Genomic DNA, 41,976 nt, shown 5'->3' with positions numbered 1-41,976 from the left:
CAGACAACCAAAACTCCCGACCGACGCAGACCGGGACCCTTCCAAAGCCGAAGAAGTGTAACCCATCCATCCGGGCAGTTCTGTTACTCATCAATCCGCTGGACACGCGCGACGATCCAGGGGTAGGGCCGGTGTTCGGAGGGGAATGGATCAGGGATGGCGTGCCTGAACGGCTCGATGACCGCCAGGTCGCCCTTGGACGCGCAAAGGCCGCCGCTGCTTCTTCTCCCCACCGGGGAGAAGTGCCCGGCAGGGCGATGAGGGGGCGCACGCGTCCGGACAGGCCGCCCCCCTCTTCCGGCCGCTGCGCGGCCACCTTCTCCCCGGCGGGGAGAAGAATAGCGCCCGGCTTAGACGGCCTCGAACACCCTGAACTCGGCGACGACCTGGTCGTAGACGCCGCGCTTGAATGGCACGACGAGCGCCAGCACCTCGTCCATCGGCTTCCAGTCCCAGGCGTCGAATTCGGCAGAGTGACCGCCGGGCGGGGGATTGATGGCGATTTCGGTCTCGTCGCCCTCGAAGCGAAAGGCGAACCATTTTTGGGTCTGGCCGCGGTATTTGCCCTTCAGGGCGATGCCGACGAGGTGCGGTGGCAGGTCGTAGTCGATCCAGCCCGAGGTCTCGCCCAGCAGCTGCACCGAGCGCATGCCCGTTTCCTCGTAGAGTTCGCGGAAGGCGGCGGGAAGCGGGTCCTCGCCCTTGTCGATGCCGCCCTGGGGCATCTGCCAGAGCGCCGTCGCGCCCTCCATCTCGCCCTGTTCCTCGACGAGGCGGCGGCCGACCCAGACGTGGCCGTGGGCGTTCAGCACCATGATGCCGACGCAGGGGCGATAGGGCAGGGTCTTCGCTGCTGACATTCTGGGTCTCCGGGGCGAAAAGCCCGCTCCCTTTATCGGGCCGGGCGGGGCGCCGGCAAGGGCTCAGCGGTTCTCGGGATCGCGGGCGAGGGCCGAGACCGGGACGAGCCGGATGCCCCGCGCCTCGGCGGCGCTGATCCAGTCGGCGATGGCCGCGACCGAGACATCGAAGGCGGAGGCGACGCCGATGGCGCTGCCATTGGCGCGGGCGACGCGCTCGAGCGTGGCGAGCTCCGCCTCGATCGCCGCCCTGTCCTGCTTCGCGTCGATGAGGACGTCGGCGGCGGCAAAGACCGTGCCGGCCTCGCGCGCGACATCGCGGGCGGTGCTGCGGGCGGAACTGGCGTCGTCGAGGAACATCAGTCCGCGGCGGGCCAGTTCCGTCGCCAGCGGCTGCAGGGCGGCGGGATCGGCAGTGAGGCGGGCGCCCATGTAGTTCATGACGCCGACATAGTTGGTGAGGCGGGAGAGCGACCAGTCCAGGTCGCCGAAGGCGCCCGCAGCGGCGTCGGCTGCGGTGACGGTATGCTCGCCGGGCGAGGTCTGGGGGTAGCCGAAAGGCTCCATCGGCACCTGCAGCACCAGCTCGTGGCCGCTGCGACGGGCGTCCTGCATCCAGCGGTCGAGGCTGTTGCCGCCGGGGGCGAAGCCCAGCGTGACGCCGGCGGGCAGCGTTCGGATGGCGGCCTGCGTGCCGGTCTGGCTGATGCCGAGGCCGCCGACGACGATGGCGACGCGGGTGCCGACGGCGGTCGCGGGGGCGACGGAATAGACGTCGAAGGGCCGGCGCCCGTCGGCGGCACGGATCGGCAGTGGCCCCTCGTCGCCGGGCTCGAGAAGAGCCTCGTCGGGGAGGTGGGCAAGGGTCGGCGGCTGGCGCAGGGATTGCGGGTCGCTCACCGTGATCGCCTGCCCGGCGCGGCCGCCCTCGCCGGGGGGATAGGTGATCGTCGGCAAAGACGGGTCTGGCAACGGTGCGGACTGTACCGGCATGGCCGCCGGTACCGGGCGCAACGGGGCTGGCGCAGCCGTCGCGGCAGCGGTGAGGGCGGCCGAGCGCGCGGCTTCGGCCTCGGCGAAGACGTCGACATGGCGCAAGGCCGGGCCCGTCAGCGCCGTCGCCAGCGATCCGGCGAGCACGGTCATGACGGCCGCGCCCGCGGCGAGCCGCTGGCGGCGGCGCGAGCGACCGGGGCCCTGGTGTCGGAGATCGCGGCCGAGCGGCCGCGTGAGATCGTCGAGCATGATGGCGCTCTAGCATCGGAGGCTGGATCGAGGCTCGACGGCCCGAAGGGCCGGTCAAGCAAAAGCCCCGGCGCTGGTCGCAGCGCCGGGGCTTTTGTGGTCTGACGGGCGGGCCTTATTTGGCGGCGCGCTTGTCGGCCTTGGGCGGGAATGCCGCATCGGTCTTGACGCCGCGCAGGAGGTCGAGCGCGTACAGCATCTGCAGGTCGTCCTTCTGCTCCGGCGGGACGTAGTCGAGCGAGCCCGATCCTTCCGCGTTCTCTTCATTGCCGGTGATGTGGCCGCGCAGCGAGGACTCGCCGCGTGTCACTTCGTCGTCGGCGTCGAGGCCCATCTGCTTCTTGATGTCGTCCGGCAGCGGCTGTTCGACCATGATGTCCGGATCGATGCCGCGGCCCTGGATCGAACGGCCCGACGGCGTGTAGTAGAGCGCCGTGGTCAGGCGCAGGGCGCCATTGGCGCCGAGCGGGATGATCGTCTGGACCGATCCCTTGCCGAAGGAGCGCGAGCCGACGACGGTGGCGCGGCGCTGGTCCTGCAGGGCGCCGGCGACGATCTCGGAGGCCGAGGCCGAACCGCCGTTGACGAGAACGACCAGCGGCTTGCCGCCGATGTCGTCACCGGTGCGGGCGTTGTAGCGGCGCGTCTCTTCCGGATTGCGGCCGCGTGTCGAGACGATCTCGCCGTTCTCCAGGAAGGCGTCGGAGACGCTGACGGCCTCGTCGAGCAGGCCGCCGGGGTTGCGCCGGAGATCGAGGACGAAGCCCTTCAGCTTGTCGGCCGGGATCTTCGCTTCGATGTCGGCGATCGCCTCTTCCATGCCGACCGTGGTCTGTTCGTTGAACTTCAGCAGCTTGATGTAGCCGACATCGTTCTCGACCGAATGGCGGACCGAGGGCACCTTGATCTCGTCGCGCTTGATCGACAGTCGGATCGGCTTGGTGGCCCCCTCGCGGACGATGGTGAGGTTCACCGAGGTGCCGATGTCGCCCTTCATCTTCTCAACCGCCTGCGACAGCGTCAGGCCGCGGACCTGCTCGCCGTTGATCTCGGCAATGAGGTCGCCGGCGAGGACGCCGGCCTTGTCGGCGGGCGTGCCCTCGAAGGGGGAGACGACCTTGACGAGTTCCTCCTCCATCGTGACCTCGATGCCGAGGCCGCCGAACTGGCCGCGGGTCTCGGTGCGCATGTCCGCCGCTTCCTTGGCGTTCATGTAGCTCGAATGCGGGTCGAGCTGCGTCAGCATGCCGTTGATCGCCGTCTCGACCAGCTTCTGGTCGTCGGGAACGTCGACATACTGCGCCCGAACCCGCTCGAACACGTCGCCGAAGATCGCCAGCTGCCGATAGGTGTCGGACCCGGCCGCATTCGCGACGCCGGACTGCTGCCCGACAAAGACAGTCATCGCCGTGGCGCCCATGAGCGCACCGGCGAAGAGTATCGAGAGCTTACGAATCATTCCTCGTCCTTCCAGAAGGTTCTTCCGACCACCACGGAGCCGGATCAACCGGTGTCCCGTCCTTGCGAAATTCTACGTAGAGCATCGGAGCGGATGCGTCGAAATCGCTTGCCGCGGTGCTGGCGACGCGTCGCGCGCCCATCACCGCCACGGGCTCTCCCGCCAAGACGAATTGACCCACCGCAACATCGATCTTGCTCATGCCCGCCAACACAACATGATAGCCGTCGCCGGCGTCAAGTATCAAGAGCTGTCCGTAGGAGCGGAAAGGCCCGGAATACAACACCCTGCCGTCCGCCGGAGCCGTCACGAGATCGCCGGCGCGGGTTGCGAAGGCGAGCCCGGCCGACGGACGCCCGATGCCGTCGCTTGCGCCGTAGCCGACCTGCAGATGACCGGATACGGGTACCGTGAGACGACCCTTCATTGTCGAAAATGGGGCGGCCGGTTCGATGGTGGTCATTTCACGCCGAAGTGAGGCGACATCGTAGGAGGGAGCGGCCTCGGGCGTCGTTTCCGCCGGCGGCACGGCCGCGACAACGGGCGGTGGCGCCTGGTCCGGGACGGTGCTCGGTTCGCCCGGCGACGCGGGTGCCTGCTCGGCGAGCTGCGCGGCCTTCTCCCGCTCGGCAGCGAGGCGTTCGGCCTCGGCCGCCTGCAGCGCCGCTGTCTGGCGCTTTTCCTCGGCGAGCTTGGCGGCCGCGGCCTCGGCGGCCCGGGCGCTCTCGGCTTCCGAGTCGAGCGAGGCGATCAGGTCCTGGAGGCTGGTGGCCTTGGCCGCGAGCTCCGCTGCCCGCTGCGCATCGGCGAGACGCCGGTCGCGGCTATCGGTCTCGAGCCGCTGCTTCTCCAGGAAGAGGCGCGCCAGGCGTGCTTCCTCCTGCTTCTGCCGCGTCATGCCGGCGATGTAGCTGGCCTTTTCCACGCCGATCTCGCGCTTCACGGCCGCCAACTGGTCGAGGTCGGCGGCGAGCTTGTCGGTCTCTTTGCGGATGCGCGGCACGACGGCGCCGAGGAGAATGGCGCTGCGCACCGAGCCGAGCGCATCGTCCGGCCGGACGAGAAGCGCCGGCGGCGGCTTGCGCCCCATGCGCTCCAGCGCCCCCAGCACTTCGGCAAGGAGGCCGCGGCGCTTGCGCAGCGAGGCCTTGAGCGAGGCCTCGTCGCCGGCCAGGGCATCGATGCGGCTTTCGGTCGCGGCGATGTCCTTCTCGATCAGCTTCTGCGCCGCCGCTGCCTCGATCATCGCCGTGCGAATCTTGGTGCGGTCCTCGGCCAGCGCGGCGATCTCCGCGTCGAGGGCGGTGACGTTCTCGCGCGTCAGGGAAATGCGGCTGGTGAGGTCGGCGAGTTCCGCTGCGGTCTTCGCGCGCTCGTTCTCGAGAATCAGCACGCGGCTGATGCTGGCGGTCTCCGTCGCGTCGGCGGTCTCGGCCTCCACGGGGGTCGAGCCGAGCCCGAGGGAAACGGCGAGCACGAGGGCGGCGAGCATCGAGCGAAGCCCGCGATGGCGCGTTCTCCGTGCTCTGTCTGGCTGCGTCGCTCGGTTTCGCAAGATTGCCTCTGAGACCCGTGGCCGTTTGTCGCCGTCGTCCGCCGACGGCCAGCGCAGGATAGAGCCGCCGTCTTAACAATGCATCAACCATCCGGCACCCCTGCGCGCCGCGGCCGAAAAGCCTTCCGCCGCAACCGTGGTGGCGTGATGGCGAGCCACGCTCAAGATGGTGCCCGCAACGAAAGAGGGCCGGCCTGTTGCCGATCGGCGACGCGCCTGCGGTTCAGACCCGGTGGTAGGGATGGCCGGAGAGGATCGTGGTCGCGCGGTAGATCTGTTCGGCGATAAGCATGCGGGCGATCTGGTGCGGAAAGGTCATGCGCCCCAGTGACAGCACGAGGCGCGCGCTCTCGCGAAGCGCCGGATCGAGGCCGTCCGGACCGCCGATGATCAGGGCCAGATCGCGCACGCCCTCGTCGCGCAACTGCGCTAGCTCGGTGGCAAAACCCTCCGACGACAGCAGCTTACCGGTCTCGTCGAGGGCGATCAGCACGGTCTTATCGGCAAGGCCCGAGGTCAGCCGGGCCGCCTCGTCGCGCTTGCGTTCGGCGACGCCGGCCGCGCGCGATTCCGGATATTCGCTGAGCCCGGCATAGTCGAGACCGAGCGACCCGCCGCTCTTGCCGAGACGACCGAGATAACGGTCGGCCAGCTCGCGCTCGGGGCCCGCCTTCATCCGGCCGACGGCGGCGATCGTCAGCCGCACCGGCGGAAGGCTCCCGCCGGCTGCGGCCCTGACATGTGTTCAGCCATCACGCCTATCCAAACTTCTCGCCGGATCCGACACGACGGCTGCCGACGACGGTCAATGGACCGTCGCGTCTCCGGCGTCACCGCCCACCGACCACATCTTTTCCAGATTGTAGAAGGCGCGGACTTCGGGGCGGAAGATGTGGACGATGATGTCGCCCGCGTCGATCAGCACCCAGTCGCCATTCTGCAGTCCCTCGACCTTGCAGGAGCCGTGGCCGCCTTCCTTGAGGTCGGACAGGACGTGCTCGGCGACGGCGGAAACATGGCGGTTGGAGCGGCCGGACACGATCACGAGGTAATCGGCCAGTGCCGATTTTCCATGCAGATCGATGGTCAGGATGTCTTCGCCCTTCGAGTCCTCGAGGCTCGAAATGACGACGTCGATGGCGGCGCGCTGCGGCGACGGATCGCTCGGGGCACCCTCGGAAGCAGCGCTCAACAGGGCGTCTTCCGAATCCAGGGCAGTTCTCAGGGTCGTTCTTCCTTTTCGAAACGGGGAGAGGACGTCATGTCCTGCCCGTGGGTTAACAGTGGCAGTCATCGGTGTCGGTTTCAAGACCGGGCGCCCCCGGACGCCTCCCCCGACCGCAGGGCCGTCGACGAGAGGGGGGAACGGGGACCATGCAGGAACACCCATGCGGGAGCCTTGCGGAAGGGCAGCGCGGCACCGTCGGCTTCGCTCAAACGAAAGCGCGAGAAGGTCTTGGCCATCGGCGAGGACAGGATCGACAGCGTCGCGCCCGGCCGGTCGACGACGGCGATCGGCATGGTGCCGACGATGCCGCGCCAGTCCTGCCAGCGGTGGAAGCTGGCGAGGCTGTCCGCGCCCATGACCCAGACGAAGTGGACGTCCGGCCGCCGCTGCCGCACCAGCGCCAGCGTGTCGGCGGTATAACGCAGGCGATGGGCGGCCTCGAAGGCGGTGACGTCGATGCGCGGTTCGGCGGCGATGTGGCGCGAGGCGGCGATGCGCTCGCCGAGCGAATGCGTCCGCTCGTGGCGCTTCAGCGGATTGCCGGGGGTGACGATCCACCAGAGCCGGTCGAGCTGCAGGCGCCGCAGCGCCGTCTCGGCGACGAGCAGATGCCCGGCATGCGGCGGATCGAAGGAGCCGCCGAACAGGCCGACGGTCATGCCGCTCTCGGTGTGCGGCAGCCTGAGGTCGGCGGCCGCCACGTCCAAAAGCGCCGTCGTCCCGCCGCCGCGACGGTCCTGGGGCCTAGGGAGGGTCACGAGCGGGTCTGGCCGGTGCCGAAGACGCGGTAGTTGAAGCTCGTCAGCTGCTCGACCCCGACCGGCCCGCGCGCGTGCATCTTGCCGGTGGCGATGCCGATCTCCGCGCCCATGCCGAACTCGCCGCCGTCGGCGAACTGGGTCGAGGCATTGTGCAGGAGGATCGCCGAATCGATGCCGGCGAGAAAGCGCGTGGCTGCCGCCGTGTCGCCCGTGACGATCGCCTCGGTATGGTGCGAGGAGTGCCGCTCGATATGGGCGATGGCGCCCTCGACGCCGTCCACGAGCGCGACCGAGAGGATCGCGTCGAGATATTCGGTGTCGAAATCCTGGTCGCTCGCCGGCGCCGCGGCCGGATAGAGCGCAACGACCTCAGCCGTGCCGCGGATCTCGCAGCCGGCGGCGGCGAGCGCGTCGAGGACGGGGGCGAGATGCGTCGCCGCCGCCGCGCGGTCGACGAGCAGCGTCTCGGCCGAGCCGCAGACGCCGGTCCGGCGCATCTTGGAATTGACGGTAACGTCGATGGCCATGGCGAGATCCGCCGCGCCGTCGATGTAGACATGGTTGAGGCCTTCGAGATGGGCGAAGACCGGCACGCGCGCTTCGCGCTGTACGCGCTCGACCAGCGAGCGGCCGCCGCGCGGCACGATGACGTCGATGGCGCCGCGGAGCCCCGTCAGCATGGCGCCGACGGCGGCGCGATCGGTCGTCGGCACGCGCTGGATGGCATCTGCGGGCAGGCCGGCCTCAAGGAGACCCGCGACCAGTGCCGCACTGATCGCGGCGGAGGAGCGGGCCGAGTCCGAGCCGCCACGCAGGATCACGGCATTGCCGGCCTTGAGGCAGAGCGCGCCGGCATCGGCGGTGACGTTCGGCCGGCTTTCGTAGATGACGCCGACGACGCCGAGCGGCGTGCGCACGCGGCAAATCTCGAGGCCGTTCGGCCGCTCCCAGGCGGCGATGGTGGAACCGACGGGATCGGCCAGCGCGGCGACCTCGCGCAGAGCCGCGGCAATGCCGGCGATACGGCCGGAATCGAGGCGCAGACGGTCAACGAGGGCCGGCGACAGGCCGGCGGCGAGGGCGTCCGCGACATCCTCGGCATTGGCCGCGAGAATCGCCGGCTCGTCTCGCGCCACGGCGACGGCCATGGCTTCCAACGCCGCATTCTTCTGCGTGGTCGGTGCCAGAGCGAGGACGCGCGCGGCCGCGCGGGCGCGAGCGCCGATGTCCAGCATCAGCGCCGTCACGTCGTCGGGCAAAGCGGCGGTTTCAACCGTGTCCATGCTGTCTCTTCCCAAACCCGTCGCTCAGGCCAGCTCGCCGGCGTCGCGAAAATGCCGTTCCATCACCAGGTCGTCGCGGTGGATCATCGCGGCCCGGGCGGGGTAGCCGAGCGCCGCCTCGATCGCCTGCGAGCGCAGGCCCGCCACGAGACGCGCCTCGGCGGCGTCGTAGGCGACGAGGCCGCGGGCGATCTCGCGCCCGTCCTCGGCAGCGACCAGAATGGTGTCGCCGCGGCCGAACTCGCCGTGCACGGCGGTCACCCCCGCCGGCAGCAGGCTTTTCCCCGCGGAGAGGGCCTGGACCGCGCCGGCATCGATGACGAGGCGGCCGGCGGCGTTGAGATGGCCGGCGATCCAGCGCTTGCGCGCCATCACCGGGTTGGCCGTCGGCCGGAACAGCGTCGCGCGCTCGCCGCGTTCGATCGCGCCGAGGGGACCCAGCCGGTCGCCGGCGGTGATGATCATCGCCGCGCCCGCCGAGGTCGCGATCTTGCCGGCGTCGATCTTGGTGCGCATGCCGCCGCGCGAATACTCCGACGCCGCCGCGCCCGCCATGGCTTCGATCGCCGGCGTGATGCGCTCGACCAGCGGGATGTGCGCAGCATCGGGATCGGTCGCCGGCGGCGCGGTGTAGAGCCCGTCGATATCCGACAGGAGGACGAGGAGGTCGGCGGACATCATGGTGGCGACGCGCGCGGCCAGCCGGTCGTTGTCGCCGTAGCGGATCTCGGTGGTGGCGACGGTGTCGTTTTCGTTGATCACCGGCACCGCGCCGAACTGCAGCAGCGTACCGACCGTGGCGCGGGCATTGAGATAGCGCCGCCTCTCCTCGGTGTCGCCGAGCGTCAAAAGGATCTGCCCGGCCTCAAGGCCGTGCGTGCCGAGCGCCTCGGCATAGGCGCGCGACAGGGCGATCTGGCCGACGGCGGCCGCCGCCTGGCTCTCTTCCAGCTTCAGCGCGCCGTTCGGCAGCTTCAGGATCTTGCGCCCCAGCGCGATCGCCCCGGACGAGACGATCAGCATCTCGTGGCCGGAGGCGGCCAGCCGCGCGACGTCGGAAACGAAGCCCTCCAGCCAGTCGCGGCGCAGCCCGGTCTGGCGGTCGACGAGGAGGGCCGAGCCGATCTTGACGACGATCCGCTTGGCGCCCGAGAGCGTGGCGGCCGCTGTCATTCCTTGTCCTGCCGCTCGCTGTAGGAGTCGGGCAGGGCGGCCCAGCGGTCGGGAGAGGGCGCCTCCTCCTCCTCGCCGGTGATGCCGAGGATCTCGCGGCGCAACTGGCGCAGGACCGGTGTCATGCCGGCGCGGCTGACGGCCGAGATCGCCAGCGGCCGCTTGCCGCTCGCCTTGCCGAGGATCTTCAGCTTTTCCGCCAGTTCCTCTTCCGACAGCGTATCGATCTTCGACAGCGCCAGAATTTCGGGCTTGTCGGTCAGGCTCTCGTCATAGGCGTGAAGCTCGGCGCGCACCGTGCGGTAGGCATAGGCGACATCCTCTTCCGTCGCCGAGACGAGGTGCAGGAGCACCCGCGTGCGCTCGACATGGCCGAGGAAACGGTCGCCGATGCCGACGCCCTCATGCGCGCCCTCGATGAGGCCGGGAATGTCGGCGATCACGAATTCCGCGCCGTCGACGGTGGCGACGCCGAGATTGGGATGCAGCGTCGTGAAGGGATAGTCCGCGATCTTCGGCCGCGCCGCCGTCACGGAGGCGAGGAACGTCGACTTGCCGGCATTCGGCAGGCCGACGACGCCGGCGTCGGCGATCAGCTTCAGCCGCAGCCAGATCGTCAGTTCCTCGCCTTCGAGGCCCGGATTGGCGCGGTAGGGCGACTGGTTGACCGAGGTCTTGAAATAGTCGTTGCCGAAGCCGCCATTGCCGCCCGCGGCGATGCGCACGCGCTGGCCGACCTGGGAGAGGTCGCAGAGCAGCGTCTCGTTGTCCTCGGCAAAAACCTGCGTGCCGGCCGGCACCTTCAGCGTCACGTCCGTGCCCTTGGCGCCGGTGCGGTTGCGGCCCATGCCATGGGTGCCGGTCTTGGCCCGGAAATGCTGCTGGTAGCGGTAGTCGATCAGCGTGTTGAGGCCCGACACGGCCTCGATGAAGACGTCGCCGCCGCGGCCGCCGTCGCCGCCGTCCGGCCCACCGAACTCGATGAACTTTTCGCGCCGGAACGAGATGGCGCCGGCGCCGCCGTCTCCGGACTTGATGTAGACCTTGGCCTGGTCGAGGAACTTCATAGCGTTATTTCCTGGCCGTCCGGGCGGGCGAGGCTCGCCGCTGCCGTTCTTGAACGGGGTTATTGTAGTGAAGAGGAGGCGGGACGCGAAGGCCCGTCTCCGTGAAACTCTGCGCTCGCCGCCCCCGCCTTGGCTCAGCCGGTCGGCGCGACCTTGGAAAACACGACGCGGGCCCCGGCGATCGGCAGGCCGAATTTCGAGATCCGCACAAGGTTCTGCACCGTTCCGTCCGCCTGCTGCCGCATCCAGTGGCGGAAATGCAGGAGCATGTCGCTGCCGCCGGGGGCATAGCCGTCATAATTCAACACCGCGCCGTCCTCGGTCTTGTAGCCGGTGACCGGAACGGCCGGGCGAAGCTTGCCGTCCTCTCCGGCGGTCTCCACCGTTCCGGCATAGCGCCCGTCCGGTGTCGCCGTCAGGGCCCAGCGCTGCAGCCGCTCGCCCTTGGCCAGATGAAACGTCTCGTCGAGTTCGAGGCGCCCGCTCGTCGCCGTGCCGGCGAAGCCCGCCGTGATCGCTTCGGTGAACACCAACAGCGTGTCGATCTCGCCCTCGCTGACGCTCGCCCCGTCGAAGAAGGTCTCCAGCGCGAAACTCCCCTTCGGCGCCGGCACCGGCTCGGCGCAGGCGGCAAGACCAGCCAGCAACAGAGCCGCCACCGCGAGCTTTGCCGAGGACGTTCGCGTCCGTTCGCCCGTCTTCTGCACATCCATCATGCCGAGCGGCCCCATGCCTTCAACGCCGCCCAGGCGCGGCGGTCGAGGTGAAAATCCTCGGAGGCGACTCTTCCGGCCGCCACCGAGACGAAAGTGCCGGTGCCGCGCGGCTGAAACCCGCATTTTTCGAGGACCCGGCGCGAGGCGCCGTTGATCACCCGGCAATTGGCATGCACGCAATCGACGCCGGCCCTGGCGAAGGCGAGATCGATCACCGCCTGCGCCGCCTCGGTGGCAAAGCCCTTGCCCCAGTGCGGGCGGCCGAGCCAGTAGCCGAGATCGACGGTCTTCGGCCGGGCCATCGGCCGGAGGCCGCAGAGGCCGAGAAAGCCGCCGTTCCCGGCATCGGTCACGGCGAAGACGAATTCGCGATCGACATGCGCCAGAAAGTGCCGGGCGTGGTCGACCGTATAGGGGTGCGGCAGGCGAGCCAGCATGCAGGCCACGCCCGGATCATTGGCGAGCCGCGCCATGGCGGGCGCGTCCGCGGCCACGGGCCGCCTCAGAAACAGGCGCCGCGTGGCGATGGGTTCGAGCGGGTCTTCGAGCAGACTGCCCAGATCTGTGTCCATGACATCCGTCCTCAACAACGAAAAAGGGGAGATGGCGGCCCATCTCCCCTGATCTCGCTTCGAAACGGCGACCATGGTGGTCGGCCTCAAAGCACCGGGTCGTTGGGACACCGGTGCTTGTCGGCGCCGGTCACTCTGCTGCGATGGCTTTCGGCGTGACGGAAATGAAGGCGCGGCCGCGGGCCTTGGTCTGGAAGGTGACGACGCCTTCGACGGTGGCGAAAATGGTGTGATCCTTGCCCATGCCGACATTGGCACCCGGATGCCACTGGGTGCCGCGCTGGCGCACGATGATATTGCCCGGGATGACGGCCTGGCCGCCCGACTTCTTCACGCCGAGGCGCTGACCGGCCGAGTCGCGACCGTTGCGGGACGAGCCGCCTGCTTTCTTATGAGCCATGATGTTCTCTCCTGGAGCCTCGCCATCCCTTCGGGGACGGTCCGTCTCTCTCAATCTCTAACATTTTAGCAGGATGCCGGCCGAGTTGTCTCGGCTGATCGGCGTATCCCACCCGATTCGCTCTGCCGGCCTCCCGACGCTGCCGGTTGCCCGGCGGCGACAGGTACCGTGACGGCGGCGCTATTCGGCGTCGGCGACGGTCTCGGTCTTCTTGGCGCGCGGCTTGGCCGGGGCCTTCTTCTTCGGCGCCTCGGCCTCGGCCTTGGCGTCCGCCTTGGCAGCCTTCGCCTCTTCCTTGGCAGCCTTGGCGGCGGCCTTGTCTTCGGCGGCTTCGGTCTCGGTCTTCTCGACCTTGGCAGCCTTGGCCGGCTTTTCCGAGGCCGTCTGGCCGTCGCCGAGGATTTCGCCGATGCGGATCAGCGTCAGGTCCTGGCGGTGGCCGCGGGTGCGCTTAGAATTCTGGCGGCGGCGCTTCTTGAACGAGATCACCTTCGGGCCGCGGGTCTGCTCGACGATCTCGGCGGTGACGCTGGCGCCGGCCACGAAGGGCGCGCCGATCGTCGTGCCGAGCATCAGCACCTCGGTGAAGGTCAGGCTGTCGCCGGCTTCGCCGGGCAGGCGCTCGATTTCGAACTCGTCGTTGGCGACGACGCGGTACTGCTTGCCGCCTGTCTTGATCACTGCGAACATGGTCATTCCTTGTTAGACCGACTCTCGGAGATTCCCGGGCCGTCTTCTTGTTGTTTTTCGGCTGAAGGCGGGCCGTTGTCGCAAGCGACGACGGACCGGCCAAAATGGCGGCGGCAAAGCCGTCCCCATCGGGCGCGTCCTTAGCCGAGGCATCCCGCTGCGTCAAGCTGGCGCCACGCGGCGAGAGGCGCTGCACGCCCCTCGCGCGCCGCTGGCGGGAGCCGCCAGGCCACGCCGGTCGCCCCCGGCAGACGCCGGCGCCCCTCGGCGCCCCCCGGCCAACGCCGGCGGCCCCTCGGCCAGACGCCCGCGGCTCCTTCGCCAGACCCCGACGGCTCCTCGCTCGACCCCGGTGGCCCCTCGGCCCGATCCCGCCGGCGACCGGCCGCGCCGCGTGAGTCTCGCGCTGCGGATCGCGAAAACCTCGGCCATTTTCGCCGCGCCCGACAAAAAACCGCGTGCCCGCTGCACAAAACGGCTGGACATGGCCGCCACTTTCCACGATATGGTCCGCCCCGGAGAGGTGGCAGAGTGGTCGAATGCACCGCACTCGAAATGCGGCATACGGGTGACCGTATCGGGGGTTCGAATCCCCCCTTCTCCGCCAGTAGCCCCTAGAACCACTGTCCTGCCTGGAAATTGCTGCGCAGTAACGCTTTCGTCATCGCCCGCTGGTACACAGGGGTGATACACACGATGGTGCTGAGAATGGCGCAATCCTCCAAGCGGTCCGGATCCGGAATGTTCTATTTCCGGCAGCGCGTCCCGACCGATCTGTTGGCAATCGTTGGTCGAAAAGTCGAGATGTTTTCCTCGGTACCAGAGATCCGACCGAGGCGCGACGGCTCTTCGCAAAGCATGCGGCGGCCTATCAGGAGCGGTGGCAGAACCTGCGCTCGGGATACCGATCCCTTTCGTTCACCGACTACACCGCGATCGCCGGCTACTTCTATCGGACCCACGTCGCCCGGAACCGCGCCGGACGGATTTCGCCGTTCGGCCTGTTCGATGATCGCATCACACGGATTGTCGAGGATTCCTCGAATAAGGACCCGTCGGCCCACTCCGACTTCACGCGATCCCACGGAAATGAGATCCAGGCCCTACCTCGACGAGCGGGGCATGCTGCTCGACTTCACCACGAGGCGCGCCCTCGACTGGCACATCGCCAAGGCGATGCGGCAGGCTGAGGAGCAGGCTGGCAAGTATTTCGGTGGGGACTTCAGCCCGGATCCGATTGCCGAACGCTTCCCTCCGATCGAGGAGGTCAAGCCGGCGATCGCGATCGTCAGCCTGTCGATCGTCGGATCCTTCGATACCTATGCTGGAAAGTCCAAACTTGCACCGTCCACTCGCAAGCGGTGGCATCCGGTCTTCAGCCACCTCGTCGCCTTCGTCGGTCATGACGATGTGCACCTCCTGACGCGGCAGTCGTTGACGGACTGGAGAGACGACTTGGCGAAGACGCGGAGCGGCGTCACGGTGAAGGACGTCTATCTCGCTTCCCTGAAAGCCGTTCTGAACTGGCTGGTCGAGGAAGGGAAGCTTTCCGCGACCCGGCGGTCGGCGTGAAGGTCAAGGTGAAGAAGGCAGAAAAGAACAGGTCCAAGTCGCTATCGGATAGCGAGGCGAGACGATCCTTTCGGCAGCTCTTCTTCCGTATCCGCGACTGGAGAGGGCCCATGCCGCGGCCCGCCGTTGGGTGCCCTGGATCTGTGCCTACACGAGCGCACGCGTCAACGAGATCACGAAGTTGCGGCGTCAGGACATCCGGAAGAAAGGCGACATCTGGTATTTCCGGATCACGCCCGAGGCCGGAACCGTCAAGTCGGGGGAATTTCGCAACGCCCCGATCCATCCTCATCTCGTCGAACAGGGGTTTCTCGAGTTCGTTGGGAGCAGAGGGCCGCAGGAGATGTTCTACAATTCTCGGGCGAGGCCCGTGAAGGACGACCCGCATCCTCCGTTCAAGAAGATAGCCGAGCGCCTCGCAGCATGGGTCCGGAGGCTTGGCGTCACGGATGAGGACGTCAGTCCGTCACATGGGTGGCGTCATCGCTACAAGACGGAAGGTCGGGAGTTCGACGCCAATCCTCTGGTCCTCGATGCCATCCAAGGACATGCGGCCGCCAGCGAGGGGACGAAGTACGGCGAGTTCTCGCTCACCGTCATGATGAGGGAAATGCTGAAGATGCCGCGATACGAAGTGGAAAAGCGTTGATCCGGCGTTCTCAGCTTGGAGTCTTCATGAACTTGGTGCGGTTGATAGCGCGATCTCGATTCACTAATCACTCCGTCAGCCATCGAGCATGGCCTCGACATAGATTATCGGCTTGGCGTTGCCCCCTCTGCCTAGTCCAGTTCGAAGTTCGTTCTGGCCCATCGTCGTGTCCAGCGCGTTCGACAAGGTCGGGGCGCTATCTGAAGGCGCAACTCGCGCTGACGGTTTGAATTGAGCAAAGCGCGCCGGGAGTACAGAGCGATCCTCGACGCCTGTCTTGCCGACGACGGCGACCGGGCCGCGACACTCACAAGGGCCTATATTCTCGACGCCAGCCACTCTCTCGTCGCGCTCCTGAAGCGCGAGCGGAAAGATCAGGACTGATGGGTGGCGGGCAGGAGCGCGGGCGGGCGGCCTGATCGATGCCGCCGCTGTCGGCGGGGGCGGGCGAACCGATGCCCTTGGTCGACCGGACGCCCCTGGGCCCTCGAGGTATCGGCAAAGGCTTCGTGCTCCGGTGCTAGACGGCCATCGCCTTCTTCAGGTTCTCGTCGATCTTGTCGAGGAAGCCGGTGGTCGACAGCCAGGGCTGGTCGGGACCGATGAGGAGGGCGAGGTCCTTGGTCATGTGGCCGGCCTCGACGGTGTCGACGCAGACCTTCTCCAGCGTGTCGGCAAAGCGCGCGAGCTCGGCATTGTCGTCGAGCTTGGCGCGGTGCGCGAGGCCCCGCGTCCAGGCGAAGATCGAGGCGATCGAGTTGGTCGAAGTCTCCTCGCCCCGCTGGTGCTGGCGGTAGTGGCGGGTGACGGTGCCGTGCGCGGCTTCCGCCTCGCAGGTCTTGCCGTCCGGGGTCATCAGCACCGAGGTCATCAGGCCGAGCGAGCCAAACCCTTGCGCCACCGTGTCGGACTGGACGTCGCCGTCGTAGTTCTTGCAGGCCCAGACATAGCCGCCCGACCACTTCATCGCCGAGGCGACCATGTCGTCGATCAGGCGGTGCTCGTAGGTGATCTTCGCTTCCTTGAACCGGGCGGCGAACTCGGCCTGGTAGATCTCCTCGAAGATATCCTTGAAGCGACCGTCATAGGCCTTGAGGATGGTGTTCTTGGTCGAGAGGTAGACGGGATAGCCGCGCAGGAGGCCGTAGTTCAGCGAGGCCCGGGCGAAGTCGCGGATCGATTCGTCCTGGTTGTACATGGCCATGGCGACGCCGGCGGCGGGCGCGTCGTAGACTTCGTGCTCGATCACCGCACCGTCCTCGCCGACGAACTTGATCGACAGCTTGCCCTTGCCGGGGAAGCGGAAATCGGTGGCCTTGTACTGGTCGCCGAAGGCATGGCGGCCGACGATGATGGGCTTCGTCCAGCCGGGCACGAGGCGCGGCACGTTCTTGGCGATGATCGGCTCGCGGAAGATAACGCCGCCGAGGATGTTGCGGATGGTGCCGTTCGGCGACTTCCACATCTTCTTCAGCGAGAATTCCTTCACCCGGTCCTCGTCGGCCGTGATCGTGGCGCATTTCACGCCGACGCCATGCCGCCGAATCGCGTGCGCCGCATCGATCGTCACCTGGTCGTCGGTGGCATCCCGATTTTCCATGCCGAGGTCGTAATAGTCGAGGTCGATGTCGAGATAGGGATGGATCAGCTTGTCCTTGATGAACTGCCAGATGATCCGTGTCATCTCGTCGCCGTCGAGCTCCACGACCGGGTTTGCAACCTTGATCTTCGTCATAAGCATTCTCTTGGTGGGGGAGGGCTGAAGGCCGGCCGGGCCTCAGGAGTTACGCAGGTGCCGCTCGACGCTCTGCAGGTGAAGGCGCATCGCCGCGGCTGCGCCGGCCGTGTCACGGTTGGCGATCGCTTCGACGATCTGTTCGTGCTCGGCGAAACTGTGGTGGTCGGGGGGAGGCCGCTTCGGATCGGCACGCAGCCGGCCCCAGTTCACCTCGCGTCGCACCGCGTTCAATGTGTCGAGGAGGCCCACGAGCAGGCTGTTCTGCGTCGCCTCCGCGATGGTGCGGTGAAGCCGGTTGTCCCAGTGCTCGTACTGTCGCCAGTCCGGCGCGTTAAAGGCGCGGGCCATGCATTGACGCAGTTCCGCCAGAACCGCCGGCGTCGCGTTAAGCGCGGCGACGCGGGCGATCTCGGGCTCGATCGCGATGCGGGCGTTCATGATCTCGATCGGATTGGTGCGCCGCGCCATCGAGGCGACGTCGGAAGCGTTGTCGATCGGACGGTTGCCGGCAAAGGTGCCCTTGCCGACATGACGCCAGAGAACCCCTTCGCCCTGCAGCGTGGTCAGCGCCCGGCGCAGCGAGGCGCGCGTCAGGCCCAGCCTGTCGGCGAGTTCGCGCTCCGGCGGTAGCCGTCCGTCATCCCCGAGCGCTGCGCCGGCCAGGAAGTCGCGCAGGCGACCCAGCGCCTCCGCATCCAACGACGCTTCCATGTTCACCATAAGCTCCAGACCAATTGCATATTGGTTGAGGTGTAGGCGACTCGTCATCTCCGGTCAATCGGCCCCCCAGCCGCTGTTGTCATGTCGCGCGAATCCAACAAAGCAGTGATATTTCGCGGTGCCCAGTCGCTGGATTGGAAATTCCACGGCTGCCGAGGGCATCGCCGATTGACACGCCCTGCGAACCAATATCTTATCAATCAAGTATTGGTTGACCAATGCGCCGGCAGAGCGCGGTCATCTCATCATCGGGAGGAACGTCATGAGCATGCTGACCGCATTGAAGCAGTCCGTCGCAGCCACAGTGTTCGGATGCGTTATCGCCCTGTCCCCGGCCACGGCCGATGCCGAGCCGTTGCGCGTGGCCTTCGGCGACATTCCGAGCGTCGAGACGCTCCATCTCCTCATCGCCTTCGAGCGCGCCAAGGAGGCGGGCCTCGACCTGGAGGTCACCTATCTCAAGTCCGAGGACATCGCCGCGCAGGCCGTCGTCAGCGGCCAGGCCGATGTCGGGGTCGGCGGGCCCTATGCCCTGATCCAGAAGGTCCGCGCGCCCGTGCGCATGTTCATGCAGCTGTCCACGCTGCAGATGTATCCGGTGGTGGCGGCGGACACCTACAAGACTTGGAAGGACCTCGACGGCAAGGAAGTCGCGGTGCATTCGCGCGGCTCGGGCACCGAGGCGATCATGCGCCTTGCCGCGGAAAAGAACGGTATCGAATACTCCAACATCTCCTACATCCCCGGCTCGGAAGTCCGCACCGGCGCGCTGCTGCAGGGCAACGTCAAGGCGACGATCGTCGACGCCTCGGGCAAGCGCATCCTCGAGGCGCAGGCGCCGGGCAAGTTCCTGTATCTGCCGCTCGACGACCTGGCGGCGACGGACGAGGGCCTGTTCGCCAACACCGACTACCTGAAGGAGCATCCGCAGGAGGTGGCGACGCTGGTCGAGGCCATCCTCACCACCTGGCGCGAAGTCGCCAAGGATCCGGCCGCCGTCGAGCGGCTGCGCGAGAAGTACAAGCTCCTGCCCGACGCGAGCCCGGAAATGGTCGCCGAGATCGGCCCTTACTTCAAGGAGGCGGCCGCCGGCGGCCTGCCGCTGAATGGCGGCGGCGAAGAGGCGGTGAAGGACGATTTCGACTTCTACACCACCTCCGGCGCCCTCGAGGGCGAGGCGAGCGGGCTGAAGGTCGAGGACTTCTGGGAATTCGCGCCCCTGAAGGCCGCGCTGGCCAAGCTCGGCCAGAGCTGAGGACGCCTCCATGGTCTCGCTCACGAAACCGGACGGGGCGGGGCAGGCGTCCCTTCCCATCGACGCCGGGTCGGCGGGGCGGGTCTCGCAGGCCTTCCGCCGCTTCCCCTCGCTCTGGACGATCGCCTCGCTGGTGGTTCTTTTCGGGGCCTGGGAGATCGCCGGGCGGGTGCCGATCAGCTTCGCCTTCCCGCCCTTCTCGGAGACGCTCCTCGCCTTTATCGAAATGGTCGGCGACGGCTCGATGGCCTATGCCTATTTCATCACGCTGCAGCCGCTGGTGCTCGGCGTCGCCCTATCAGGGCTGCTGGGCGTCGCGCTGGGCGTCGTGATGGGGCTGTCAAAGAAGGCGGAATGGCTGCTGGCGCCGATCTTCATCGTGCTCCAGGCAGCCCCGATGGCGGCCCTCGTGCCGCTCGTCACCTTCGTCTACGGCATCGGCCTCACGGCCAAAACGCTGGCGGTGATCATGCTGGCCCTGCCGGTGATCGTCCTCAACTCCTACAAGGCCGTCCGCCACGTCAACCCGTCGCTCGTCGCCATGTGCCGCTCCTTTGGCGGCTCGCGGCTGCAGCGCATCGTCAAGGTCATCATCCCCGACGCCTCGCCGGTGATCTTTGCCGGGCTCCGGCTCGGCATTGCCGCCGGCTTCATCGGCGTCATGCTGGCCGAGCTCCTGATCACCCCCACCGGCGTCGGCGATCTCATCACCTACCACCGCTCCATCGCCAACTACGGGCACATGTACGCCGCGGTCGCCTCGATCATCGTCCTGTCCACCGTCACGCTCGTCGGTCTGCAGCGCTTCGAGCTGCGCTTCATGCGCCCTGAGAAGAGGATATCGGCCTGATGTCTCGAACAAGCCTGCGGGAGCCAATGCCGCACCCGACCCTTGCCGCAGAGGACGCGGTCGTCCGCGTGCGCGGCATTTCCAAGACCTATGGCGACGTCGAGGCCCTGCGCAATGTCGATCTCGACGTCGCCCGCGGCAAGCTGACGACGCTGCTCGGCCCCTCCGGCTGCGGCAAGACCACGCTACTGAAGATCATCGCCGGCCTGATCCCGGCCACCGCGGGCGAGATCGTCGTCAACGGACGGGTCGTCAGCGGCCCGGGCCCGGAGCGCGCCTTCGTCTTCCAGGACTTTGCCCTGATGCCGTGGGCGACGGTGATGCGCAACGTCGCCTTCGGCCTGGAACTGAAGGGGATCGGCGAGGCCGAGCGCCGCCGCACGGCCCAGCGCTACATCGACGAGGTGGGCCTGTCCGGTTTCGAGAGCAAATATCCGCACGAGCTTTCCGGCGGCATGAAGCAGCGTGTCGGCATCGCCCGGGCCTTCGCCGTCAATGCCGACGTCCTTCTCCTCGACGAGCCCTTTTCGGCCGTCGACGAGCAGAACCGCCGAAAATTCCAGGAGGACCTCCTGCGGCTCGTCGCGCTCGAGAACAAGACCTTCATCTTCGTCACCCATTCGATCGAGGAGGCGGTCTATGTGTCCGACAGGATCGTGCTCCTGTCGCCGCGCCCGGGCCGCATCTCGCAGACGATCGATCCGGCGATCGACCGCAGCGCCTCGCCCGACGAGATCCGCCGCGACAAGGGCTATCTCGATACGGTGGAGGAGATCTGGAACGGTCTTCGCCATTATGCGGAGTAGGCGGCCATGACTCTTTTCGGCTTTCGCATTCCGATGATGGCCTCGCTGCTGGTCTGGGCCGTGGTCTGGGAGATCGTCGGACGGCTCGACGTCATCTTCCTCATCCCGCCGATGACGGAGATCATCGAGGCCGGCATCCGCCTGGTCCAGACCGGCTCCTGGCAGAACGCCACGCTGATCACCCTGCGCTCCTTCGCGCTCGGCATGACGCTCGCCATCGGCGTCGGCGTGCCGCTCGGCATCCTGATGGGGCTGTTCAAGAGCGTCGACAATCTGATGTCGCTCTGGGTGAACATGTTCGTCTCGGCGCCCCTGTCGGCCCTGGTGCCGATTCTGATGATCCTGTTCGGCCTCGGCGAGACGACGGTCGTCGTCACCGTCTTCCTGTTCGCGGTCTGGATCATCGTCCTCGATGCCCGGGCGGGCGTCATGCAGGTGCCGCGCTCGCTGTTCGAGATGGGGCGCTCCTACGGGGCAGGTCCCTGGACGCTGTTCTCCAAGATCATCCTCCTCTCGGCGCTCCCGGAAATCCTCGCGGGCGTCCGCATCGGCTTCATCCGCGGGGTGAAGGGCGTGGTGATCGGCCAGATCCTCGTCTCGATCCTCGGTTATGGCGAGCTCTTCGAGCTGTTTTCCCGCAACTTCGAGATGGCGAGCTTCTGGGCACTGACCATCCTCCTCTTCGCCGCCGCCATGATCCTGTCGGCCATCGTCGAACACTTCGAAACCAAGATCGAATATTACGCAGGAGCCAGAGCATGAACGTCCACGCGACCCCCGAGACCTACGTCTTCGCCCCCTTGCCGGTGCCGACCCTGCCGGTGCGCGGCACGGACAAGCTGTTCCCGGTGCACCGCATCTACTGCGTCGGCCGCAACTTTGCCGACCACGCGATCGAGATGGGGCATGATCCGAACCGCGAGCCGCCCTTCTTCTTCCAGAAGAATCCCGACACCCTGGTCCTCTCCGGCCGCGACTTCCCCTATCCCCCGGCCTCGGCCGACGTGCACCACGAGATCGAACTGGTGGTGGCGCTGTCCAAGGGCGGCACCGACATCCCGCTCGACCAGGCGATGGACCATGTCTTCGGCTATGCCGTCGGTCTCGACATGACGCGGCGCGACCTTCAGGGCGAGGCGAAGAAGATGGGCCGTCCCTGGGAGACGGGGAAGGCGTTCGAGGCGTCCGCGCCCTGCACCGAACTCGTTCCGGCTTCCGAGGTGGCCGACGTCACCGCCGGCACCATCCAGCTCACCGTGAACGGCGAGGTCCGCCAGAGCGGCGATCTCAACCAGATGATCTGGAAGATCCCGGAGATGATTTCGTATCTGTCGGGTCTCTTCACGCTGCAGGCGGGCGACCTGATCTTTGCGGGGACGCCGGCCGGGGTCGGCGCCGTGCAGCGCGGCGACGAGCTGGTCGGCACGGTCGCCGGCGTTGGCGAGCTGCGCACCCGCGTCGCCTGACACAACCCGTCCCTCGACCTTGATGGCGGACGCCGCGCCAGACGCGGCGTCCGTTTCTTTTGCGCACTCACCTGCATGCCAGATGTCCCCGGGGGCCGCTTTCGATGCACGATCCAAGTTTTCTCCTCTTGTTCGCCCTCGGGCTCATCTTGACCGGCTGCGTGTCCGGTTTCCTCGCCGGCCTGCTGGGCGTCGGCGGCGGCATCGTCGTCGTGCCGGTGCTCTACATCGTCCTCGCGGCCTTCGACGTGGAGTCCGACCTCATTCCCTTCATCGCGGTCGGCACCTCGCTCGCCACGATCATCCCGACCTCGATCCAGTCCTTCCGTGCCCACCACGCCCGCGGCTCGGTCGATACCGCGCTGCTGAAATGGTGGGGGCCCTTCGTCGCCGTCGGCGTCGTTCTCGGCGTGACGATCGCGGCCTGGGCCAATGGCGAGTTCCTGACCCTGGTCTTCGCCGCGGTGGCTCTGCTCGTCGCCGGTTACATGCTTTTCTCCCCGGAAGGAGCGCATGTCGCGCCGCGTCTGCCCGGACGGCCAATCCAGGCGCTTCTCGCCACGATCATCGGCACGATCTCGTCGCTGATGGGCATCGGCGGCGGCACGCTGACCGTCCCCGTCCTGTCGCTCGCCTCCTATCCCGTGCGCAGGGCCGTCGGGACGGCGTCGGTGGTGGGCCTCATCATCGCCGTCCCTGGCGCGCTCGGCTTCGTCGTCAATGGCTGGGGCAAGTCCGACCTGCCGCCGTTCTCGCTCGGCCACGTCAACCTGGCGGGTTTCGTCCTGATCGCGGCGAGCAGCATGTTCTTCGCGCCGCTGGGAGCGCGCACGGCCCACGCCCTCGAACCAAAATGGCTTCGCCGCCTCTTTGGCGTGTTCCTCGCCGTTACCTCCATCAAGATGATGACGTGAACCGCCGGGAGGTGTGGGTTCTCAAGGAGAACCGGCAGTGCGGATGGCTTCGACGCCGTCCACCGGCGCGGACGAGGCGAGACTCTCAATCTGGCGGTGGACTTCGGCGCCGAAGGCCGCGAGCGGATGAACCGGGCGACGTCGCGTGCGATTTTGAGAACGGCTTCTATTCGTTTCGGATACGCAGTTGGATCAAATCAGCAACTCCCCGGTCCAGATCTCGGAGGCGCCGGCGATGGCGACCCCGCTGATTGGCACGTCGGTGGGAAGCCTATCTGTCGACTGACGTGCGAGGAACCCACTTCATGATGTGTTCCCCAACGGTGACGACGTCACCATGCTGGTTCTTGACCTCGATCTGGGCGGTCGTCCGCAGCCTCTCCTCGTCGATCTCCCGCACGGTATAGACAACCGTGACCGTGTCTCCCAGAAACACCGGCTTCAGCATCCGGATCCGGTCATAGCCGAGAGAAACCGGCGTGGACTCAAGGCCCTTTGCCAGGCAGCGCTCGATGAGCAGCGTCGATGTCGTCGACATGAAGCCGATGATCAGAGCGCCGTGGGCGATGCGCTTGCCATATTTCGACGTCTTCATGAATTCCTCGTCGACATGGTTGCCGCCGAGGTCGCCGGTGATGCCGGCAAACAGGTAGACGTCGCTTTCGGAGACCGTCTTGGAAAACCTGGTCTGTTCACCGACCGTCGCGTTGATGAGGGACATGGCTTTAGCTCCTAGGAAGGGTTGGAGAGTGCAAGGGCGCCGTCGCTGAAAAGGCGGTCTATTTCCTCCGGCGAAAATCCAAGCTCCGCCAGGATCTCCTGCCCGTGTTCGCCGATCTTCGGCGGCAGTCGCCGGACGGACGGAACGGCACCGTCGTATTTGAGGGGGTGGTTGACGATCGTCGCCTCGCCGCCGGCGACCGGGATGGTCGTGAAGATCCCGTTGTAAATGGCCTGCGGGTCGACCCGCAGGTCGTCGTAGTCGTTGACCTTCTCATACCAGATGGCCAGGGGATCGAAGCGGGCAGCGACCGTCGCAAAGTCGAGAGGCGCGAGAACCTCCGAAAGGGCTGCCGCGATCCTGTCGCGTTCGGCGTAGGCGTCGAGTGACGCCATGCCACGCAGGCGATCGCTGTCCAGCGCCTCGGCGATCTTGGCGACGGGATTGAGCGAGATGACGATGAAGGCGTCCGAGAGCTGGTAGACCCCATACGGCGCCTCGTGGAACCACGTGCCGAGATGCGGGTCGCGCGCGAAGCGTTCGCGGGAGCGCTCGCCGGTGTAGTACAGCGTCAGCGCTTCCATCTGCATGTCGATGCCGGCGTTGAAGAGGCTGCCCTCGATGCGGGTGCCCTTGCCTGTCGAGAGCTTCGCAAAGCAGGCGGCCGAAATGCCCATCGCCAGCAGCGCTGCGCCGTGCTGGTCGACCGCGGCGCAGCCCGTCACCGTCGGCGTTGATCCCGTCGACGCCATCAGCCCCGACCGCGCCTGGACGAGGAGATCCTGTCCGGGCTTGTCGCGCAGCGGGCCATCGGCGCCGAAGCCCGTCGCGGAGGCGTAGATGATGTCGGGACGGATGGCCTTGACCGCCTCGTAGCCCAGTCCCAGCCGTTCCATCACGCCAGGCCGGTAGTTCTCGATGATGACGTCGGCGCTCGCGACGAGCCGATCGAGGACGCGGCGGGTGTCCTTGTGCTTCAGGTCGAGAGCGACGGAGCGCTTGTTGCGGTTGGCCGAGACGAAAAAGGCGCTGACGTCGTCGACATAGGTATTGGCCCCGGACCAGTGGCGCTCGAAGGCGCCGTTCTTCGGTTCGACCTTAATGACGTCGGCGCCCATGTCGGCCAGATATTGCGCGGCGGCAGGGCCCTGGAGGTAGTGGCAGAAGCTGAGGACGCGGATGCCGTCGAGAAGGCGGGGCGCCTGCGGTGTTTCGCAGTCGGTCATGTCATGGATCCTTCGATGGGGTTCGGCGGCCTGCGATCAAGTCGCGAGCAGCTGCCGGGCGATGACGACGCGCTGGATCTGGCTCGTGCCTTCCCAGATCCTGTAGACGCGGATGTCGCGGTAAAGGCGTTCGATGGCGGTCTCGCGGGAGTAACCGTAGGCGCCGTGGATCTGCAGGGCGTCGTCGACGACACGGCTGGCGATCTCGGAGGCGAAAAGCTTGGCTTCCGAGACTTCGCGGACGACGTTGCCGCCCTTGTCCCTGACGTGGGCCGCCCGGCGGGTCATCAGCCGGGCCGCCTCGATCTGGACGGACATGTCGGCGAGCATGAACTGGATTGCCTGCAGGTCGGCGATGGGCTTGCCGAAGGCGTGACGGGTCTTCGAATAGAGCAGGGCGTCGTCGAAGGCCGCCTGAGCGATGCCGACGGACTGCGCGGCCATTCCGACACGCCCCGAATTTAGAGAGGTCAGCGACCGCCGCATGCCCGTGCCCGGCGCGGCCAGCAGGTGGTCAGCCGGGACAAACACCTGGTCGAACGAGAGCTCTCCGGTCGCCAGGCCACGCACGCCCATCAGGGGATTCTTGGCGCCCCGGATGAAGCCCTCCGATTTCGCGTCGACGAGAAAGAGGCCAATGCCGGCCTTGCCGAGGCTGCGATCGGTCGTCGCGACCACGATGGCGAGATCGCAGACTCCGGCAAAGGTGATGAACTGCTTGGATCCGGAAAGAGAGTAACCGCCCTCGACGGGGCGCGCCACCGTCCGGATCGAAGCGACGTCGGAGCCGGTATCGGCTTCCGTTTGAGCGATCGCGCAGATCGCCTCACCCCTGGCCATCAGCGGCAGATAGGCCTCGCGCACGGCGTCGGAGGCATCGCTCAGGATGATGTCGCACATCAGCTTGTTGACCATGTGCGCGTCGGCGACCGAGGCCGAGGCCCTGGCCAACTCTTCCTGCACGAGGGTCCAGGAAAGCGTATCGGCGCCCGAACCACCATGCTCCTCGGGCAGGGTCATCGAGAGAAAACCCAGCTCACCCATCTGGCGGTAGATGTCGAACGGGAACGCGTCGTCGGCGTCGATCGCCGCCGCCCGAGGACGGACCACTTCGTTGGCGAAGGCGCGGGCCGTGTCTCGAATAAGGGTCTTCTCGTCGTCTAGGTCGAACATGATGGCTGGGGCCTGTCGGGCATGGAGGGAAGGGTGGGCCGGGTCGTCGCCGCCCCGGCCCGAAGGCGTCACTTCGCGTTGGCGGCTTGGATCAGGTCGAGATTGGCCTGGCCGTCCGGGACCGAAGCCAGCAGCGCCGGCCACTGCTCGCGAGCGGTCTTCTTGAACGCCTCGAGGTCAGGCTCGTTGATGGCGATCCCGAGATTTTTCATTTCTACGAGGGCGTCGGCGCGTGTCTTGGCGTAGGTGTCGATCGAGACCTGCACAGCCTGATGCGAGGCATCCCTGACCAGCGCCTGCTGCTCGGGCGTCAGCTGATCGAAGATTGGCTTCGACATGACGAGCAGCGACGGCATCAGGTGGATCTTCGTCAGGCTGAAGTTCTTGATGATCTCGGAGAACTTGTCCTGGATCGCCTGTTCCGGCGACGTCTCCAGCCCGTCGACGACGCCGTTCTGCAGCGCCACGAAGACCTCGCTGTAAGCCATCGGCGTCGCCTGCGCGCCGAGGGCGTCGTAGGTCTGGATGAAGCCGGGTCCCTGCAGGACGCGGATTTTCATGCCGCGCATGTCCTCGACCTTGTCGATCGCGCGGTTGCCGCCGACGCTGCGCTCGAACACCGAGAAGAAGTCGAGGCCGATCAGACCGGCTGCCGGCAGCTTGTCGAGGAAGCTGCGTCCGACCTCGCTCTGCAGGACGCCGTTCGCCTGCTCGACGGAATCGAAGAGATAGGGCAGCGAGAACACGGCGAACTGCGGCACCGTGTTCTCCACCGGCGGTGCCGCGGTGATGAAGGCGCCGATCGTGCCGGTGCGGGCACCCTGGATCATCTTCACCTCGCCGCCGAGCTGGCTCTGCGGAAAGATCGAGACGGTGATCTCGCCCTTGCTACCGGCCTCGACCACTTCCTTGAATTTCTGGGCGGCGGCCTGGTAGTGGCTGTCGACCGTCAGCGTGTGGCCAAGGTTGATGTCGAGAGCGCTGGCAGTGCCCGGCATTGCTGCCAGCATGGCGCTGACGGCGATAATGGACTTGATGCTCATGGGTGTTTCCTCCGGTTCTTCTTGGGTTATCTGACGAATGCAAGAGACAGGTACGGCACGTAGGCGATGATCAGGATGTCCACCATCAGCACCGCCAGAAAGATCAGCAGCGGACGGACGATCTGATCGAGCCGGATGCCGGCCACTTCGCAGGCGATGAAGAGATTGACACCGACCGGCGGTGTGACCATGCCGACCGCCAGGTTGACGACCATGACCATGCCGAAGTGGATCGGATCGATGCCGTAGGTCGCGGCGATCGGGCCGAGGATCGGCGCCAGGATGATGATCGCCGCCAGTGTCTCCATGAACATGCCGGTGATGAACAGCAGCCCGTTGACGATCAGAAGGAAGACGAGCGGGTTGGCGGTGAGCGATCCAATCCACAGGCCGATCTGCTGCGGGATCTGGCTGATCGTCAGGAAGAAGCCGAGGGCCGAGGCGAAGGCGACGATGAACAGGATGCCCGCCGAGACGAGTGCCGCCTTGACGAAGACCTGGCCGAGATAGCGCCAGCGCAGTTCGCGGTAGACGAAGAGGCTAACGATGAGGCCGTAGAACACGGCGACCACGGCCGCTTCCGTCGGCGTGAACACGCCGGTGTAGATGCCGCCGAGGATGATGATCGGCATCATCAGCGCCAGGCTGGCCTGCCATGCCGCGACGGCGACCCCCTTCGCCCATTGGCCGAACGGGAGCGACGTCACGTTGTCGAAGCCTTTCACGTAGGCGACGACGATCGACGTCGCGATGAGAGAACCGCCGATCATGATGCCGGGCAGGATGCCGGCGATGAAGAGCGTGGCGATCGACTGGTTCATCACCAGGCCGTAGATGATGATCGGCAGGGAAGGCGGGATGATGACGCCCAGTTCGCCCGAGGCCGCCACAAGCGCCGCCGCGTAGTTGCGGGGATAGCCCTTTTTCACCATTGCCGGGATCGTCGTGGAGCCAACGGCCGCCGTGGTGGCCGAGGACGATCCGGAAATGGTGGCGAAAAACATCGAGGTGAGGACCGCGGCGCCGCCCAATCCGCCTTTCAGCCAGCCGATGAGAGCATTGGCGAGATTGACCAGTCTCTGGGAAATGCCGCCCGCCTGCATGATGCTGCCGGCGAGGATGTAGAAGGGCACGGCCATGAGCGAAAAGCTGTCGAGGCTCTCGAACACGGTCTGCACGGCGGCGACCATCGGGATGCCCCGGGCCCAAAGGCCCGCGAAGGACAGGATGCCGATGGCGACGCCAACGGGAACCGATACCGCGAGGAGGACGAGAAGTCCGGCGATGACCTGCAGGATGAGCATCGGGTCAGTCCATGATCTCGGCCTGTTCGACGTTCCGGCGGCGACCCGTCAGGATCTCGGCGGCGAAGACAAGCAGGTTGAAGATCGTGATGACGGCGCCCACCGGCATCGCCATGTAGACCCAGGTCATCGGGAGCCGCAGCACGGGCGACGTCTCGATGCTGCTCATGGCGGTCCAGCCGAAACCCACGGTGGCGACGACCACGAAGAAGCAGACGCAAATCACCACCGACAGCATCCGCATGCCGATGCCCGCTCTTTCGGGAAGGGCCACGACGATCATCTCGACGGCGATCAGCCTGAACGAGCGGCTGAGGACGGCGACGCCCAGGAAGACGACCCAGATCATGAGGTAGCGGGCCAGTTCCTCGGTCCACGGAGCCGATATCGCCATCCCCATCAAGGGAAGGACGAAGCGGATGAACACCTGCGCCAGCACCGCCAGCGTGGCGATGCCCATGAAGGTGCCGGCGATCCACCCGAGCACGGTATTCAGCATATCGGTCGATCGGATGATGAAAGTCATGGGCTGCCCTCCCGTTCGAGCTCAGTTCAGGCCAGCAAGGGCCTCAACCGTTTTCTCGAGCGTCGCGATGACGCTGGAGCGCTCGTCGCCGACCAGCGGCAGGCGAGGGGCACGCGTCCACTCCGGGGCGCCGCAGGCGACGTGTTCGGCCATTTTGATGTACTGGACGAGCTTGACGCTGGTATCGAGGTGGAAGGCCGGCGTAAGGATGCGATATAGCGGGCGAGCTTCCTCGAAGCGGCCCTGCCGGCACAGGTCGAACAGCTTCACGCACTCGGTCGGCCAAGCATTGGTCATGCCCGATACCCATCCCGATGCACCGAGGGCGACGCTTTCCAGGATCTGGTCGTCGACGCCGCAGAAGACGACGAACCGGTCGCCAAGGGCGTTGAAGATATCGGTCACGCGCCGGACGTCACCGCTCTCCTCCTTGATGCAGACGATCTCGGGAATACCGGCCAACTGCTCAAGGGCCACGGGATCGACGTCCACGCCATAAGCGATCGGATTATTGTAGATCATGATCGGCAGGTTGGTCGCGGCAGCGAGAGACCTGTACCATTCGACCGTCTCGCGGCGATCGGTGCGATAGCCGAGGCTTGGAAAGGCCATGAAGCCCTCGGCGCCCCAGGATTTCATCGACCGAGCCTTGGCTGCCGCGTCATCGGTGGTGATGGCGGCAAGGCCAGACAGCACGGGGACCCGGCCGGCAACGGCCTCCACGGCACACCGCAGGACGCGCTCGCGTTCGGCGTCGGTCAGAGAGGCGTTCTCGCCGAGCATCGGCAGCATTACCAGACCGCTCACGCCGGAACTGACAAGGCGTTCGACGCCGGCCTGGGTGGCGTCGATATCGACGCTCCCGTCTTGCCGCATCTTGGTGGTTACGGCAGGGAAAACCCCCGTCCAGTCGATCATAAGCCCCTCCCAAGGCGTTGGATGACTTAAAGCGGAAAGGCGATCTCTTGCCGCTGCGAGAAATGGCACCACTTAAAGCTATGAAAGCGCTTTCAGACTATGCAGCTGCTAAAATCATGTCAACCCGACATCGATAAATATCGTTTGTGCACTGCAAGAATACAAAGGACGACCTGAATTTGGCTGGTTTTCTGGGGTCCAATAGGCTAGGCTTTTCACAGCATAGACGCCTATTCGGCCGAAAGCGGTTTCAGGGTAGCTGCAGTCATGACCAGGAAGACATCGCTTGCAGACGTTGCTTCCGCGGCGGGGGTATCCGTCGCCACAGTTTCGCGCGCCCTCAACAACCCGGGCATGGTGACGCCGGAGCTTCGGGAGCGCATTTCCAAGGCGACGCGAGAGCTGGGCTATGTCCCAAACGGTGCGGCCCGGGCGCTGGCGTCCAAGCGCACCCGCACGATCGGCGTGGTCGTCCCGACGCTGGGGATTTCGGTGTTCGCAAGGGGTGTGGAAGCCATGCAGGACCGTCTGGGAATAGACGGGTATCGGCTTGTCGTCGCCAACTCGCGCTATGACGCCAGGCGTGAATTCGAGGAGGTCCAGTCGCTGTTGTCGCACGGCATCGACGGTCTGATTCTCGTCGGCAACGAACGCTCTCCGGACACCCGAAGACTCATCCGCCGATACGAATGCCCTGTCGTGGTCACTTTCGTTCACGAAGCCTCGGAAGACTATCCCGCCGTTGGTTTCGACAACTTCGCCTCGGCCTACGACCTGACCCGTTACCTCCTCGCGCAGGGGCATCGGAACGTGGCCGTTCTCAGCAGCCCGACAGGTGGCAATGACCGGATCCGGTCTCGCAGAGACGGCATCTTGGCCAAGCTCACGGAGGCAGACGCGCATTTGAGTTGCCTGCTGGAAGTGCCCTATGCCATGTCCGCGGGCCGCGACGGCTTGAAGAAGATCATGGACGCGGCGCCTGAGACCACCTGTCTGGTCTGTACGACGGACGTGTTGGCCGTCGGTGCGATGTCGCAGGCACGAGACCTGGGGATCGACGTTCCGGGCCAGCTTTCCATCGCTGGTTATGACGGCCTGGACTTTGCCAGCTATCTCGCGCCGGGGCTGACGACGGTGACCGTGCCCGCTGCGGAGATCGGCAATGCCGCAGCCGAACGCATGACCGCCCTTTTGTCAGGACGGATGGGTCAAGCCAGTACCGTACTGGAAGCCGCGCTGACCATTCGCGGCTCCACGGGGAGTCCGAGAACTCCCTGACCTGCCCCCGTCAGGCGAAGGCCGGGGGGCGTTTTTCGATGAACGCCGCAAGCCCTTCCGCCAGATCTAGGCTGCGGAAAAGCCTCCCGAACGCCTCGGCTTCGCGCGTATCCATTTCGCCGCCTGGACTGGACGCTGCGATCGTCTTCTTGGCCAAAGCGAGCGCCTCCCGTGGCAATCGGCAAAGCGACTGCGCCAGCTGTCGCGTCGCGTCATCGAGGTCGTCACTGGGCACGGCCGCGGTGACCAGGCCCCAGGAAGCGGCCGTCGGCGCATCCAGGGGGCGCCCGAGCAGGACCAATTGGCGTGCCCGGGCACTGCCGATCTCGCGCGCCAGTCTCTTCATTCCGCCCGCGGCGGGCAGAGCGCCGAGACTAATTTCCGGAAATCCCAGTGAGCCCTTGAGGTCCAGCAGGCGAAAATCGCAGGCCAGGGCCAGTTCGGCGCCGCCGCCGAGAGCCATGCCGCTCATCTTGGCAATGGTCACCTGCGGCAGGTTCTCGATGCGGTCGAGGAGATACTGTTCGAACCGGATCTTGGCGACGCCTCCGAGCTCTGTCCGAGGAAATTCGCCGATATCCGAGCCGACCGAAAAGGCGCGCCGACCCTCTCCCTCGAAGACGACGACACGGACATCCTGGCGCCTCTCGATTTCGCCGACGACCGCGAAAAGCTTCTCGCGCACGGCGATGGTCAGGATGTTGAGCGGCGGGTTATGGATCCTGACCGTTGCCACCCCGTCCGCGACAACCAGCATCACGTCGCCGGGCCGTCCCGCCGACGTCATGCGAGTTTCTTCGCCGCCGGCCGAAGTGCGCCGGGCTTCAGGACCATCAGCAGAGCCTCGGCGAAATAGTAGTCGCCGAAGAGCACCGCGGCATCCGGGCCGATATTGTGCGGCTTGGAGTAGCAGCCGTGCCGCAGCAGCCCCCGCTCGGACGGGTCGCGCGACAGGTGCTCCCGGCACAGATCCTCCAGAAGAGCGATCGCCTGATCCCGGCGCTTTCCGGCGATCCCGGCATCCGGCTCGAGGTCCGCAATCTGGAGCAAAGCATTGGCGACGATGGCGGAGGCGGCCGTGTCGAGCGTCGCGTCGTCGCCCGCCGGATCGTCGAAATCCCAGGGCGCGGCGCTGCGTCCTGCCAGAGCCTCGAGAAACCGGTCAGCCAGCGTGTGGGCGAGATCGAGATAGCGGCGGTTGCCGGTGGCCCTGGCGGTCTCGGCATAGCCGAGAATTGCCCAGCCCTGCCCGCGGGACCAAAAGGATTCATCGCCCAGGCCCTGGAACGTGTATCCTCGGTTCCGTGTCCCGGCGGGAAGGTCGTATTCCACCGCGTGGTAGGTCGACAGATCCTCGCGGATGAAGGTCCGCTCGGTGGACTGAGCGTGCAGTTCGGCCGCCACGGTGAAACTGTCGTCCCGCGTCTGCTCGCCCGCCCAGTACAGCAGTGGAAGGTTGGCCATGGTGTCGATGGCGGAGCTGCGGCGTCCTCTCTGATCGTCGTGCGGACCCCATGACGATACGTAACCGCCGAGGTCCGTGCGAACGAGGCGAGCCCGCAGCTGACGGGCGGCTTCGAGGCCTGTCTCGCAGTGAAGCGGATCGGCGGTGAGGTGGAACAGAGGCAGCGCGCTGGACAGGAAGATGAAGCCGATGTCGTGTGTGTTGGGATCGTGCGACCGAGGCGCGACCAGCCGCATTCTTTCGGTCGCGATTGCCAGGTGAGCCTCGTCGCCGCCGTGGAGGTGCGAGACGAGATGCAGGCCGATCCAGAATCCGCAGAACCAGTTGCCATGGCTCCAGGCATCGCCGGAATAGCCTGCGGACACGGAGGCCGGCATGAGATCCCAGCTGCCGTCCGGCCTTGTCACGTAGGGAAAGGAGACGCCCAGCGACGGTTCGTCCTCCAGCATCTTGCGGCTGAGCAGATCCAAGGCTTCCGAGAAGGCCTTCGCATGGTTGTCGGGCATCGTTGTTCCTCCCTGAAGCAGATTCAGTCGACTTCTGTATATTTTTAGCAGCTTATGAAAGCGCTTACAATTGCATGACGAGCGATTTCCTTCGGTCTCCCGTCCAGGCGGCAATCGCCGGCGCTGTCGGAGGACCTGGTCCCGCATCCCATGGGAACGACGTCCATGGCGGCGCCGGCGAGCAGACGGTCGCCTTCTCGGGAGCGGTGAGTTCATCGTGCTGGTCGGCCCCTCCGGCTGTGGAAAGTCGACCCTGCTGCGGATGATCGCCGGCCTCGAAGAAATCACCGCCGGCGAATTGCGGATCGCCGATCGCGAAGTCGGCGACCTGCCGCCGGCGGACCGCGACATCGCCATGGTTTTCCAGGACTACGCGCTCTATCCGCATATGAGCGTCGCCGACAATCTCGCCTTCGGTCTGAAGATGCGCGATACCCCCGATACCGAGATCGCCACGCAGGTCGGCAAGGCCTCGGCGATCCTGAAACTCGAGCCGTTCATGGACCGGCGTCCGGCGCAGCTCTCCGGCGGACAGCGCCAGCGTGTCGCCATGGGCCGGGCGATCGTGCGCGATCCCAAGGCTTTCCTGTTCGACGAACCCTTGTCGAACCTCGATGCCGCGTTGCANTCGAGGCCATGACGCTGGCCGACCGGATCGTGGTGATGAACGGCGGGCACATGGAGCAGGTCGGCCGGCCGCTCGACCTTTATCACCGGCCGGCGACGCTGTTCGTCGCCCGCTTCATCGGCAGCCCGACGATGAACACGTTGTCGTGCGAAGTGCTTGGCCAGGCCGATGGTGAACTACGGCTGAAACTACCGGTGTAACAGCTGTGCTTCCTTCGGCGACGATACCGCCGGGCGCGGGTCGCGCTCGCTGGCTCCTGATGCGCCCGGCATCGCTCGTCGTCGGGGGCCGCAGCCCCAGCAGTCCAAGGCGAACTTTCGCACCGCGGCGCTCAAGCTGTCCAAAGATGATCTGGCGCGGCTCGATGCTCTCAGCCGCCCGCAGTTGATCTACCCGCATTGGCACTAGGGCCAGTTCGCTGCGCCCCGCTTCGGCGCCGCAGACGGAATTTGCGGGGGCGACTTCGTAACGGGTACGGCGACCGGACGTTCTCGCCAAGATGGGCGTCCTCAACCGGATCCGAACACTGGATCTGATGCTGTCGACGACAATCGGAAGCGCGCCGACTGTCTCGGACGCCGATTTGTTCGAAGCCGACCGCGATGGTTCAGGCGAGGGCGATTCTTCTCTCTGTTTGGTGTGCGGTCCATTGCCTCACGACGACGGGCAGGATCAGGCCGATGCCCACCAGAGTCGAATAGAGTTCGGGAGCCACGAGAAGCAGCGAGGCGAGACCCAGAAGGATTCGTTCCCAAAGTCTCGTCTTTACTAGCATCCACCCGGACAGGGCGGCCCCAAGGCAGGCGATGCCGAGCGCGCAGCCGATGAAGGCAAGAGCGAAGGCCGTCCAGGTGAACCCAGTCGTCACCAGAAGCAGCGATGGCGAGAAGACGAAGACGAAGGGGACCAGCACCTTTCCAAGGCTGAGACGGAACGCGGTGTTGCCGGTCTTGAAAGGATCGGCGGCGGCCATTCCTGCTGCGGCATAGGCGGCAAGCGCCACCGGCGGCGTGATGTCGGCGAGGACGCCATAATAGAAGACGAAGAAGTGCGCCACGATCGGCTCGACACCGAGGAGACCGAGCGTCGGCGCGGCAATGGTCGCCATGATGATGTAGTTGGCCGTCGTCGGAATGCCGCAGCCCATGAGAATGCAGACGATGCCGGTCATCACCAGCGAGAAGAGCAGGGTCAGCGTCTGCGGCGCAAAGAGGTAGACGGGGACGATGCTGCCGACGAAGGTCGCCATGTCGGCAGCCGTCGACGTGACGATGAAGGAGATCTTGAAGCCGACGCCCGTCAGCGTGACGACGCCGACGACGATGCCGACCGTCGCCGCGGCGGCGCCGACCGCCAGCGCGTATTTCGCGCCATCCCGGAGGCCGACCGCGATGTCGGCAAGGCTCATGCGCCGGCGGGGGTTGAAGAGCCCGACGAGAACGCAGAGGGTGATGCCCCAGAAGGCGGCGAGATAGGGCGTGTAGCCCGCGAGAAGAATGGCAACGAGCACGACGAGCGGGATGACGGTCGGCCAGTCGCGGCGGAAGGCCTCCTTCAGGTCCGGCATCTCGTCCGGACGCAGGCCGCGCAGCCCGTTGCGCTTGGCCTCGAAGTGCACCTGCATCAGGACGCCGAAGAAGTGCATGAAAGCCGGCACGATCGCCGCGAGGATGATCGTCGTATAGGGTAGGTTGAGAAATTCGATCATCAGGAAGGCCGCGGCCCCCATGATCGGCGGCGTGATCTGGCCGCCGGTCGACGACGCGGCCTCGACCGCTGCCGCAAATTCGCGCTTGTAGCCGAGCTTGATCATGGCCGGGATCGTCAACGATCCGACGGTGACGGTGTTGGCGACGGACGAGCCGGATATCATGCCGAACAGCGCCGAACCGAAGATTGAGACCTTCGCCGGGCCACCCGCGTATCGTCCGGCGACCCAAGCTGCGCAGTCGAGGAACAGCTGTCCAAGGCCGATGCGCGTGGCGAAGACGCCGAACAAGACGAAATGGAAGACGTAGGTCGCGACGACACCAAGGGCGATGCCGTAGATTCCCTGCGTCGTCAGGTAAAGATGGTCGACGAGCTGCGAGACCGTCGCCCCGGGATGGACGAGGATGCCCGGCATCGACTGGCCGAAAATGCCGTAGGCCATGAAGATGAGGGCGATGATCGGCAAGGGCCAGCCGACCGAGCGCCGCGTCGCCTCAAGCAGCAGCAGGATCAAGGTTCCCCCCAGAACGACGTCGGTCGTTGTCGGATTGCCGACGCGGAAGGCGAGCGTGTCGAGCGGGATGAGGGGCACGTGCAGCACCGCGACGACGGCGGCTATGGCGAGCAGCCAATCGTATAAGGGGATGCCGATGGGGCGCAGCAGGGAATGACCGGCAGGGGCATCGAAGCCCCGCTTCGTCAGCGGAAAGACCAGGAAGACCAGGGCAATCACCATCGACAGGTGGATGCCGCGATGGATCATCTCCGACAGGAGACCGAAGCCGGCGGTGTAGTAGTGGAACAGCGAAAGGGCAACGAGCAGCCCTCCGACCAGCCAGCCAGCCTCCCTTGACAGGGGCCGGAAACGGATTTCGGAGTCGAACTTCTCCTCCAGCGCGCGCGCCGCCTCCTCATCGAGCTCCAGCGGCGCCAGGCGCACGTCCTCGTCGGGGGATACCTTCATCGTGCCGAATCCGTCATTGCGTAAGCGGGAATAAAAAGGTCCGCGGCAGAAACTGCCGCGGACCCAACGCGTCGTTAATCGGTGCGTCCTACTTCAAGAGGCCCTTTTCCCGGTAGTAGCGCTCGGCGCCCGGATGCAGCGGAATGCCGAGGCCGATCGTCGCGGTCTCCAACTTGATCAGCTTGCCCTTGGCATGGCCGGCATCCAAGGCAGCGCGCGAGGCGTCGTTCCACATGACGTCCACGATCTTGTAGACCAGTTCCTCGTCGACCTTGGCGCTCGTCACCCATTGAGCCGCGACTGCAATCGTCTCCGTCTCACCGACGCCCGAATAGGTCTCGGCCGGAACGGTGTCCTTGCTGAAGAAGCTGTACTCGGCGAGCAGCTTGTCGATCTCGGGACCCTTGATAGGAACCAGCGAGATTCCGCTGGAAGTCGCCAGCTCGGAAATGGCGCCGGTCGGATAGCCGCCGACGAAGAAATAAGCGTCGAGCGCGCCATCCCGTAGCCGATCGCCCGCAGGCCCGGGCTTCAGGTACTCGGCCTCCACGTCATCCTCGGTCAATCCGAAGGCGCCGAGCACCAGGCGGGCGTCGACGATGGTGCCCGAGCCGGGTTCGTCGAGCGAGACGCGCTTGCCCTTGAGATCCGCGACCGACTCGATTCCTGACCCTTCCGCCGCAACGAGATGGATCGTCTCGGGGTAGAGCGTGGCCAGAAGGCGCAGATCCTCAACCTTGCCCTGATCCTTGAAGAGGCCGGTGCCGGTATGGGCCCAATAGGCGACGTCGGACTGGCTGAAGCCCGACTCCATCGAGCCGGCCTTGATGGCGTTGATGTTAGCGACAGAGCCGTTCGAGGCAACAGCGGTGGCGACAAGACCTTGGACGCCCTTCTCGCCGGAACCCGAAATCGCATTCGCGATCAGACCACCGATGGGATAATAGGTGCCCGCCGTGCCGCCGGTGCCGATACGGAAGAACTGGGGCGCCTGGGCCGCCGCCAATCCGGTCGCGGCAATGGCAGAGCCAAAAATCAGGCAGGCGGCGATCTTTTTGAGCGACGTCATCATCAATCTTCCTCGACGGCTTGTTTTCCTAGAATTCGATCATGGCGGCACAACGCGTGTTTGTCGAAGGCAAATCGTTTGGGCTGCGTGGAATGTGGCCGCCAGGCCCGATGGTGTCGGCGCGCTGAGATTCGATGAGCATCTTTGCGTAAAGCGGCGACAAGAAATTCGGTAGCTATGACGAGACGTATGGAAGCCTTGGCGCGGCCATCGGCTTCATGACCTGGACGTGGCTCAGCTGCATCGTCGTGCTCTTCGGTGCTGAGCTCAATGCAGAGTTGGAGCACCAGGCGGCCAAGGATACGACGCATACGCAAGAGAGGCCGCTGGGCAAGCGCGGAGCGATTATGGCGGATACGGTGGGCGAGGCGTCATCATAAAACATCGCATGCGGCTTTAGGCAGATCGGCGAGGACCGAGCCGTCAGGTTGCGCTCTCAGCCTTCATGCGAATTCAGATTAAATGGGATCGGATCAACTGGAAGTTTTAAGACGGCGATCAAGAACGGCTTCATCAAGCAGCGGGATACTTGCAGTGAGTGGGTGCTCAAAATCAACTTGGGCGGCATTCGGATCGTTGGTGTTCTGCGTTAGCGAGGCCATGCGGATGATGTCGTCCGAGCCGAAGCACGAGAACTAGACATTTCACGACACTTTGCGATGCCCATCCGCCGCCAACGCCGCTTCTACCAGGCGATCAATTAACTTCAGCCTTCCAGATGATCCATTCTCGACGTGCTAAGACTGCTGTGTGAGCTGCGGACGTCCGCATGGGAAAAGATTGCTCACCTTGGAGGCGGGCGCTGTTGGGGTAAGAAGGCCTGCGCCTCACGCTCGGGAAAGCCGGGTGCTCCCCATCAGTCCTCCACTCGCACCAGCTTTGCACTTAGCAGAGCAATGTCGTCTTGCCTTCACGAGAATAAACCGCCACCGCTTCTAAGCGCGATGGCGGCTTCAGTATTACCGGATCCGTATTCTCGTTGCGGCCGCAGCGGCGCCCATGCACTTATGCTCAGTCGTATACTTCAATGATGCTGCGCGTCTTCGGGTCTATGAGAACACGCTGGTCATTTACAATCGCATATGCGTAGCCATCGTTATCCGGGATGACCTGATATTCGATGGTGTCAGGCAGGGGCTGACCGACAACGACAGGGCCTTCGAGCACGACCGAGTTGTTCCGCTGTTGTGTGACATAGGTGCGAACTTCGTCAGGCACGACGACTACAGTTCCCGCTGCGGGCCGTTCTGTCACGACGGTGGTGGTCGTCGTGGTTTGGGCCGAGGCCGGCGCCGTGATGGCCAGTCCGGCAACGCCTAGTACCGCGATAAGAGTGCGCATTTCGATCTCCTGTTCGTCCCAGATCACAAACGTGGGAAGAGGCGATTAGTTGCCAAATGACTGAATCCCAACGCAGACGAATTTCCTCGCGCCAAAGGGAGAGAGACAGACGGGGCGACTTGAGCAAAGGCAGAATGCGGAGGTAAGAAGCAGGCGGTAACCGCCAGAGCAACAATCCTTGGGGCCGGCATTTCCTGTCTTCCTCGCTGCCTGTGCCCCGTTTTTCATTCTTTGCTTCTATTCGCCTGCCGGACACGCGTCTAAAGGATGTTGCCGGACGCCGCGAAAGAGGACGATGCACCACACTCATCACGACCCAATCTTCGTAGTCCTGTCGATCGTCGTCGCCGTGCTGGGGTCGTGGACGGCGCTGGATCTTTTCCGCCGTGTGACGCAGAACACCGGGCGGGCTCGCACGGGGTGGCTTGCGACGGCCTCTCTGGCGATGGGCATCAGCATCTGGTCGATGCATTTCATCGCCATGCTCGGCTTCGATCCCGGGTCCGCCGTGAGCTACGATCCAGCACTGACGGCAATCTCCCTCTTGCTGGCCGTCATCTCCACTGCGGGGGCGTTCTTCTTCGTCGCCCGCGCAAAAGCAAATCGAAGGCACGTCTTTGCGGCCGGCGCGGCAATGGGTGCCGGCATCTGCGCGATGCACTATGTCGGCATGGCCGCGCTAGAGACAGCCGTCTCTCTGGGCTATGATTTCCGACTTGTGGCTCTATCGCTCGCGATCGCAGTAGCGGCATCGACGGCAGCTCTACTGGTGGCGAGCAGAGAGCGCTCCGCGAGCTCTCAGGCGTCGGCCTCCGTCATCCTCGGACTCGCCATTGTGGGCATGCACTACACGGCGATGTCGGCCCTGAAGCTGACCCTGATCTCCGGCGCACCGACCGCTTCGTATGGTGCGCCGCCCACTGCGTTAGCCGTGTCTGTCGCCGCACTGACGATCCTGCTTCTGTTCCTCGCGATTATGGCCAGTCTCTTCGACCAGCGCGACAATATACTGTCTGCCCTTGAAGCTGGAGGTGTCGGTTTCTGGGAACTGGATCTTCGAACAAAGGCCCTACGGATTTCACCGCAGGGCAAGGCAATTTACGGACTGTCTGCGGAAAGCGCGCTTTCATACGAGCAGGCACTGAGCCGGATCGCACCCGACAGTCGGGTTGAGCGTGAAAGGCAGCTTGCACATGCCATCGAGACCGATACCGACTACGACATTGTTTATCTGCTCGCCTCGGGCGATCGCTGGGTCAATGTCCGAGGCCGAACGGTAAAGTCGCGGAATGGCGCTGCCGCACGCATGGTCGGAGTTGTGCTGGACGTGACCGACCGCCGCAATGCCTTTATCGACCTTGAGACTAGCGAACGGCGGCAGCGTCTCCTGATTGACGAGCTGAACCATCGCGTGAAGAACACCCTTGCGACGGTCCAGTCGATCTCTCGTCAGACAGCAAGGCATGCGCCGTCGCCGGAGCGCTTCCATGCTGACTTCGAAGCTCGACTGATGGCGCTCTCGGCCACGCATAACGTTTTGACACGCAGCGGCTGGGAACGGGCCAGTCTCCGCGAGATCCTCGAGAACGAGTTGAAGCCCTATGCGGACGGTCAGGTCTATCTAGCCGGAGAGGATATCGATCTGTCATCCCGCATCGCGCTTGCGTTGGGAATGGTGTTCCACGAGCTCGCGACCAACGCCGCGAAGCACGGTGGTCTCTCCGTACCGGAGGGGCGCTTGAATGTGGCCTGGAGCCAGCAAAAAGTCGGCGGACGACAGAGCCTGGAATTCCGGTGGACCGAAACCGGGAGGCCAATCGTGGATTCACCCGCTCGAAAAGGCTTCGGATCCCGCCTTGTTATTTCCAGCATCGAAGGTGAACTCGGCGGACGGGCAATCATGGACTTTGACAGGCTAGGATTTCGCTGTCTGATGATCGTTCCAATGGAATAGTGGTACGCATTGAGGTGCCAAGGCTCAAGCCGGCAACTGCAGCCGGATGCCCAGCTAAGCCTATTTCCGTCCTTCGCTTCGGTGTCCTGGTCCTAGGAACTTTCGTCTGATGCAGTTCAATTCCGTTAGGTCTACGAGAGGAGGGTCTCGCGGAATGACCTCCGGCTTGGCACTTCAGCGGCATCGCAATGGTTCGCGGAGAGACCCATTTTGACGCGCTCGGCGTCGTACCAGGCTTAGCTTCCGGCACCCGCTCGCTCTCGGTTTGGAGGGCTGCGACCACGCCGAGGACGAGGCTTGTCCTTCGACGCCTGCGTCTGGGAGGTCGAGGCCGAAGACAGTTTCGTCAGGTTGCTTTCAATCTCTGTGTTCAGCGTGGCAATGCCCTCTCTCACGGCATCCGCATCGACATAGACCTCGGGGAATCGCTGGGAGAGCCAGAGCCATGCCGTGGCAAGGTTCACGCCGTCCTCCAGGCGCTGAAGGTCTCCCGAACGGAGCGGCGGCATCGGCGCTTGCTTGCCGGCCGCGTGGGCATGCGCCCAGGTGATGACAGTGTCCATGAACCAGGGATGGCGCAGAGAGACGGGGACCACGGCATAAGCCAGGCGGTCGAGCAGCGGGATAGCGATGCCCGCGAGGCGCCGCGCCTTTTCGACTTCCTCGTCCATGTCGCCGATCTTCAGATCGGGATGGTCCAGAACCAGCCGCGAGCGGAGATAGGCGAGGATCTGGTCCAACGAGTCCGTCTCGAGGAACTCCGCAGCCAGTGCGACGCTCTCGCGGTTAGGGCGAACGAAGGCCCGCCCGATCAACTCCTTTGGTGGCGTTTCCAAAGCAGCTCGGAGCTTGTCGACGCCGTGCTGTCCGCCGCCGATCGATCCAACCCAACCCTTCTCGAACATGCCGAAGCGCCCGGCACGACCGCCGATCTGACGGATCTCCGAGAAAAACAGGCCTCGTCGCTTGTTGCCGTCGAATTTGTCGAGCGCGGCGAAAAAGATGCGCGATACCGGCAGGTTCAGGCCCATGCCGATCGCGTCGGTGGCAACCACGATGTCGGCTTCTGTCAACGGCGGAGCAATTCCAGGCCAGTGTGGCGGAGTAAAACCAGGCCACGCGTCCGAGAGGGCACGACACAGGAAAGGGCCCGATCGGGCCCTTTCCTGTG

Annotated in this window: 40 protein-coding genes, 1 tRNA gene and 2 pseudogenes; 14 read left to right on the top strand and 29 right to left on the bottom strand. The window is 65.5% G+C overall.

Annotated features, from left to right (window positions below; all coding sequences use genetic code 11):
• Positions 1-350: 350 nt before the first annotated feature.
• From IEX88_RS25875 to rplU, 14 genes are all read right to left on the bottom strand, one after another.
• Entirely contained in the window at positions 351-860 is a 510-nt protein-coding gene (locus IEX88_RS25875; RefSeq protein ID WP_188855360.1) for an RNA pyrophosphohydrolase, read from the bottom strand.
• Between the two features lie 63 nt (positions 861-923).
• Positions 924-2,105, bottom strand: coding sequence for a divergent polysaccharide deacetylase family protein (locus tag IEX88_RS25870; protein ID WP_188855359.1), 1,182 nt, complete (start codon positions 2,103-2,105; stop codon positions 924-926).
• 115 nt (positions 2,106-2,220) lie between these two features.
• Complete coding sequence (locus IEX88_RS25865) at positions 2,221-3,564, bottom strand: S41 family peptidase (RefSeq protein ID WP_188855358.1); 1,344 nt, start codon at positions 3,562-3,564, stop codon at positions 2,221-2,223.
• Positions 3,554-5,056: a murein hydrolase activator EnvC family protein gene (locus IEX88_RS25860; RefSeq protein WP_188855357.1), complete on the bottom strand. Its 1,503-nt coding sequence runs from the start codon at positions 5,054-5,056 to the stop codon at positions 3,554-3,556. Before IEX88_RS25860 ends, IEX88_RS25865 begins: the two co-directional genes overlap by 11 nt.
• Before the next feature lie 286 nt (positions 5,057-5,342).
• The gene (gene rlmH / locus IEX88_RS25855; protein WP_188855356.1) at positions 5,343-5,825 is read right to left on the bottom strand and encodes a 23S rRNA (pseudouridine(1915)-N(3))-methyltransferase RlmH; all 483 of its coding nucleotides are present in this window, start codon (positions 5,823-5,825) and stop codon (positions 5,343-5,345) included.
• Between the two features lie 99 nt (positions 5,826-5,924).
• A complete protein-coding gene (gene rsfS, locus IEX88_RS25850; protein WP_188855355.1) occupies positions 5,925-6,413 on the bottom strand; it encodes a ribosome silencing factor in 489 nt (162 codons plus the stop codon).
• An 11-nt stretch (positions 6,414-6,424) separates the two neighbouring features.
• Positions 6,425-7,048: a nicotinate-nucleotide adenylyltransferase gene (locus tag IEX88_RS25845; RefSeq protein ID WP_373289671.1), complete on the bottom strand. Its 624-nt coding sequence runs from the start codon at positions 7,046-7,048 to the stop codon at positions 6,425-6,427.
• Positions 7,049-7,101: 53 nt separating this feature from the next.
• Complete coding sequence (locus tag IEX88_RS25840; protein WP_244640503.1) at positions 7,102-8,391, bottom strand: glutamate-5-semialdehyde dehydrogenase; 1,290 nt, start codon at positions 8,389-8,391, stop codon at positions 7,102-7,104.
• A 24-nt stretch (positions 8,392-8,415) separates the two neighbouring features.
• Complete coding sequence (gene proB, locus IEX88_RS25835; protein ID WP_188855354.1) at positions 8,416-9,564, bottom strand: glutamate 5-kinase; 1,149 nt, start codon at positions 9,562-9,564, stop codon at positions 8,416-8,418.
• Positions 9,561-10,631 (bottom strand): GTPase ObgE, encoded by a 1,071-nt coding sequence (obgE, locus tag IEX88_RS25830; protein ID WP_188855353.1) that lies wholly within the window; start codon positions 10,629-10,631, stop codon positions 9,561-9,563. The genes proB and obgE overlap by 4 nt, the downstream gene beginning before the upstream one ends.
• Before the next feature lie 134 nt (positions 10,632-10,765).
• On the bottom strand, positions 10,766-11,362 hold the full coding sequence (locus IEX88_RS25825; protein ID WP_188855352.1) for a DUF3833 family protein: 597 nt from the start codon (positions 11,360-11,362) through the stop codon (positions 10,766-10,768).
• Positions 11,344-11,919, bottom strand: coding sequence for a GNAT family N-acetyltransferase (locus IEX88_RS25820; protein WP_188855351.1), 576 nt, complete (start codon positions 11,917-11,919; stop codon positions 11,344-11,346). The genes IEX88_RS25825 and IEX88_RS25820 overlap by 19 nt, the downstream gene beginning before the upstream one ends.
• A 130-nt stretch (positions 11,920-12,049) precedes the next feature.
• Positions 12,050-12,319, bottom strand: coding sequence for a 50S ribosomal protein L27 (gene rpmA / locus IEX88_RS25815; RefSeq protein WP_188855350.1), 270 nt, complete (start codon positions 12,317-12,319; stop codon positions 12,050-12,052).
• Positions 12,320-12,499: 180 nt separating this feature from the next.
• Positions 12,500-13,009, bottom strand: a complete 510-nt coding sequence (rplU, locus tag IEX88_RS25810; protein ID WP_188855349.1) for a 50S ribosomal protein L21 — start codon at positions 13,007-13,009, stop codon at positions 12,500-12,502.
• 517 nt (positions 13,010-13,526) lie between these two features.
• Here rplU and IEX88_RS25805 point away from each other — a divergent pair.
• The 4 genes from IEX88_RS25805 (at position 13,527) to IEX88_RS25790 (ending at position 15,614) form a co-directional block, all read left to right on the top strand.
• Positions 13,527-13,616: transfer RNA gene (locus IEX88_RS25805), tRNA-Ser, on the top strand.
• 482 nt (positions 13,617-14,098) lie between these two features.
• On the top strand, positions 14,099-14,581 hold the full coding sequence (locus tag IEX88_RS25800) for a site-specific integrase (protein ID WP_188855348.1): 483 nt from the start codon (positions 14,099-14,101) through the stop codon (positions 14,579-14,581).
• 181 nt (positions 14,582-14,762) lie between these two features.
• On the top strand, positions 14,763-15,230 hold the full coding sequence (locus IEX88_RS25795; protein WP_188855347.1) for a site-specific integrase: 468 nt from the start codon (positions 14,763-14,765) through the stop codon (positions 15,228-15,230).
• Positions 15,231-15,461: 231 nt separating this feature from the next.
• Entirely contained in the window at positions 15,462-15,614 is a 153-nt protein-coding gene (locus IEX88_RS25790; RefSeq protein ID WP_188855346.1) for a GntR family transcriptional regulator, read from the top strand.
• Positions 15,615-15,750: 136 nt separating this feature from the next.
• Here the strand turns inward: IEX88_RS25790 and IEX88_RS25785 are convergent, their stop codons facing one another.
• Positions 15,751-16,965, bottom strand: a complete 1,215-nt coding sequence (locus IEX88_RS25785) for an NADP-dependent isocitrate dehydrogenase (protein ID WP_188855345.1) — start codon at positions 16,963-16,965, stop codon at positions 15,751-15,753.
• A gap of 42 nt (positions 16,966-17,007) precedes the next feature.
• Positions 17,008-17,688 (bottom strand): FadR/GntR family transcriptional regulator, encoded by a 681-nt coding sequence (locus IEX88_RS25780; protein WP_188855344.1) that lies wholly within the window; start codon positions 17,686-17,688, stop codon positions 17,008-17,010.
• 268 nt (positions 17,689-17,956) lie between these two features.
• Between IEX88_RS25780 and IEX88_RS25775 the strand changes: the two genes are divergently transcribed.
• The 6 genes from IEX88_RS25775 to IEX88_RS25750 all read left to right on the top strand — a co-directional run bounded on the left by IEX88_RS25775 (position 17,957) and on the right by IEX88_RS25750 (position 22,979).
• Positions 17,957-18,943, top strand: coding sequence for an ABC transporter substrate-binding protein (locus IEX88_RS25775; protein WP_188855362.1), 987 nt, complete (start codon positions 17,957-17,959; stop codon positions 18,941-18,943).
• Positions 18,944-18,953: 10 nt separating this feature from the next.
• Entirely contained in the window at positions 18,954-19,793 is an 840-nt protein-coding gene (locus tag IEX88_RS25770; protein ID WP_188855343.1) for an ABC transporter permease, read from the top strand.
• Positions 19,793-20,599, top strand: a complete 807-nt coding sequence (locus tag IEX88_RS25765) for an ABC transporter ATP-binding protein (protein ID WP_188855342.1) — start codon at positions 19,793-19,795, stop codon at positions 20,597-20,599. The genes IEX88_RS25770 and IEX88_RS25765 overlap by 1 nt, the downstream gene beginning before the upstream one ends.
• A 6-nt stretch (positions 20,600-20,605) precedes the next feature.
• Positions 20,606-21,361, top strand: coding sequence for an ABC transporter permease (locus tag IEX88_RS25760; RefSeq protein WP_188855341.1), 756 nt, complete (start codon positions 20,606-20,608; stop codon positions 21,359-21,361).
• On the top strand, positions 21,358-22,065 hold the full coding sequence (locus IEX88_RS25755; protein WP_188855340.1) for a fumarylacetoacetate hydrolase family protein: 708 nt from the start codon (positions 21,358-21,360) through the stop codon (positions 22,063-22,065). Before IEX88_RS25760 ends, IEX88_RS25755 begins: the two co-directional genes overlap by 4 nt.
• Positions 22,066-22,169: 104 nt before the next feature.
• Entirely contained in the window at positions 22,170-22,979 is an 810-nt protein-coding gene (locus tag IEX88_RS25750) for a sulfite exporter TauE/SafE family protein (protein WP_188855339.1), read from the top strand.
• 271 nt (positions 22,980-23,250) lie between these two features.
• Here IEX88_RS25750 and IEX88_RS25745 read toward each other — a convergent pair whose 3' ends face one another.
• From IEX88_RS25745 to IEX88_RS25715, 7 genes are all read right to left on the bottom strand, one after another.
• The gene (locus IEX88_RS25745) at positions 23,251-23,700 is read right to left on the bottom strand and encodes a MaoC/PaaZ C-terminal domain-containing protein (protein ID WP_188855338.1); all 450 of its coding nucleotides are present in this window, start codon (positions 23,698-23,700) and stop codon (positions 23,251-23,253) included.
• 11 nt (positions 23,701-23,711) lie between these two features.
• Complete coding sequence (locus IEX88_RS25740) at positions 23,712-24,926, bottom strand: CaiB/BaiF CoA transferase family protein (protein ID WP_188855337.1); 1,215 nt, start codon at positions 24,924-24,926, stop codon at positions 23,712-23,714.
• Between the two features lie 36 nt (positions 24,927-24,962).
• Positions 24,963-26,099, bottom strand: a complete 1,137-nt coding sequence (locus IEX88_RS25735; protein ID WP_188855336.1) for an acyl-CoA dehydrogenase family protein — start codon at positions 26,097-26,099, stop codon at positions 24,963-24,965.
• 68 nt (positions 26,100-26,167) lie between these two features.
• Entirely contained in the window at positions 26,168-27,142 is a 975-nt protein-coding gene (locus tag IEX88_RS25730; protein ID WP_188855335.1) for a TRAP transporter substrate-binding protein, read from the bottom strand.
• Between the two features lie 26 nt (positions 27,143-27,168).
• Entirely contained in the window at positions 27,169-28,446 is a 1,278-nt protein-coding gene (locus IEX88_RS25725) for a TRAP transporter large permease (protein WP_188855334.1), read from the bottom strand.
• A gap of 4 nt (positions 28,447-28,450) precedes the next feature.
• On the bottom strand, positions 28,451-28,972 hold the full coding sequence (locus IEX88_RS25720; protein WP_188855333.1) for a TRAP transporter small permease: 522 nt from the start codon (positions 28,970-28,972) through the stop codon (positions 28,451-28,453).
• 21 nt (positions 28,973-28,993) lie between these two features.
• Complete coding sequence (locus IEX88_RS25715) at positions 28,994-29,890, bottom strand: dihydrodipicolinate synthase family protein (RefSeq protein ID WP_188855332.1); 897 nt, start codon at positions 29,888-29,890, stop codon at positions 28,994-28,996.
• 267 nt (positions 29,891-30,157) lie between these two features.
• On the opposite strand from IEX88_RS25715, the gene IEX88_RS25710 reads away from it, so the two are divergent.
• On the top strand, positions 30,158-31,168 hold the full coding sequence (locus IEX88_RS25710; protein WP_188855331.1) for a LacI family DNA-binding transcriptional regulator: 1,011 nt from the start codon (positions 30,158-30,160) through the stop codon (positions 31,166-31,168).
• A gap of 10 nt (positions 31,169-31,178) precedes the next feature.
• Here the strand turns inward: IEX88_RS25710 and IEX88_RS25705 are convergent, their stop codons facing one another.
• Both IEX88_RS25705 and IEX88_RS25700 read right to left on the bottom strand, forming a co-directional pair.
• Entirely contained in the window at positions 31,179-31,955 is a 777-nt protein-coding gene (locus tag IEX88_RS25705) for an enoyl-CoA hydratase/isomerase family protein (RefSeq protein WP_188855330.1), read from the bottom strand.
• A complete protein-coding gene (locus IEX88_RS25700; protein WP_188855329.1) occupies positions 31,952-33,139 on the bottom strand; it encodes a glycoside hydrolase family protein in 1,188 nt (395 codons plus the stop codon). Before IEX88_RS25700 ends, IEX88_RS25705 begins: the two co-directional genes overlap by 4 nt.
• A gap of 196 nt (positions 33,140-33,335) precedes the next feature.
• Here IEX88_RS25700 and IEX88_RS25695 point away from each other — a divergent pair.
• Positions 33,336-33,910 (top strand): annotated as a pseudogene (locus IEX88_RS25695) (ABC transporter ATP-binding protein); the annotation flags it as partial.
• Between the two features lie 464 nt (positions 33,911-34,374).
• On the opposite strand, the gene IEX88_RS25690 reads toward IEX88_RS25695, so the two are convergent.
• Entirely contained in the window at positions 34,375-36,441 is a 2,067-nt protein-coding gene (locus IEX88_RS25690) for a TRAP transporter permease (RefSeq protein WP_188855328.1), read from the bottom strand.
• A gap of 88 nt (positions 36,442-36,529) precedes the next feature.
• Positions 36,530-37,513 carry a TAXI family TRAP transporter solute-binding subunit gene (locus IEX88_RS25685; protein WP_188855327.1) on the bottom strand — a complete coding sequence of 328 codons (984 nt, stop codon included), beginning with the start codon at positions 37,511-37,513 and terminating at the stop codon, positions 36,530-36,532.
• Between the two features lie 164 nt (positions 37,514-37,677).
• Between IEX88_RS25685 and IEX88_RS25680 the strand changes: the two are divergent.
• Positions 37,678-37,890, top strand: a pseudogene (locus tag IEX88_RS25680) (YhjD/YihY/BrkB family envelope integrity protein); the annotation flags it as partial.
• A gap of 631 nt (positions 37,891-38,521) precedes the next feature.
• Here IEX88_RS25680 and IEX88_RS25675 read toward each other — a convergent pair.
• Positions 38,522-38,851: a DUF1236 domain-containing protein gene (locus IEX88_RS25675; RefSeq protein WP_188855326.1), complete on the bottom strand. Its 330-nt coding sequence runs from the start codon at positions 38,849-38,851 to the stop codon at positions 38,522-38,524.
• Between the two features lie 295 nt (positions 38,852-39,146).
• Between IEX88_RS25675 and IEX88_RS25670 the strand changes: the two genes are divergently transcribed.
• The gene (locus tag IEX88_RS25670; RefSeq protein WP_188855325.1) at positions 39,147-40,805 is read left to right on the top strand and encodes an MHYT domain-containing protein; all 1,659 of its coding nucleotides are present in this window, start codon (positions 39,147-39,149) and stop codon (positions 40,803-40,805) included.
• Between the two features lie 236 nt (positions 40,806-41,041).
• Here IEX88_RS25670 and IEX88_RS25665 read toward each other — a convergent pair whose 3' ends face one another.
• Positions 41,042-41,878 (bottom strand): SUV3 domain-containing protein, encoded by an 837-nt coding sequence (locus IEX88_RS25665; protein ID WP_188855324.1) that lies wholly within the window; start codon positions 41,876-41,878, stop codon positions 41,042-41,044.
• Between the last annotated feature and the right edge of the window lie 98 nt (positions 41,879-41,976).

It is taken from the genome of Aureimonas glaciei (assembly GCF_014643375.1).
Taxonomy (GTDB): Bacteria; Pseudomonadota; Alphaproteobacteria; order Rhizobiales; family Rhizobiaceae; genus Plantimonas; species Plantimonas glaciei.
This window is presented reverse-complemented; position numbering and strand designations above follow the sequence as displayed.

What these genes read in the sequence shown, in the direction of transcription:
- IEX88_RS25875 (WP_188855360.1), bottom strand. Translation starts at nt 860, where the DNA reads ATGTCAGCAGCGAAGACCCTGCCCTATCGCCCCTGCGTCGGCATCATG.
- IEX88_RS25870 (WP_188855359.1), bottom strand. Translation starts at nt 2,105, where the DNA reads ATGCTCGACGATCTCACGCGGCCGCTCGGCCGCGATCTCCGACACCAG.
- IEX88_RS25865 (WP_188855358.1), bottom strand. Translation starts at nt 3,564, where the DNA reads ATGATTCGTAAGCTCTCGATACTCTTCGCCGGTGCGCTCATGGGCGCC.
- IEX88_RS25860 (WP_188855357.1), bottom strand. Translation starts at nt 5,056, where the DNA reads ATGCTCGCCGCCCTCGTGCTCGCCGTTTCCCTCGGGCTCGGCTCGACC.
- rsfS (WP_188855355.1), bottom strand. Translation starts at nt 6,413, where the DNA reads ATGACTGCCACTGTTAACCCACGGGCAGGACATGACGTCCTCTCCCCG.
- IEX88_RS25840 (WP_244640503.1), bottom strand. Translation starts at nt 8,391, where the DNA reads ATGGACACGGTTGAAACCGCCGCTTTGCCCGACGACGTGACGGCGCTG.
- proB (WP_188855354.1), bottom strand. Translation starts at nt 9,564, where the DNA reads ATGACAGCGGCCGCCACGCTCTCGGGCGCCAAGCGGATCGTCGTCAAG.
- obgE (WP_188855353.1), bottom strand. Translation starts at nt 10,631, where the DNA reads ATGAAGTTCCTCGACCAGGCCAAGGTCTACATCAAGTCCGGAGACGGC.
- IEX88_RS25825 (WP_188855352.1), bottom strand. Translation starts at nt 11,362, where the DNA reads ATGGGGCCGCTCGGCATGATGGATGTGCAGAAGACGGGCGAACGGACG.
- IEX88_RS25820 (WP_188855351.1), bottom strand. Translation starts at nt 11,919, where the DNA reads ATGGACACAGATCTGGGCAGTCTGCTCGAAGACCCGCTCGAACCCATC.
- rpmA (WP_188855350.1), bottom strand. Translation starts at nt 12,319, where the DNA reads ATGGCTCATAAGAAAGCAGGCGGCTCGTCCCGCAACGGTCGCGACTCG.
- rplU (WP_188855349.1), bottom strand. Translation starts at nt 13,009, where the DNA reads ATGTTCGCAGTGATCAAGACAGGCGGCAAGCAGTACCGCGTCGTCGCC.
- IEX88_RS25800 (WP_188855348.1), top strand. Translation starts at nt 14,099, where the DNA reads ATGAGATCCAGGCCCTACCTCGACGAGCGGGGCATGCTGCTCGACTTC.
- IEX88_RS25785 (WP_188855345.1), bottom strand. Translation starts at nt 16,965, where the DNA reads ATGACGAAGATCAAGGTTGCAAACCCGGTCGTGGAGCTCGACGGCGAC.
- IEX88_RS25780 (WP_188855344.1), bottom strand. Translation starts at nt 17,688, where the DNA reads ATGGTGAACATGGAAGCGTCGTTGGATGCGGAGGCGCTGGGTCGCCTG.
- IEX88_RS25775 (WP_188855362.1), top strand. Translation starts at nt 17,957, where the DNA reads ATGCTGACCGCATTGAAGCAGTCCGTCGCAGCCACAGTGTTCGGATGC.
- IEX88_RS25770 (WP_188855343.1), top strand. Translation starts at nt 18,954, where the DNA reads ATGGTCTCGCTCACGAAACCGGACGGGGCGGGGCAGGCGTCCCTTCCC.
- IEX88_RS25765 (WP_188855342.1), top strand. Translation starts at nt 19,793, where the DNA reads ATGTCTCGAACAAGCCTGCGGGAGCCAATGCCGCACCCGACCCTTGCC.
- IEX88_RS25760 (WP_188855341.1), top strand. Translation starts at nt 20,606, where the DNA reads ATGACTCTTTTCGGCTTTCGCATTCCGATGATGGCCTCGCTGCTGGTC.
- IEX88_RS25755 (WP_188855340.1), top strand. Translation starts at nt 21,358, where the DNA reads ATGAACGTCCACGCGACCCCCGAGACCTACGTCTTCGCCCCCTTGCCG.
- IEX88_RS25750 (WP_188855339.1), top strand. Translation starts at nt 22,170, where the DNA reads ATGCACGATCCAAGTTTTCTCCTCTTGTTCGCCCTCGGGCTCATCTTG.
- IEX88_RS25745 (WP_188855338.1), bottom strand. Translation starts at nt 23,700, where the DNA reads ATGTCCCTCATCAACGCGACGGTCGGTGAACAGACCAGGTTTTCCAAG.
- IEX88_RS25740 (WP_188855337.1), bottom strand. Translation starts at nt 24,926, where the DNA reads ATGACCGACTGCGAAACACCGCAGGCGCCCCGCCTTCTCGACGGCATC.
- IEX88_RS25735 (WP_188855336.1), bottom strand. Translation starts at nt 26,099, where the DNA reads ATGTTCGACCTAGACGACGAGAAGACCCTTATTCGAGACACGGCCCGC.
- IEX88_RS25730 (WP_188855335.1), bottom strand. Translation starts at nt 27,142, where the DNA reads ATGAGCATCAAGTCCATTATCGCCGTCAGCGCCATGCTGGCAGCAATG.
- IEX88_RS25725 (WP_188855334.1), bottom strand. Translation starts at nt 28,446, where the DNA reads ATGCTCATCCTGCAGGTCATCGCCGGACTTCTCGTCCTCCTCGCGGTA.
- IEX88_RS25720 (WP_188855333.1), bottom strand. Translation starts at nt 28,972, where the DNA reads ATGACTTTCATCATCCGATCGACCGATATGCTGAATACCGTGCTCGGG.
- IEX88_RS25715 (WP_188855332.1), bottom strand. Translation starts at nt 29,890, where the DNA reads ATGATCGACTGGACGGGGGTTTTCCCTGCCGTAACCACCAAGATGCGG.
- IEX88_RS25710 (WP_188855331.1), top strand. Translation starts at nt 30,158, where the DNA reads ATGACCAGGAAGACATCGCTTGCAGACGTTGCTTCCGCGGCGGGGGTA.
- IEX88_RS25705 (WP_188855330.1), bottom strand. Translation starts at nt 31,955, where the DNA reads ATGACGTCGGCGGGACGGCCCGGCGACGTGATGCTGGTTGTCGCGGAC.
- IEX88_RS25700 (WP_188855329.1), bottom strand. Translation starts at nt 33,139, where the DNA reads ATGCCCGACAACCATGCGAAGGCCTTCTCGGAAGCCTTGGATCTGCTC.
- IEX88_RS25690 (WP_188855328.1), bottom strand. Translation starts at nt 36,441, where the DNA reads ATGAAGGTATCCCCCGACGAGGACGTGCGCCTGGCGCCGCTGGAGCTC.
- IEX88_RS25685 (WP_188855327.1), bottom strand. Translation starts at nt 37,513, where the DNA reads ATGATGACGTCGCTCAAAAAGATCGCCGCCTGCCTGATTTTTGGCTCT.
- IEX88_RS25675 (WP_188855326.1), bottom strand. Translation starts at nt 38,851, where the DNA reads ATGCGCACTCTTATCGCGGTACTAGGCGTTGCCGGACTGGCCATCACG.
- IEX88_RS25670 (WP_188855325.1), top strand. Translation starts at nt 39,147, where the DNA reads ATGCACCACACTCATCACGACCCAATCTTCGTAGTCCTGTCGATCGTC.